Consider the following 45,432-nt stretch of genomic DNA (forward strand, 5'->3'; position numbering starts at 1 on the left):
TATGTCGGACCAGCCGAATGATTCATCGACCCGGAAGCGGTCCTGCCAGCGCTATTGTAGTCGTTTGAACATGGCGAAAGCATACCACTTGGACGCATCGTCCGGTTTCGTCGCAATAGCGATGCTGCGGTAAAGTGCGGGTTGCCAAAACTGTGAGAGGGGTTCCGTCGCATTAACGCAGGCAGGATAAGCAAAGGCGATATGCGACTTGACCTGACGAACCTTGATGGGCATCTCGCGCTCGGCATTCACCGCGTTAAGCGCGGCCAGATTGGAGCCGCTTTTGTCGATGGTCACCGTCTCGGGCAAACCGTTCTGACCGATTGCCTTTTCGAAGAAGCGCCGCGCAGCAGGCATGTCCCGCCTGGCTCTGAACAGAAAGTCAATGGTATTGCCCGCCTTATCCACCGCGCGGTAAAGATATTTCCACGAGCCCTTGACCTTGATATAGGTTTCATCAACCCGCCAGCTCTTGCCGACCGGACGCTTGTACTTGCGAAATGTCTTTTCAAACAGCGGCACCAGCTTGATGACCCAGCGATGTACCGTCGAGTGATCGACGTCAATGTCGCGCTCAGCCAGCATTTCCTCAAGGTTCCGAAGACTCAGCGAGTAGGCCACGTACCACCGCACGCACAGCAGCATCACCTCAAGGGGATAGTGCAGCCGCTTCAGAACCTTGGCGATGGCCGGAGCAAGCGTAGTTCGTGGTGTCAGTGTCTTCTTCGTCGTGCGAACAAAGCGTTTTCATCAGCCTCGAAGTTTACCTCCCCCGCGTTAATGCGACAGAGCCCTTGCATGCGTCCGTCCCGCAGCGATTTCACGCGACTTGACGTTGCGGCGCGCCGCGGATGCAATCGCGGATCACGCAAACAGGTATGTCGCCCGACGCGGCACCGGACAAATATACGCGAGACGGCTGCTCCAAGATCGGGGACTGAGTTTGACGAGCACGCCGGCGATGCGCTGAAATCGCGGTGACCTGAGCAGTTCCACGGGCTTTGTCAACTTGCCGGTAGCGAGACGAAATGGTGGCAGAGGTCATTATTGCTCAGCAAGCATTCGACGGATTCTGGGTGAGGTCGGTGAATTCGTGCCACGCAGCGAATCGGGCCGCGAGGTGTTTGCGATAGAGCGAAGCACGCAGCAGATGCCGCTTGAGCGCGAAATGCTGCCGTATCGGACCGAAACACGAGAGGAATGCCTGCGTGCGTTTGCAGTCGCGAAATCCCCGCATGCGACGCTCGCGTTCGCGGGTAGGTTGGTGGCTGTTCTCCGCTCGGTTGTTCACGCGCGCCGCGGCTTTAACGAACACGTGTTTGACGTTCGCCAATACGGGAATGTCGGCCTTTGCGGCCGGGTAGCTGCGCAACTGGTCAGTCACGATCTTGCGCGGCACAGGGCATGAGCGAAGTACGCGGTTGAAGAAACGTTTGGCTGCGGCCTTGTCACGCCGCTTCTGTAACAGGATCTCGAGTTCGGCACCATGCTCATCGACGGCCCGCCACAGCAGGTATGGCTCACCGCGCAGCGTCACGAACATCTCATCGAGATGCCAGGTGCTGCCCGGTTTGCGGCGCGCAACCTTGACGCGATGCGCGAAGCCCACGCCGAACTTGTCGCACCATCGGCGGATCGTCTCGTAGCTCACCTTCGCGCAGGCTCCGTTGGAAGCGGAAATACCAACGCACCGTGCAGCTGATGACTGCGGCGGGAAAGCGGTGACCGTGATAGAGCGAGTTCGTCTTTTTCATCGCGACATCTTACGCGACCGCCACGGTAACGTGACAACGCCAGTTGCTAGCTTCTAACGTGCCTCAGCGACAGTGCCCCGCGGGCGATCGGGCGAATCGGCGGAACGGAAGCGACTTCGATAGTCAGCCGGGTTGATTTGCAGTCGCCGCTGGAAGGTGCGGCGCAGCCCATCCGTACCATCGAATCCGCAGCGTCGGGCAACCTCGCGAAGAGGAAGATCTGTGCTCTCCAGATAGCGCCTTGCGGCGTCGATACGCGCGTTGTTCAGGAACAGTGCCGGACTAAGGCCACATTCCTTCGTGAACAGGCGGGTCATGTTGCGTGCACTCATATGAGCGCGCTCGGCGAGCGATGCAAGCGTATGCTCCACGGCAAGATTGTCGAGCATATATTGCTGGATCTCCACCATCTGGGAATCAGGCGCTGCCTGAGATTCGAGTAGCGGGCTGAACTGCGATTGACCGCCTGCTCGTCGCAGATACACGACCAGATATTTGGCGACATCCAGCGCCATTTTTCGGCCAAAATCTTCTTCGATCATCACCAGGGAAAGATCGATTCCCGCCGTCACGCCTGCCGTCGTGTAGATGCTGCCGTCTTTCACGTAGATGTGATCCGGCTCGATCCGGGCGCGCGGAAACGTGGCGGCCAACCGTGGCACATCCATCCAGTGCGTGGTCACCACGCGGTCGTTGAGCAGCCCCGCAGATCCAAGCGCAAACAGGCCATTGCAAATCGCGGACACGCGCCGGGCATGTTTATATTGTTCCTTCAGCCAGTCGCTGAGCGCCGGGTCGTCAAAGGTTTCGAAAATTCCGAGCCCCCCCGGCACCAGCACTGTATCGAAGTGCGGGCACAGGTCGAAGATCGTGCGATCCGGTACGACCGTCAGCCCGCTCGACGACTGCACACTGCCGCGCGTGGTGCCCACGGTGAGCATTTCATATTGGCACTCGCCGTGACTCAATACCTTGACTTCCGCGAACGCATCCTTGGGTCCAGCAACATCCAGCAGCTGGAAGCCCGGGAAGACAATCATGCCGATTTTGATCTGTCTCATCCCTTTCACACGCTCAGGTCGTTAAGGTCATGGAGAGTCGGGGGGCATTGTCAGAACTGGTTTGCGCCCGGGTCACGCCGAGGCGGCTTCGCGATCGTACCCCTTCAATTTATAGAGCAGCGCAGACGCCAGCCAACCGATCACGAACACAGCGACAATGCCATATCCTAGCAAGCCGAAATTGTCGTTGAGACAACCGATGACCTGCCAGAACGGCCCGGTCAGGCTCAACCGGTCACCCAGCAGTCCGAGCACCTCGATGCCGCCGATCATCAACGCAACAACCGTGGAAATCAGCGTAATAGTCAGATTGTAGTAGAGCTTGCGCAGGGGCTTGACGAAGGCCCAGCCATAGGCGCCCAGCATCAGGATGCCGTCGATCGTATCGATCGTTATCATGCCTGCTGCGAACAGGCATGGAAACACCAGGATGGTCCAGATCGAAAAGCCGGCCGAAGCCTGTGCGGCCGACGTGCCGAACAATGCCATTTCGGTGGCTGTCTCGAAGCCGAGCCCAAACAGGATACCCAGCGGCAGCATCAGCCAGCTCGAGCGGACCAGACGAAAGAGCGGCCTGAACAGACGCGCCAGCAGATTGCCTTCGAATTGCGTCAGGCGAAGGTCGCCGTCACGACGCTGACCGCGACGCATGCGTCCAAACGCGCGGAACAGGCCCAACAGCACCACGATATTCATGGCGCCGATCATGATCAGAAAAGTCGCCGATACAACGGTGCCAAGTGCCTCACCTGTCTCTTTGAACGCCTCAAAATGATGTGCCAGCCCTTTGGTCGCAAAAGCAACCGCAACCGCGCCGAATACCACGGTTAGCGAATGGCCGAACGCAAAAAAAAAGCCGACCGTCACGGGGCGTTTTCCGTCGTTCATCAGCTTACGGGTCACGTTATCGATAGCGGCGATATGGTCTGCGTCCATTGCGTGGCGCAAGCCGAAACTGTAGGCGATAAAGGCGGTGCCGATCAGCGCAGGGGAAGCTCGCAATGCGATCCACGCCCATACCCATGCAAGAACGTTGATGAGCGCAAGCGCGACATACATTGCGGCAACCTTCTGACGTGCAGGTGTGCTGATGCGCGTCGTCACGGCGTTAAGCGTTTCCATGTGTTTCTCCTAGGTTGGGACATACTCATCTTCAATGGCTGTTCGAATGCGGAGATCTGGCGGCTGTGCGCGTCGCTGTCGCCAAACGTCTGTCGAGCACGACCTGTGCGAGTTCGTCACGCGACAGGACGCCGCTTGACTCGACCACATCCAGCAGTGCTTCGAGAAAGCGCTCGTAATAGTCCCAGCGCGGTTGACCTTCGCACGGTGCGGATTCCCAGCGCGCAATTGCCGTAATCAGGCATTGGCGAAAGTCGTCCCACTCGAAGTACCCCGCTTTTGAAAGCGACAACGCGAGGCCAAACACATCCCGTTCCCAACGGTTGGAGAAAAACAGTTTGCCGTCCAGCCGTGGTGGAGAGTCGTCAGCGCCGAGCATCGACGCCGCGGCATATTCTTCGAAGCGCGTAAACATGGTTGACCTCACGCGTCAGCGGGCGGCGCGACCAACGCGACACCCATCATCGATTCAGGGGTCACGAGCGCAGCCAGTTCCTGCTCGCTCAGGTGCTCGGTGTTCGCAGGACGCTCCGGCACAACGAACCAGCGGATCTGCGCACTGCTATCCCATACCTTGACCTCGGTTTCCGTTGGTACGTCCACACCAAATTCACGTAGCACCGCTCGCGGTTCGCGCACGCCGCGTGCTCGGAACACCGGGTCCTTGTACCAGTAGGGTGGCAGGCCAAGCACGGGCCATGGATAACATGAGCACAACGTGCAGATGATCAGGTTGTGTACGCCGTCACCGTTTGCGACGGCCGCCATATGTTCACCCTCCGCACCGGCCATGCTGGCTGGCAGGTCAAGTTCGGCGATTGCTTTCGGCGTATCCTCGACGAGGCGCTGCTTGAACGCAGGGTCGATCCACGCACGGGCGACAATCTTTGCCCCGTTGAACGGACCGGCGACGGTTTCGAAATGCTCCAACACCGCATCGACGGAGTCGCTGCCGATTACACCTTTTTCGATCAGCAATGCTTCGAGCGCGCGCACTTTCGCGGCGCTCGATGCCTCGCGGTCGTCTTCATACTGGAACAGTTGAGTCATGACGATTCCTTTTTGCTTTGGCTAGGGTGGGCCTGAAGGTAGGCTTCGTAAAGGTCTGCGTAGATCGTGGTGTTCGGCTCGCTTTTGCCTTCGCCCCAAATGTCGGCAGCGTCGAATGCGACCCGGTAGACCACCATCGGCTCACCGATGCCATCGACACCGGTTGAAACAAAGTACGAGAAAGTACCGGGATAGACCTCCACGACCGTGCCGGTTTTGCAGCGCAGATAACCGGGCAAACGGGTGTGATCGACTGCCTCAGGATCGGCGACCCGCACTGTTTCTCCATTCGAGAAGCGCGCCTGGGCACGCGGTTCGTGATAGCCGGAATCGCCTTTCTCGAGGTACGCATCGATCTGCTCCTTAATCGGAGCACTGGGCTTTTCAGGTAACGGGGCCTGGGGATTCGCGCGATAAAGCGAAGTCCGTTCGGCCAGTTCATCGGCGGTGATGTACCCCTCGTCCACAAAGAACTGCGAGATGCCCATCAACCATTTCTCGTAGTAGCGGTACTTGAAGTACTCGAAGGGCTGCATGTCTTCTGCGCCCGTTCGCAAAGATGCCCATGTCCATGTGCTTTTGAACGCAGTCGGCAATTCCTTGATTGGGTATGCCGGCAACGCATCGCCGAGGTGATTGCTTTCGGCCATCATTGCCGTGTGAATGCCAAAGATGCGACGCTCCCACGGCTCCACGAAGACACGCGTTTCGACATTGACGGGCCCCAGATTCTCGACGCCGCCGAGGTAGTGCTGTAGTTTCACGGTTCACTCCAGAAAGTTAGCGATTATTTGAAGCCAGGCGCGTATGCCTTATCCCAGCTTGTGCTCACGTTTGAATGCAAGCGCGTCGCCCAGCACCTCTGACACGAACCCGAAGGCGGCACCCGTTATGAGCGCTGCGGCGGCGACGAGGGCAGGGTTGCTTAGTCCCAAGGTGGAGATGGGCTTGCCTGTGGCCACTGTCGTTCCGACCGTCGAGGCAAATCCCCATACGATGGCTGGCAGCACATCCAGCAGCTTGATCTTCGACGCCTGTACCATCGCAGCGCTGCCGAGACCGACCAGCACCGCAACCGCCAGTGCGCTACCGCTCGTTGTTGCGATGGCGAGCAGGGTGAGCGAGCTGATCACGGCACCGGCCAGATTCGAGGCCACGCTTTTGACGAAACCCGCGCGCCCCCCGCCTAACACGAAGAACGACGCCCAGGCGATGAACGTGACCCACACGGGCACAGGAAAGACGGTGGCGGTGAGCCATGTATCGGCCACTGCGAGGACACCGATGCTGACGGTGTAGGCTTCTGACTTTTTCATATTCTTACTCCTGATGTGTATAACAGCGGAAAGGAAAAATTCGGCGTCAAGCCATGCAACTGAGCAAGCCCTCGCGCACAGCGAGCATGTCCAGGTCGCGCCCGATCATCACGAACTTGCTGTCGCGCGCTTCGTCGTGTGCCCACGCTTTTCCGAAGCTCGAGTCGAGCAGCATGTGAACACTGTGGAAATGCAGGCGGCGGCGCTCTTCGTGCAGGTTCAGCACGCCCTTCATGCGCAGGAGTTGTTGCCCGTGGGTTTGCACGAGCTGATTGGCCCAGCGATTGAAGCGCGTGGCGTCCAATGGTCCGGGAACGACGAACGAACACGATGCAATGGAGTTGTCGTGCTCATGGTCATGCGCGCCCTCGTCGAGCAAATCGGGCTCGACACCGAGCAATGTATCCAGCGAGAAGTGCTTGATGCCAAATACTGCCTTGACGTCGACCGCGCCATGACGCGCGATGTCGATCGCCGCAGTGGGATTGAGTATGCGAATACATGCGATGAGGCTCGTCACCTCTTCAGCACTGACGAGATCTGTCTTGTTGATGATGATGTGATCCGCGAATACGACCTGCTCACGGGCGATCTCATCGTGGAGCTGCTCATGGAAATGATGAGCGTCCACGACAGCGACCACCGACTCGAGTTCAACGCGTTCCCGCACATCCGGGTCCGCAAGAAATGTTTGCAGCACGGGAGCGGGGTCGGCGAGCCCCGAAGTCTCAACGACCAGCCGCTCTAGAGGCTCGCCGGCGCGTGCCAGTAGTTCGGACACGCTCCTGACCAGGTCTTTGCGGACCGTGCAGCATACGCAGCCGTTATTGATCTCCACCAGCGCGTGTTCATCGGCGACAATCAGATCGCCGTCGATGCCGAGTTCGCCGAATTCATTGACGACAATGCCGACACGCGCCGGTCGCGCATGTTCGAGAAGATGATTGACCAGTGTCGTCTTGCCGGCGCCCAAAAAACCGGTGACAACTGTGGTCGGAATTCGGTTGAGTCGCATCTCCACTCTCCTCATGTTTGTCGGCAGAAATGCCAGAAGATGAGACGGGTAGAGCGACTTCCGGGCCGAGAAAACCCGCCTGTCCCGATGCCCGCTGCATTTGGCTTGATTCGCTGGGCTACGTGGCCAGATTTGTCGAAACCTGGAATACCAGACAGATAGCGCGCTGTGGCGCATTTTGATGAGCCTGAAATGTCCTCCGCTAACGGACCCTGTCTCGGTGCACGTTTCCCGGAAGTTGTGCCGGGAGTGCAACGAGATCACACTCTTGTCATGGCGACCTGACGCAGCGCCTGACCCATTGTCGGCGACCGACGTAGCAAAGTCCCGGCTGGTTTGGTACTGCTTGCCATCGCCCATTTCGGCTGCCAGCACGCTTGCGATCTTCAAGTATCTGCAGCAGCAGATCGGTGAGATCGACCGCGAACTGGCACTGCAGCTCGCGGATGACGACGCTGGGCAAAGACTGATGGGCATTCCCGGTGTCGGGCCAATGACTACGAGTGTGCTTGCCGCGGAAATCGGCGACGTCACAAAGTTCAGATGCGGTCGCGACTTCGCAGCCTCGGTTGGCCTTGTTCCCCGTCAGTACAGCACCGGCGGCAGATCCAACCTACTCGGGATCAGTCGACGTGGCCACAGTCACATCCGAAGTCTACTCGTGCAGTGCGCCCGGGCATACATGCGATTCCTGCACAGGCGAACCGGTCACCTCGCGGAGTGGGCCCGCGCGCTTGCCAGCCGGCGTCACTCGAATGTTGCGGCGTGCGCGGTGGCCAACAAGCTGGCCCGGATCGCATGGGCGATCGTCGCCCGGCACACGAGCTTTAACGCGGGACCCGCGACCTTGCCGGTCTGAACGTTTGGGACAAAATGCATCACGCACCTCTGCTTTTGCGACGACTGACACTGATGACAGGAACGGCACACCGGCCTCGGAAAACCTCGGGAAGTAATGAGGCTCTTGAAGCGGCACGACTTTACGGGGGCTGCAGGCGCGAACTTCATCATGGCGCGGGGCTCGGCCCCACAAACGACGCAGGATAGATTTGAGCAAGCCACCCTGACCTCAAACATCAGGAGTTGCAAATCTGGGGCGGACCATACATTCACTTCGTTTTACGGAAGGAGGAGCAATGTCCGGCATCAACAGTGCGACAGCTCAGTCCTCTCCGTGGCCACGTGGGCCACGATCGCGCAGGAGCGTCTGCTGTTCGTCGTCCGTCGTCCGCGGCTTGACGTCAATATTACAAAGCGTTCCAAACCGGACTGCCGTTCGTCAAAGTGAGCAGCGCCCCGGCATAGAAACGGATGGTGCTGTCGCCCGTCACTACGGAGCCGATCCGTCAAACTTGAGGCTGCAAGACATCAAGGCACGTAGTTGCCGCTCCTGATGGCCGGAAACGTGCACTGGCGCCTCATGCCTTGCGCGCTCGGAGAAATCTGAAGAACTCCACGCCTTCCAGCAGACGCCGTTTCATCATTTCCCACCTCACCAGCATTTCGCGGACGATTTCCCAGATCTTCGATGGCCGGAAATAGAAGTGCTTATAGAACTCCTCCACGCCAAGATAGATCTCCTCGCGCGACAGGTGCGGATAGCCGATAGCCGCAGCCTGGGTCCCCGCGTCATTAACCAGGGTGATGCCCTTGCTGTCATTGAGCCATCCATTCTCGACCGCTTGCTTGGGAAGGACCGTACCCGGATAGGGCGCAGCGAATGACACCTGGAGTGTGTGGGGGTTGATCTCTTTCGCATACTGGATCGTCTTCCTGATCGTTTCGTGCGTCTCGCCGGGAAGCCCAAGAATGAACGTGCCGTGGATCTTGATGCCGAGCTTGCAGAAATCGTCACTGAATCGGCGTGCCATATCGGTACTCAGGCCCTTTTTGACATTCACGAGGATCTGGTCGTCGCCGGATTCATAGCCGACGAGAAGGAGCCGCAAGCCGTTCTCTTTCATCACCTTGAGAGTCGAATAAGAAACATTCGCTTTCGCATTGCACGACCACGTAACTCCTAGCTTGCCAAGCCCGCGGGCGATCTCTTCGGCTCTCGGTCTGAGGTCGGTAAAGGTATCGTCGTCGAACATGATCTCCTTGATTTCGGGCATGTTGTCCCTGATCCATTTCAGTTCTTCGAGGACATTCTCCACCGAACGCGTGCGATAGCGATCGCCCTCCGACGGTGTGCGGCCAGAGACAAAAAGTGCAACTGGATTTGCATCCTCGCCCCGTGTAGAGCGACACATACGGATGCTTGAGGCACCCGCTGAAGTAATTCTTGCTCGTTAGATCGCGCTTATAGACGGGCGCGACGAACGGAAGCTGGTCCATGTCTTCAAGAATCGGTCGGGCGTCGTTGTGCATGATTGCGCCGTCGGGCAGACGATAGCTAAGTCCAAGAATGGACGCGAAGGCAAGCCCCTGCGCAATATCACGACATGTGAAATCGAATTCTTCACGGCACACGAAGTCGAGTGCATCGCTCGCGGTGAGTGAGCCGTGAGGATCAACGGCTACTTTTGCGCCGACCATTCCGATGAGTATCGTGGGCTTACGCCGTTTTCAAATGCTCCGCGAATTGAACGTCGCTCTGGAACGACGGAGAGCTCGTATGAATGATGAGCAGTTCGTATTGCTGCGCAATGTCAAGGGTCGTTTCCAGTGACAGGCCATCCGCAGGGAGCATCCACGAGGCGGCAATCCGCGATCAGCGCAGCGGGCTGGGCGAGCCAATCCGTGCTTGCGCGCCGACGCAACCGGCGTAGACGGCCGCGACAGGGTCGCCGACCACAGGGCGCTCGACTGGTCAAAAAGCACGGACGCGCTCAGCACTCGCCACGACATGGACGACAGATACGTTGCCGTCGCACAAATGAGCAACCCGGCGTGGAGGCCCGCCGCACTCAGTAGCCAAATTACGCAAATCACCGCATATAAGCTGGTCAATTCTCTGACCTACCTGGCAAACGTCGCGCGTGATCTCACCGGCAACTACGCGCTCGGCAAGAATATCGATGCGAGCGCGCCGGGCAACGCCGCCTTTGGTCCAATTGGCAATCGCGCCACGCCGGGAAGTGGCTTTCCGCCATTTGTCCGCCACAGCACGCCCTATCAAGGAGCGTCATCGATGCATGTACTTTCCACCCGTTAGCATGGTTTCTGCGACCATTAATAGGCACTTGCCCATGACATCAATTCGGATATTCTGCATCTGCCGTTGATGTTGATTTCTGGAAGGAGGTAGCTTTGTTCAATGCTAACGCGTTTGTAAGCACTGCACGATTACTTAAAAAGACTCTGGAATGGCCTATTCATAAGCTCATGCCGGTTGCAATCAAGGCTATGTTTCTGCCGCCTCACAACGCCTCGATCTCGAATAAGACATGGAATGACGAGTACGATTCCGGAGCTTGGGATTTTCTTTCCACTACAAAGGAAGTCGGCCGGTACAGCGTGATCGTGGGCTATTGCCTGCACTTCAGACCGGCGGCCCGCATTCTAGACGTTGGGTGCGGCACGGGCATTCTTGCACGCTGGCTTTCGGGTGCCGCAATATCCAGTTATCTCGGTATCGACCTGTCGGAAGCCGCCATCGAGAAGGCGCGCCAGTCGAACATCCAGGGAGCGGAGTTCGCTGTAGCCGATGGCACCGCGTTCAAGACTTCACAGCTGTTCGACGTCATCGTCTTTAACGAAGTACTCTATTACATCAGGACTCCGGAAGACTATCTCAGGGGATTCGCACGTTGTCTTGCGCCCGGTGGAATACTTGTCGTCAGCATGTGGCATCACGCCGATGGCATAAACACATGGAAGCGGTTGAGGGCCGGGTTTGAGCAACTTGATCGTGTCCGTATAGTGCACGTCCCGTCTGGACTGAGATGGGATGTGGCCGTGCTCAGACCGCGATGAATGTGTCAGCCGGTCCAAGCGTAAGTGCATACAGTTCGTCCAGTCAATCAAGCTATCGTGGCTACCGAACGACGTGCCGGCCTACAATGTGCAGGGGTTTTGTCGCGTTAAGGCGGGAGAGGGGCGTATTCGAGCCTGACTAATATGCTTTGGCTGGCCGATGAAGAAGACCCAAACACTGCGAGTGCTAAAGCGCCTTCACTATCCGCTCGATGTGATGTTGCTATGCGTGCGGTGGTACGTCGCCTACTCACTGAGTTTGCGAAATCCCGGAAAATGATGGCCGAGCGCGGTATTGAGGTTGATCATTCCACGGTGCATCGTTGGGGGATCAAGTTGGTGCCACTGTTCGAGAAGACGTTCCGTAAGCGCAAGCAGCCGGTAGGCAAGAGGTGGCGGATGGACGAAACGTATATCAAAGTCAAAGGCCAGTGGAAGTACCTCTCCCGGCGGTGGACAAGGCGGGCCAAACCATCGATTTCCTGTTCAGAGCCACGCGCGACAAGGTGGCAGCGCGGGGCGTCTTTGAAAAGTCGATCGCTCAGAACGGTGACCCGAGACGGTAACCATTGATAAAAGCGGCTCTAATCTGGCTGCGCTGCACGCGGTGAACGCCGAGCGAAAGACGCCCATCACGATTCGTCAAGTCAAGTACCTGAATAACGTGGTCGAGCAGGACCATTGAGCCATCAAACGCATCACCCGACCGATGCTGGGCTTGAAGTGACGACCAGCGCCGTGTATCTGAAACCATGCGGGCGCAGCTGGGTAACGCGCGTCATCAGGCGGGAGTGCTGCAGGGGCGCCTGGAAGCCGTTCAGGTCGAGAATGCCCGGCTGCAGACGGAGGTGATGACGCTGCGTGAAGCGGAAACGCGTGCGCGGGAAGACAGGCAGTCCGCTGTCCCCGCTGCAGTCCGGGAGACATCACGTTCGACCCGTTCGTCCCGGGTCGTGCCGACCGCCAGCCCAGCCAGGCGTCGCAAGAAAGCGGTATAAACGCAAAGGTACGTGCCACCAGGGAAATGGGCTGCATGGCTGATCTCTACGTGCTCACTGGATTGACGCTTCCCCAGGGCGTCGCGCATGAGTCCCTGCCCGGGACAGTGACGTGCTTCGTGTCGGATTGCTAGCCAGGCATGAGCCGCACGCAGATGATGGCCCGCGCGAAACGGCGGGGTGTGGGCCTGTCGTTCCGCGCAACCGCGCCATGTCCGCCCGGCGAAACCGGCGTGTTCGAGCTGCGCTTCAACGCTGGCGCAGGCGAATGCCTGATGCTGGCGCGGTTGCAGCGAATCGGAAAAAGGAGCGTTAAACATCGGCAAACCGGCCGGACCGACGTGTCCCGGCCCCCGCCGCGAGACTCCCGGCAGATCAGCCTGTTATGAGGCGTCGGTACCGGTTGCCGCGCAAGCTGCTGGTCTATATGCTCCCACCCTCCAACATAGACCCGGAGCGAGAAGTGAGGCGCGTGACAGTCAGGAAATCATCGGTGCATGGCCGCGGCGTCTTCGCACTACAGGCGATCCCCGCCGGGCAGCGGATCTTCGAATATCATGGTGAGGTCACTTCGTGGCGGCGGGCCTCTGCCCGGTACCGGCGCTCCGGCGTGCCCGGTCACACCTTCATCTTCGGGCTGGCTGACGGTCGCGTGATTGACGGCAGCGTCGGGGGCAACAGCGCCCGCTGGCTGAACCACTCCTGCCAGCCGAACTGCGAGGCGATCGAGGACGGGCGGGGACGGGTTTTCATCGAGACGATCAGAAACGTGAAGGCGGGCGATGAGCTCTTTATCGCCTATAGACTCACGATCGGTGAGGCGATCACGCCCGAGTTGGCCGCCGACTATGTGTGTCGGTGCGGGGCGAAGAGGTGTACCGGTTCGATGCTGGACCTGACGAGCGGATAACGGCTTGCGCCAGACGCGGGAGACCTCAGCGCTAGCCGTGTGAAATGGGGCACTCCCGGAAGCCTGGCCGTGTAGTTGTTTTGAAACTGATAGGGCCGACGTGAAGATTGTCTCGGCACTGCGGAGGAAATGTAGGGGCAATCCGGAAAGTCGCGCCCGGTTTGCCGTCCAGCGCCGGCTCCGGTAACGTATCTTTCTCAATCACACTGGGCAATGCGGTCGCAGTACCCGTTTCAAAGGAAACGAAACCATGAAGAAGCAGGAACTCGTTGATGCCGTGGCCGCCGCCACCGGAAACAGCAAGGTGGCAGTCGCAGGCGCGGTCGATGCACTCATCGGGGCGGTGACGAGCGCGGTCGCGAAAGGCGATACTGTGCAACTGGTCGGTTTCGGTACCTTTGCGACCGGAGCGCGCGCCGCACGGATGGGTCGTAACCCCGCCACCGGCGCGGAGATGCAGATTGCCGCGGCAACCACCGTGAAATTCACGGCAGGCAAGGCGTTCAAGAATGCAGTGAACGCAGCGTGAATGGTGTGGTGACGCCTTCTCTTCCGCCGGTGGCCGGAACGTGCCTCCTCGCATGAGCGCGCTCACGCTCGCACCACTGCCCAACGAAGTTCGGGTCCTGATCGATTCGGCACGTGAGCGCACGGCAGCAGCCGTGAACGCCGAGCTGACCCTGCTGGTACTGGCAGATTGAACTGCTCGAACTGGACAAGAGCGGGTTTCACGTCGCCGAATATCTGACCGTGCTGCCGTCGCGTGAGACGTTGCAGGCCAAACTTCACCAGTCAATTGAGACGGCGCGGCCGAGGCTGCAGAACAAGCCGTAGAAGTGAGAGTGGGACAGGCTGTGTTTCGGCACGGGTGGCGAAATGGGGGCGCTCGTCAACCGCTGGCGTGGTGGCTTGGCGTGCAACCCGACGAGCGGTCGCGGCTCTGGCGGTGGCCGCTACAACTTTCAGTTCGGAAACGCTCTAGTTTTTCTTCATCGGACGGCTCCCTTTGGAGATTGCAGCACGCTCCAAGCAGTGGCGTCACCGCGCACCCCGGAACGCCTTTATCGACGGGCATGTAGGCACGATCGATCAGGAATGTACCGTTTTCGGAATAAAAAGTGAAGGGTATGAAAGTTGTGGCGTTTATACCCTTCACTTCTGGACAGAGCGGCCACGTTGCAATGACGCTAACAAGTCAACGAGTCGCGAAACTGGAAAGGTGAGCATGGGGCGCCGGCGTGAGGGGAGCGGAATGACGAGCTTCAAGACAAATTGCGCACAGGTGATGGGATCGGGTAGGGTTGCGACATCCCCACGACAACGAGGATCGACGATGAACAAGCCGGAACTGGTGAATGCCGTCGCGGCGGTGACAGAGGAAAGAAAGGCCGCGACTGGCGCGATGATCGACGCAGTGATCGTTACGATCACCGACGCGGTGACAACGGGCGACACGGTCCAGCTGATCGGCTTCGGCTCATTTTCCACGGGTGCGCGCGCCGCACGTGCCGGCCGCAATCCGGCGACTGGCGCCGAGATCCAGATCCCCGCGGCGAAGACCGTCAAGTTCACGGCGGGCAAGGCGTTGAAGGATGCCGTCAACGCATCATGACGGAAGACGCGATGGTGCCCGGCAATTACGCCGGGCTGCAACGAGGAAGAGGTCAATGTCGTCGAGTCGGCGCGACGCACGGCGGCACGCAACGTCAATGCCGTGATGACCGGCGCTTACTGGGAGATCGGGCGGCGCATTGTCGCCACTGAGCAGGGCGGGCAGGCGGGCGCCGGCTACGGGCAGGCGCTGATCGCCCGACTCGCCGACGACCTGACCCGCCGCTTCGGCCGCGGGGTTCGGCAAGGCGAACCTGGCGAGCATGCGTGCGTTCTACGTCGCCGAAAGACGTCGTCGATGGCATTTCAACGTCGCCATGATTACATGGCGTTAGCGGCGCATTTTACACTGCCATGGTCCGCCTATGTGCGCCTGCTTTCCGTGAAGACGGCGGCCGCTCGCGCTTTCTATGCAACAGAGGCATTGCGCGAAGGTTGGTCGGTGCGCCAACTCGACCGCCAGATCAGTAGCCAGCTCTACGAGCGGCTGGCGCTGTCGCGCAGCAAGGCGGCCCGGCTCAGGAAAGCCGCTGATGTTGAGCCGGGCGATCTGCTCACGCCCGAGGAAGCGATTCGCGACCCTTTCGTGCTGGAGTTTCTCGACATCAAGGACGAGTACTCAGAGTCCGATCTTGAGGAAGTTCATCCAGCATCTGGCGGACTTTCTCCTGGAGCTCGGCGACGACTTCGCTTTCGTTGGCAGGCAACGCCGCCTGAGAATCGACGACACCTGGTTCAGAGTCGATCTGGTGTTCGTTCATCGACGGTTGCGATGTTTGGTCATCATCGATCTCAAGGTCGGTAGCTTCAGCTATGCGGACGCCGGGCAGATGCATCTCTATCTGAATTATGCGCGCGAGCATTGAACGAAGCCTGGGGAGAATCCACCGGTGGGCATGATCCTTTGCGCCGAGAAAGGTGCGGCCGAAGCACACTACGCGCTGGACAACCTGCCGAACAAGGTTCTCGCGGCGGAGTCCCAAACCGTGTTACGAGATGGAGCGGTGATTGAGCAGGAACTCGAGCGCACGACAGCGGAACTGGACCGCCGTACCGGCGGGTCGTAAGACCTGCTGGTCCCGAGGACCGACAGCGTTCCGGATCCATCTGGAGGGCAAAGCTATGAGTCAGTATGGCATCGCAATATGGCACGGGTGAGACGTTTCCAATCTGCCAGCGCATGCGGAAAACCGACGGAAGCTTAGTCGGAATGGCGGCGTTATTGCGCCCATCGGTTCCTGGCGAACGCTGGCACGAACGCCTCTTGTCTCTCTGACGTTAGTGATTTGGTTCCTGTCGCAGAAAAGGAGTGCTTATGCTGACGCTTTACTCCTATCCGGATCTCTTTGGCGCCGCCGATAACGATCCCTTTGGTCTGAAGGTATTTGCGTTCATGCGATTGTGCGGGCTCGCCTTTGAGCATCGTCATGACCCTGACCAGCCATCGGTGCCGGCAACAGCAGACGGTCGCGAACGCCGCATACCGACAGCGACGATCTTACTTCGGTAGAAGCGGCCCCGACATTGGGGCACTAGGGAAAGCGGTTCTAACAAAATTGGCAAGCATTGACACCAGACATCGCAGCCAGGCCGATCAGGCCTGTCGAAGGACGTTGACGACGATCAGCGCCGCCCATCCCAGCAGGGCGGCGCCTAACGGCGTGCTCAACCTGCGACCCTGAGGCAGATTCTTTTCAGCCGACATCACCGCGGCGAGCGCCAGCATCCATCCAATGCTGCCGGTGCCGACGGCAAACATCAGGCACATCAGCGTCCAGCAACATCCGACGCAAAACAGGCCATGACGTATCCCGAGCAGGAAACTGTTCCGACGAAAGTTGCCGCCGCGCCACTGCTCGCTGACAAACATCAGCGGAGACCGGCACTTGTCGAGACATCGATACTTGAGCGAACTGAATTGATACGCGCCTGCGAGCCCCAAGATTGAGGCACCGACGACCCATCCATGCCACACCAGCCACGGTGTCCGCCGCACCAGTTCGTGCAGGCCGGCATCGCTTGCGTGGGCAAACAGGCCGAAGACGCTCCACACGGACAAATAACCCAGCATCACGAACAGCAGCAGGCGCTTCCGGTCCGGGAGCGCGGCTGTCAACCGCTCGAATATCTGCAGCAACGGAAGCATTGTTGGCAACATCATCGCCACGATCATCAGTAGCCACGCAGCGGTATGCAGAACCGCTGGAATGACGGTGAGGCCTGCCGGGGCCACGCTGCACAACCCGGCCAGACCGGTTTCAGACCAGTCGACGTGATGCAGGTAGCGCGCGTACGGGCTGCTGTCCCAAACCCATAGGGTAAGCCACGCCGCGGCGATCAGCGTGACCGCCAGCGGCACGAACAGACGGGGTTGCGAAGTCGCACTCATTGCGATGCCCGGGCGGTATGTCAGCGACTGCGGTTGCGAGGTGCATCACGCCTGGAACGTGAAATACCCTTGGATGGCGTTGTGGCCGCTCAGATCGAGGTCGATGCCGAGCTTCTGATCCTGCATCCGGAACGTGCTGGCCTTTCCGACGAATGCAGGAGAGCCAGGAATCGTCGAGAAAATGCTTTCGACCAGTTTGGTCGGCTCGCCTGTAGGTCCAAGATAGGGTTCGAGTTCGGCGTAGGTGGTGTTGCCAACCTTGAGAGTGCCTTTACCCTCGCGTACATTGAAATCGATCGCGGCACGCTCGATCGCCACGATGTCGCCGAACAGTTTGGCAAAGTCGGCTAGTGGGCCGCCCCGCTCACCCCGGTAGACGCTGGCGAGCGCTTCGAATTGGGCATTGCTGGCACGTTCATCGACGAAAATGATCACCCGCCAGTTGCCTTGCAAGACGTTGCCCGGGATGAAGCAGGCAAGCGCGATCGTCAGCCCCGAAACATCCACGTCGTCCACCGCCCCCTTGTCATAGTGTTACGCGACTGTCGACCTGCACGTGCCGTTGTCGGGATCTTCGCCGATCCAGCACGGGCAAAGCACCTTGCACTCGCAGACTTCCAGTAGGCGTCCCTCCAGGCTGTAGCTCATGATGACCTCCGCTGTTGTGCATTCCCCGGACATGATCGGTACCAGACTTTAAATGTATGCACCCCGTGCCCATGTGGGGAGGCTGGGATAAAAGAAATCCCATGCCGTCGGCGCAGCGTCTCTGTGGGTTCCCGGCTCGCCGTGCTTTTACGCCCGCGTGTCGTGCTGGGTTCCCCGACCCACCACAACCAGGGCAATTCCTCCGAGGATTGCTAAGGAGGCCAACACGATTCGGATGGTCGCGCTCTCTCCGAGAAATGCGACTGCGCCGAGCGTCGCGATGACCGGCACGCTCAACTGCACCGTGGCGGCATTGCCGGCTTTCAGACCGGGCAACGCCGCGTACCAGATGGCGTAGCCAATGCCGGAGGCCACTGCGCCGGAACCCGTTGCGTACCAGAAACCGGCGCAATCGATCGAAGCGTGGGCGGACATGGCGGCGCTGAGCGCAGCGGCAAGTGGGACTGCGCGCAGGAAGTTGCCGGCCGTCACCGCGGTGGGATTTCCCGCGCCCTTGCCGCGCAACGAATAGATGCCCCAAGCGACGCCCGCGCCGAGCATAAGGACAGCGCCTCCGGGAGGTGGAGCGGAGAGACCGGGAAGCAGCAGCCCGGCAAGCCCCCCAACGCGCATGTCAATCCGATCCATTGCCGGCTTTCGAAGCGTTCGCCCTTTCGGATGCCGTAGCCAATCATGGTCGTCTGCACTGCGCCGAACAGAAGCAGGGCTCCAGTGGACGCCGGCAGGCTGAGGTATGCAAACGAGAATGCGGCAGCATAAGCGAACAGCGCCAGCGCCGACAGCCAGTTTCCGGCGCCCCCCAGCCTGCCGCCTCGGAGCCGCACTATCAGCGAGAGCGCCAGGGCGCCCGACGCGATGCGGACCGACGTAAAACTCGCTGCATCGATCCCGGCGCCCTTGAGGGCCAGCCGGCATAGCAACGAATTTGCTGCAAACGCCACCATTGCAAGCAGCGTCAGGACAGTGACACGCACGGGCGACACTAAAAATCTCTCTAAAAGCCCCTGAATCTTCCGCCAGTATCCGGCCGTTGCGCTGCCAGTGCGAGCGGTGATCGTGTTGGGGCGATCCACAGTCGACGGTCGGGGCGGCGCCTGGTTCAGGATGGTGGCACTGAATGCGAATCGACGATAGCCGTTCAGCAGATCTGCTTCTGGATTCTCGGACCGGGTTTGATGTTAGCGGATTGACGCACGTGCCCCAGCATAGGGAGGTTCGCAATTCCCTCGTGTGCGACATTGGCGGCCCGAGGCAGTCACACCGTCCATTCGGGGCATGTCAAAGAGTGCGTTGTCTATATCAGCAGTCCTCCGCACTGCACAAAGAAAGTCTCGTACGCCCGTTCGGCAGCCGTCGTGGTATCGGTCTGCTGCTGGGCGTCTGCGCCTGAGACTCCGCAGCATTGCAAAGCTGAGGCTTGCATGCGGAGCAAGTCGACGCGTCTTCAAGGCACGTTCAGGACGCACGCTTGCTGTCTGCTGTCTGCTGTCTGCTGTCTGCTGGCGTATGGCCGGTGCCGTTCATACCAGTATCGCAAAGGTTGTAGCGCGCATTACCGCGGAATGGCATCTTCCCGGCACGGCTTACGAATGGCCGCTTCTTTAATTGGGCGGCAAGGCCAATCACCGATGGTTTTGTTTTGGAAACGTCTTTTGCGCGGTTCACGCTTCTTTCCGCAGTCGGCTCGTCCATCACGGCGCGCTGCACGCATTGGCCGGACAGGAATGGAGAGCCTCGCTCTTGGGCGCGCTCGGGGCGCGGCAGTCAGTTGCGGCTGCTTCCGGACAATCGTCCACGCTTCGGACTCTTCCAGCAGATGACCTCGGCTCCTGGGGTTGAGCCACGATACGCGTTCGTCAACAGCCCAAACTACAGCCGGGCTGGGCCTGCCTCGACACAGACGATACGAATGCCCGTTCCGCTGGTGGATTCTGGCCTTTAATCTGGTCGATATTTTAGCTGTCAAACAATTGGTGTCTGGACGGGCGCGTGGGCAATCGTGGGCGATATGGCGTTCCATAGCCGCTCCTCACGAAGACCTATGCACTAACAAGGTCTTGCATACAGGTCTAGAATGAAATCAAGTACCGTCGTACATCAAAATGCTTCTCCGGAAACGGGAAGCGGTCGGCGACGCGGCTAGGAATCCCCACGCAGGAGGGTGTCCTTCACTGTAAACGTGCCGGTTCCATTTCGGTCTAATTAGTACTAACCAGGTTCTGATTGGGACGGGAGGTATTCCGATGTTGCGCATGAGCAAACTCGCCGACTACAGCACGGTGATCATGACCGCGATGGCGCGCGACCCAGACGCCGTCCATAGCGCGAGCAGCATCGCGGCGGCAACCGGCGTCGCGATGCCCACCGTGTCAAAGATGCTAAAAGTCCTGACGCGGGGCGGTGTCGTGGAGTCGCTGCGCGGCACGAACGGCGGTTACCTGCTACCGCGACCGCCCGAGCGGATCACGCTGGCGGAGGTGATCGCCGCGGTCGACGGCCCGATCGGGATCACCGAATGCAGCACGCAGCCAGGCCTGTGCATCCAGGAGGCGGTGTGCGCGGTGCGCGCCAACTGGCAGAAGGTCAATCGCGTGATCTACGAGGCGTTACAGCAGGTCACGCTAGCGGACATGGCGGGACCGACCTTGCGCGCGGTCGATATCAGCGCGATCCGCGCGCGCAGCATTCCCGGCCGCCGCACGGACGCGACGCCACTGGCGCGCAAAACGACTGACGGAGGCTGCGCATGAGCGCATCCACAACCGGTTTCGACGAACTGATCAGTCGCGAATACCAGCATGGTTTCGTGACCGACCTGGCGGCCGACGCGTTGCCGAGCGGGCTGAGTGAGGACGTGATCCGGCTTATTTCCGCGAAAAAGAACGAGCCGGCGTTCATGCTCGAATGGCGGCTCGCGGCCTATCGGCACTGGCTCACGATGACCGAGCCGCATTGGGCAACGGTCCGGCATCCGCCGATCGACTACCAGAGCATCGTCTATTATTCCGCGCCGATGGCGCAGAGGAATCGTCCGAAGAGTCTCGATGAAGTCGATCCGGAACTGCTGCGTACTTACGAAAAGCTGGGTGTGCCGCTGGAAGAACGCGAACTCCTGGCAGGCGTCGCGGTGGATGCGGTATTTGACAGCGTCTCGGTCGCCACGACGTTCGGCGAAAAGCTTGCGCAACTCGGCATCGTGTTCTGTTCGTTCTCGGATGCCGTGCAGCATCATCCCGACTTGGTGCAGAAGTATCTCGGCTCGGTGGTGCCGCATACCGACAATTTCTTCGCTGCGCTGAATTCTGCCGTGTTCAGCGACGGCTCGTTCTGCTACATCCCGCCGGGCGTGCGCTGCCCGTTGGAGCTGTCTACCTACTTCCGCATCAACGCACAGAACACCGGGCAGTTCGAGCGCACACTGATCATTGCGGACAAGGGTGCGTATGTGAGCTACCTAGAAGGCTGCACTGCACCGATGCGCGACGAAAATCAGCTGCATGCCGCTGTGGTCGAGCTGATTGCGCTGGAAGGGGCACAGATCCGCTATTCGACCGTGCAGAACTGGTATCCGGGAGACGCATCGGGCAAGGGCGGCATCTACAACTTCGTGACCAAGCGTGGCGATTGCCGCGAGGCGAATTCGAAGATTTCATGGACTCAGGTAGAAACCGGTTCGGCGATCACGTGGAAGTACCCGAGCGTGATCCTGCAGGGCGATAACTCGGTCGGTGAATTCTATTCGGTGGCGCTGACCAACCACTATCAACAGGCCGATACCGGGACGAAGATGGTTCACCTCGGTCGCAATACACGTAGCACGATTCTGTCGAAAGGCATTTCAGCGGGCCGCGGAAAGAATGCGTATCGCGGCCTTGTGAAAGTCGGCCGTGCGGCCGAAGGTGCGCGCAATTACACGCAGTGTGATTCGCTGTTGCTCGGCGACCGTTGCAGCGCGCACACGTTCCCCTATATCGAGGTCAAGAACCCGACCGCGAAGGTCGAGCACGAAGCGTCGACATCACGCATCGGCGAAGACCAGCTGTTCTATTGCCGGCAGCGCGGGCTGTCTGCGGAAGATGCGGTGTCGATGATTGTGAACGGCTTCTGCAAGGAAGTCTTCAAGGAGCTGCCGATGGAGTTCGCTGTCGAGGCGCAGAAGCTGCTCGGTGTCAGCCTGGAGGGCAGTGTGGGCTAACCGTTAGTAACTGGCCCACGGCGATTCGCGAGGGATTGGAACCATGCTTGAAATCAGCAATTTGCAAGTCGAAGTCGACGGCAAGAAAATCCTGCGCGGCATCGATCTGAGCGTGAAGACCGGTGAGGTGCACGCGATTATGGGCCCCAACGGCTCGGGCAAGAGCACGCTTGCCCACGTGCTGGCAGGGCGCGAGGACGTTGTCGTCACCGACGGCACGGTCTCGTATCTCGGTCACGATCTGCTGGCGCTCGCGCCCGAGGAACGCGCGCACGCAGGTCTGTTTCTCGCGTTCCAGTATCCCGTTGAGATACCCGGTGTGAGCAATGTTTATCTGCTGAAGGCAGCGTTGAACGCGCAGCGCCGGCATCGTGGCGAGCCGGAACTCGACGCGATGGAGTTTCTGCAACTGGTCAAGGACAAGATGACGCTGATGCAGATGGACGAGAACCTGTTGTACCGCGCAGTCAACGAAGGCTTTTCCGGCGGAGAAAAGAAGCGCAACGAGATCCTGCAGATGGCGGTGCTGGAGCCCCGGCTCGCGATTCTCGACGAAACGGATTCCGGACTCGATATCGATGCGCTGCAGATCGTTGCGCAGGGCGTCAACAGCATGCGCAGTCCAGAACGGGCGATTGTGCTGGTTACGCACTATCAACGACTGCTGGATTACGTCGTGCCGGATCGCGTGCATGTGCTGGCGAACGGCCGGATCGTAAAGTCTGGGTCGCGTGATCTCGCCCTGGAGCTGGAACGCAAGGGCTATGGATGGATCGAAGATGAGGCCGTGCAATCAGCCAGCGCACCCAGTGTAGCAAGTGCGGGGCACTCATGAAAAACGAATCTCTCGACTTCTTCCACCATGCTTTTGGACAACTCGCGAAGACGTTGCCCGGCGCTGAGTTGCGGTGGCTCCGTACCGTGCGCCGAAGCGCCTTCGAACAGTTCGACGCGCTCGGTTTTCCGACCACGCGCCACGAGGACTGGAAGTACACGAACGTGTCGCCGATTGGCAAGCGTCCCTGGCATTTCGCGCCACAACGCAACGGCTGCACCGACGATGGCGACCTGCGACGCATCGTCGACGAACTCGTGCTGGACCCTGCTGGTCATCGACTTGTATTCGTCAATGGTCGTCATGTGCCGCGTCTGTCGAACCTGAATGGCTTGCCGCAAGGCGTGTTTGTGGGCTCGATCGCGCGAGCGTTAAGAGAAATGCCGCGACGACTCGAAGCGACGATTGCCACACAAACGCATGCGGACGGTTTTGTCGCGCTAAACACGGCGTTTCTGGCAGACGGCTTTGCCGTCTTGCTACCGCCTGGCGAGGTCATCGATCAACCGTTGCACATGCTATTCCTGACTGATGAAGCCGGTCTTGCGGTGCAGCCGTTCAATGTCGTGCGTGCAGGAGCACGCTCCGGCTGCACCATCGTCGAGCACTTCGTAGGGGTGGGCGACGACGCGTATTGGACCAATGCGGTTACCCGCATCGTCGCAGACGAACAGGCGGACGTGCAGCACTACCGGTTGCAGCAGGAAGGCTCGAAGGCGTTTCATATCGCGTCGGTCGCTGCTGCGCAGCAACGCGCCAGTTCTTTTGCATCGCATGCGTTCGCCTTCGGCGGTGCGTTGTCGCGCACGGGCATCGGCACGAGCCTGAACGCCGAAAACGCGCAAGCTACGTTGAACGGGCTCTATTTCGCCGGCGGCCGGCAGCACGTCGATCACCACACGCGCATCGATCATGCAGAGCCGCATGGCACGAGTCGCGAATACTACCGCGGCGTGCTCGACGGTGCCGCGCGCGGCGTGTTCAACGGGCGCGTTATCGTGCATCGCGATGCGCAGAAAACGGACACGCATCAGGCGAATTACAACCTGCTGCTGTCGCGCGATGCGGAAATCGACACGAAGCCACAGCTCGAGATCTACGCCGACGATGTGAAATGCACACATGGCGCGACGGTTGGTCAACTGGACGAGAACCAGCTGTTCTATCTGCGTGCGCGCGGCGTCGAGGAACGCATGGCGCGGGCGCTACTGACATACGCATTTGCGCGCGACATTGTCGAACGTGTGCGCATCGAATCGCTCCGCGGTCGGCTCGAACGGCTGCTGCTCGCGCGCACCCCGGAAGGCGAACGCATCAGGGAGCTGCTATGAAGCAGATTGAACAGATGCAGGCGCCAGATCCGCGCAATGTCGAGCACTGGCGGGCCGATTTTCCGATTCTGGGCGAGCGCGTGCATGGCCGGCCATTGGTCTATCTCGACAACGGCGCGACTACGCAAAAACCGGCCTCGGTCATCTACACGGAAAACGCCTACTACCGGCATAGCAACGCCAACGTGCACCGCGGCGTGCATCTGCTGTCGCAGCGTGCGACCGATGCGTTCGAAGCAGCGCGCGCGAAGATCGCACGCTTCATCAACGCGCTGCGTCCGGACGAGATCGTGTTTGTACGTGGCACGACCGAAGCGATCAATCTCGTGGCCCAGAGCTTTGCGCGCCCGCAGCTCAAGCCTGGCGACGAAATCCTGATCAGCGCGATGGAGCACCATTCGAATATCGTGCCGTGGCAGATGGTCTGCGAGCAAACCGGGGCGGTGCTGAAAGTCGTGCCGATTGACGATACGGGCGCACTTGATGCCTGCGCGTACGAGCGCTTGTTGAACGACCGTACGCGGCTGGTCGCGATTACGCATCTGGCTAACGCGCTCGGCAGCATCAATCCGGTCGAGCTGATCGTTGCAGCGGCGCACGCGAAGGGCGTGCCGGTGCTGCTGGATGGCGCACAGGCGATCTCGCATCTGCCGGTCGACGTCCGGGCGCTCGATTGCGATTTCTACGCGTTCTCCGGGCATAAGGCTTACGGGCCGACTGGTATCGGCGTGCTGTACGCCAGGGCTGCGTTGCTTGAGGCGATGCCGCCGTGGCAGGGCGGCGGCGACATGATCCGTTCGGTGACGTTCGAGAAAACGGAATACAACGCGATTCCGTGGAAGTTCGAGGCAGGCACGCCGAACATTGCCGGCGCGATTGCGCTGGGCGCGGCGCTCGACTATGTCGACGGCATCGGCATGGAAGTCATCGCCGCGCACGAGGCCGGCCTGCTTGCTTATGCAACGGATGCATTGCGGGTGATACCGGGCCTGCGTCTTATCGGTACCGCACGCGACAAGGCGAGCATCCTGTCATTCGTGCTCGACGGCGTGCATGCGCATGATGTCGGCACGATTCTCGATAATCACGGCGTCGCCGTGCGGGCGGGCCACCACTGCGCGATGCCGGTGATGCAGCGGTTTGGCGTACCGGCGACAGTGCGCGCGTCACTCGCCCTCTACAACACGCGTGAGGACATCGATGGCCTGATCGAAGGTCTCGGCAGGGTTAGAGAGGTATTTGGCTCATGAGCGATCTGCGCGACCTGTATCAGGAAGTCATCTTCGACCACTACCGGCGGCCGCGTAACTGTCATGGGCTGGTCGACGCGAATCACAAGGCCGAGGGCTACAACCCGTTGTGCGGCGACCGGATCACGCTGTATCTGCGAATCGAGGATGGCGTCGTCAAGGACGCAAGTTTCGAAGGCGTGGGCTGTGCGATTGCGACAGCGTCCGCGTCGCTAATGACCGAGGCGCTGAAAGGCAAAACGGAAGAGGAGGCCGAAGCGCTGTTCGGACGTTTTCACGACATGGTGACAACATCCGCTGCAGGGCAGGCGGCAGCCGCGTCGGCAATGGGCAAACTGACGGTGCTGTCCGGCGTGCGCGAATTTCCCGCGCGCGTGAAGTGTGCGACGCTTGCATGGCATACGCTGCATGCCGCGCTGCACGACGAGGACCGCCCCGTTTCGACAGAGTGAGGCAGACGATGAGTACATTCGACTGGCTGAAGCGCGCCGAGGCCGCACGGCCTGACAGTGGCGCAACAACAGAACGTCTTGAAGAACGCGTGATGGACGCGCTGCGCACCGTGTTTGACCCGGAGATTCCGGTCAACATCTATGACCTCGGGCTTGTCTATGGTCTTGACGTGGACGAAGCCGAAGGCCGCGTCGAAATCCGCATGACGTTGACCGCACCTGGCTGTCCGGTCGCGCAGACCTTTCCGGCGACGGTTGAGGATGCGGTGTTTTCCGTGGACGGTGTGAACGACGTGCACGTCGAGCTGGTGTGGGATCCGCCGTGGTCAAGAGAGCGAATGTCGGACGCGGCACGCCTGCAATTGGGGATGCTTTGAGATGTCTGACTGGGTCGATGTCGCCGCGGTTGAAGATTTCCCGGTCGGCGGTGTTCGCAGCGTCGAGGTCAATGACGCACAGGTCGCCGTATTCAATATCGATGGTACCTGCTATGCAATCGAGGATATCTGCCCGCACGACGGCGGCATCCTGACAGGCGGTGTGGTGGAAGGCGACGTGGTTATCTGTCCGCGCCACGGTGCGCGGTTTTGCATCAGGACGGGGAAGGTGTTAGCGCCGCCGGCTTATGAGGATGTGGTGGTGTTTCCGGTGCGGATCGAGGCGGGCGTCGTCCAGGTGCGGGACGGGCGGTGGGATTGAAATGAGGTCAAGAGGAAGGGCTTGTCGTCTTGCTGGTCGAATTTCCAGACCGTGACGAGGGATTTCTTTGCTCGTATACGGAAAAGCTGATGTGAGCGTTAACAGCGCCGACCTCGCGGCGCACCCCTCACGGGGCGGCTGTTGCGGAAGGTCAAACGGTTCGAGCGCTGTAACTTGTCCTTTTTTGTGTGGTTCACCTGCTTGAAATTGGATGACTGCGTGCGCCGGCAAACTTGAGAGAGTATGATGTAGCACAGATGTGACACAGGAGAGGTCTCTATGTCTACCACCACGCTCCGCCTTCCGCCGGAACTCCGCGATCGGATCTGGAGACTTGCTGAAGAATCGGGAACTACAGCCCACAGCTTCATGCTGGAGGCGATTGCCGAGAGGGTCGCCAGCGAAGAACTGCGTCGCGAATTCCTGACTGAAGGTAACGAGCGCCTCGCAAACATGCTGGAGAATGGCCTCGGGATTGAGTGGGCCGACATGCGCGACTATCTGGGCCAGCGGGCCGAAGGGCGAGATCCGGGAGCACCGAAGGTCAAGCGATGGCGCGAATAGTTCTGGCGCCTGAAGTACGCGATGATTTTGACCGGATCTTTGACTTCCTGATTGAACATAACCCGGCGAGCGCCGCAAAACACATTGACGATATCGTTCGCGCGTTAGACATCCTTCAGACGAGTCCTCAAATTGGACGGCCTGTTAGTGGTCCCGGCGCAATGCGCGAGCTGGTCATTTCCAATGGAGCGCATGGCTATCTCGCGCTATATCGTTTTGTGGCTGAGCTGGACGTTGTGCTGGTGGCCGCCATTCGCAGTCAGAGGGAGTTGCGGTATCGGCGTCGCGGCATTTGACCGACCGTTAGATGTGGCTATCTGTGTGGGGTAGCAACCGCTTCGCTCTGTTTGACATAATCAAATGATCAAGTTTAGTTCGCAATCCTATGCGTATCAAGACGAATGGGTTATCAAGTTGTGCAGCAAGCTGCTGCACAACTTCTGGATTCGACCGCGCCTCCGAGTTGCGCGGTGACAATCTGCGCATGGCGGGGAAGGCTGATGGACAACGCAGCCCGTATCAGCTGCCTGTTGATGATGTTGCGGTCGATCTTCCAGTACAGCGCGATTAGTTTGTGAGTATCGCCACTGCCGGTTAGATACCATGGCCGTGCACAATGGGGCGGTCAAAGGTGGCAAATCGTGAAGGCTTCTCACGGGCCTGGTGCCGTGCAGAGGCTGTCAATGAGTCTCATCGTCGTCGCTCTCCAGCCAAGTCGGAATATCATGCTTGCCGTTGAGCACGCGCCAAACTTCCACATGAGCCTCGCGCTCAATATAGAAGATCAGGTGCGGATAGCGATCAAGCGGCCACGACCGCAGGCTTGGGATATCAAGCTCGTACGCGTAACGGGGAGACCCGATGTTCGGGCGCTTCGAGAGGCGCTCGTATGCCTGCTCGATCTCCGTGATGAATCCGAGCGCGGCCTGCTCCGACCCTTCGTCTACGAGGTAGTGCGTCACCTCGTCCTCTACGTCCTGCCTGGCCAGCCTTGTCGGTATGACGGGCTTAGCCGTCATTTGCGAGAAGTACGCACGCGAGCGCGCAGCGATTCGAAGTAGTCGGCGTCAACAGGGGCGGCGAGGCCGGACGTCGCGCCCTGCAAGATTATTGCGCGTAGACGCTTGCGATCCTGATCTTTTCTGATCAGTTCGCGGACGTACTCGCTACTCGTGCCGTAGCCGCCCTCGCCAACCTGTTCGTCGACGTAGTCCTTCAGCGAATCCGGTAGGGAAATGTTCATGGTGGTCATGAAACCACTCTAGCACGCTTTGGCAAATTTTGCCAAAACGGTGCGGCGCTATGAGGCGGCCGGCGTGTCGGGACTGCTACGCTAGCTTTCCGGCGCATAGACTATGTATGGTGGGTCGGCGTCAGGTGAACAAAGAGCCGGATATGCCGCCGTGCGTGCGGCGTTCGAGCGCACGCACGGCACTTCATGACCTCTTTATTTGACATGAAATGAACAACAGTTATAAGCGGTAGGGAGGGCGTTTCCTAGCGTTGGCCAGCAGGGCACCCTGAGGGCTCGCACCCACGTTCCGGAAACTGGGTCCGGGTATCGGGCGCGGTTCCCGATACCTAGCGATTGAGAAAGTGTCTGGCATTTCGGCTAGCGCAACGTGGCGGCACTTTTCAAGCTCGACGGGAGGGGCAGCATCTGACGGTCGTCGCATGCTGCCGATCATAATGTTTCCAGGTTCCTGGTCCGTCGTCTTCAAATCAAGGCGGTGGTTCGCGTTGAGCATCGAACCGGGACAATTCGAGACACAGAACGAGGTCTGATATGCAATTGCTGACGGTAACAGTCGTCAAACCCGGAGCGACAAAGTTCATCCTAGGGCAAACTCGCTTCATCTAGTCCGTCGAGGATCTTCACGAGGCGATGGTCAGTAACGTCCCGGTATCAAGTTTGGTTTGGCCTTTTGCGAGGCATCAGGCAGGCGCCTCATGCGCCGGTCCGGCACCGATTCCAACCTGATCGGGCTGGCGTGCGAGAACGCCATGACCATCGCTGCCGGCCACAACTCCGCGATTTTTCCGGGCGAAGGTTTTCCCCGGTCAATGTTCTCAACGCCATCAAGGATGGTGCCGGAGGTGCGCGCTACGGCGCATAGATCCTGATTGCGAAAGCGCATCAGGGGCGCGGTATCCTGGGAGGGGTGGAGGGTCCCGCCGGTTGGCGTGAAAAATGAGGAAAACGTTCAACGGCGCAAAGATTTGTTGCGCGCCCTCGGTTACAAGGCTTACCGGGGCTGTATCCGCTCTACACGCATAAACGCCTTTTTGCATTCAGGTCACTTCTGATCGCCGCCGGAACGTCCGGCGCCGAGTGCTTCGAGCAATGGCCGCAGGGTATCCAGTTCTGCTCCGAAGCCGCTCCAGTCTCCTGCCTTCAGTCGCTCGATGGCGCGGTCGTAATGGGCTAGCGCCTCGCGTGCGCGCGCGTTCGCTGTGCCCCCCGCTGGCGATGCCGTTTGCGAGGTCTTTTTGAAAAGCGCCGCCAGAGCTTCACCCAGGCTGTCCTCCATCACCACACGGTCACCGTAGGCGGCGATCACCCGCTTCAATTCCGGTAACTGCCCGGACGCCGCGCGCAAATAGAGTGGAGAAACGTAGAGGATCGAGTTCTCGATTGGCACGACCACAAGATGACCGCGAATCACGCGTGAGCCCATCTGGTTCCACAGCGAGATCTGCTGCGAGATCTCGGTGTTTTGCTGAATACGCGCTTCGATCTGAAACGGCCCATAGACCAGCTTGTCCTTGGGGAATGTATAGACGATGAGTCTGCCATATCCGGACGGATCGCAGCGCGCCGCCAGCCATGCAACCATGTTCTCCCGCTGGCTCGGCACCATCGGCAGCATGAGGATGAACTCGGCGCGTGCGTCGCCGGGGAGTCGCATGATCGTGTAGTACGGCGGCATGGTGCTGGCGGCGCTTCCGCCATCCATTCCGACCAGCTCCCGGGGAAACTGCCACAGATCCTCGCGATTGTAGAAGACCTCCGGCGCATCCATATGATAAGCGCGGTAGACCTGTGCCTGGATCAGGAACAGGTCTTCGGGGTAGCGGATATGCTGCCGAAGCTCCAGTGGCATCGCGTCCAAGGGCTTGAACAAGCCGGGGAAGATGCGCTCGTACGTGCGCAGGAGCGGATCGGCGGGGTCGCTGACGTAGAAATCGACCGTGCCGTTGTACGCGTCGACCACGACCTTGACCGCGTTGCGGACGTAATTGGCGCCGTCGCCGAAACCTGGCCGGGAGTAAGGAAACCACTGGCTGACGGTGTAGGTGTCCTGTATCCAGAAGAGGCGCCCATTGCCTGCGACAACATAGGGGTCGTGATCAAGACTCAGGAACGGCGCGATCGTACGCACGCGGTCCTGAATGTTGCGGTGAAGCAGGATCCGGCTCTGGTCTGTGATATAGCCGCTCAACAGGATGTTGGGGTCGTCGAGCTGCCAGGCGAAGAGAGTACGGCGCGCCACGCTGCCGATGGTGACGCCGTCGCGCCCGTTATACGTGGTGTAGGCATTGTCAGCCCCTTTTGGATAGTCGAATTCAGCCACATTGCCCGTCACGATGACGTAATCCTGCCGGCCTTCACTGAAATAGAGACGTGGTTCGCGAAGGGCTGGGCCGCCTTGGGATGCGGGCGGAATATCCCGCAGATAAAAGGAGGGCAAGCCCTCGGTGGATTTCTCGGTGACCGGAGACATCACGACGCCGATGCCGTGAGTGAAGATAAGATGCTGGTTCACCCAGGTTTGGGCGTTCGGCGGAAGCATCGCCGGTTCCAGTTCACGCGCCGACAGCATCACCTGCCTGTAACCGGTGTCAAGCTGGTAGCGGTCGATGTCCACCGAGAGAAATTTGTAGTAAGTCCTGATCTCCTGCAATTGTGCGTAGGTGTCCATCAGCGGCTGCACATCCCATAGCCGGATGTTGTCGATGGTCGCGCGATTGGTCTGCAGCGAGTCGAGAGTCAGTTCCTGCCCGGCCTCGAACGGTTGGACCGCAATCTGCGCGAGGCCGTAAGCCTGTCGCGTTAGCGCGATATTGTGCTCGATATAGGGAGTTTCCAGCCGCAGCTCGCTCGGTTTGACATAGAAGCGCTGAAACAGCGCCGGATAGATCACGGCGGACGCAAACGAACTGCCGAACACGAGCAGCACAACAATGGCCGGCAGCCGGTAGCTCCGCCAGCGCGTGTTGATCCAAAGGGCGACGGATGAGGTCGCGGCAAGGCCGACAAGCATCCATAGGACCGGCAACTCGACATGGACATCGGTATAACTGGCGCCGGCTACGACACCGTTGTCGCCATAGAGCAGGAGAAAGCGGCCGAGCCACCATGACCAGGCCTTCACCGCAAAGAACAAGCCGAGCAGTGCCGAACCATGAGTGATGGCGGCGGGCGAGAGCGTCCGTGGTGGCCGCTCCAGTGCGACGTCGCCGCGCAATCCGTAGACAGCACCTGCTGCGATCGCGCTGCCGAAGGTTAGACGCAGCAGCCAGTTCTTGAGCGCAACGTACGCGGGGAGCGAGAAGAGATAAAAGCTGATGTCCCGCTCAAAAATCGGATCGCGCTCGCCAACTGGCACCTGGTAAATAAAGCGAAGCGCGATGTCCCAACACGAGATTTCGCTGGCGGCGATAACCAGTCCAAATACGACCGCGACGCAGGCAATACTGGAGCGCCAGGGAATACGCGGCGCGATCAGTTCGACCACATCGCCAGTGAGTTCCATCGCACCGGACGGGCCGACTGCTTCCGCTCGCGAGTTATCGAGGCCCCTCGCGTAACGATGCGCCAAAATCCCAGACAGCCATACGGCGAATGCCGAGACCGCGAACACGGCGGCAAAAATCAGCGCTCTCGCGGAAAGAATGGTCCAGAAAACGCCAACATAGCCGATTGAAGAGAACCACAGCCAGTCGACCAGGAAGCCGGTGATGCGTCCGACGACAATCAGGCCGGCGATGAGGGCCATCGTCGTGATTGCATACCGTCTCAGTCGCCCGCCGGACTTCACTCCTGACCGCATGGTCTCCTCCTGCGTAGGGCGTCGCCTATGCCTGCTGCGATCGAATCAATCGCGCACGGCCGATCTGCCGGGCGCGCGCCTGAATGGCGTGTCAACGCAGCCCGGAAAATCCGCGCATAGCCATCCATAACCGGCGCAACGCAAGCTCGAGTGAAGCGGGTTCAGACCGGTTAAATGATTGTAGTTCGGCATGCCTATTGACACCGGCACGGCGCGCAAAACGGCGCCTTCGTCCCCCGGCGGGAGGCAAGGACGCCGCATGTCACGTCACAGCCGCAGACAGATAATGCCATTTTGGTATAAAGTAGATGCCAAATGGCAGAAGGATGCAATCATGAATCTTACCGGAAGGGTGTCAGCCGACTCACTGCTCGGCGGTCGCACTGTGTTCCCACGCGCGCCCCGGTCGGGTCTTGAGTGGGTGGACGTGGTCCGCCATGGGATTTCGTCCCGGGCGCTCGACGCGATGCTCAGATCGATCGGATTATCGCAAGCGGAATTGGCGCAGGCACTCGATATCCCCGAGCGGACTCTGGCGCGTCGCAAGCGCGAAGGTGTCTTGAGTCGTGAAGAGTCAGCAAAGCTGCTGCGGCTTGCGCGCGTGGTCGCGCGCGCCGCCGAGGTTTTCGAGGCCCTTGACCCGGCACTCGCCTGGCTTAAGACTCCGATCGCTGCGCTGGAGGGCGCGACGCCCCTCAGCCTCGTGGATACTGACATCGGCGCCGATAGTGTGATGGACACGCTCGGGCGCATCGAGCATGGCGTCTTTGCGTGATTCTCACCGTGTGGCGGGTGGTCACCCAGCGGTATGCGGATACCGCTTTCTCGGGAGAGGGCGCACGACTCTACGGTGGCAGGTGGAATCCCAAAGGCGTCGCGATGGTGTACACGGCGCAAACGCAATCGCTGGCGCTTCTGGAGATGCTGGTCCAGGATTCGCCGTTGCGTGCGCATTATGTGATGATTCCAGCCAGATTCCCGGAAACTATCGTGGAACGGATCGATTCAGCCAGTTTGCCTGTCGACTGGCGGGACATCTCCGCGCGCGCTGAACTGCAGCAGGTCGGGACGACGTGGTCGCAGACGCGCGCTAGTGCCGTGCTGGCTGTTCCCAGTGCAGTCGTTCCTGCTGAAACCAATTATCTGCTCAACCCCGATCACACGGATTTTGTCCATGTTGAAATCGGAGCCCGTGAGGAGTGGCTGACTGATCCGCGGTTACTGCGGCGTGCCGCGGCGCCGCTGTAGCAAGCGGCGCGCAAGCCGATAGGCGTGGCCGGGTATCAGTTGCCTCGACAGGTGCCAGCATCACTGGAAATACAAAGCTGCCGTAGATCGATCCGGTCGAAGCAGTGCTTCGGCGAGGTGCGCGACGAGGTTTTGTCGCAATAAAGAGGTGAGGTCAAGCAGAGGCGATATCTTGAGTACTACTTATGCCGCCAACGCGTAGAACTGCTGCGCTGCAGACCGCGCGGTGCGGTGGCGACACGTCATCTGCCCTTTTTTAATCATGTGCATGACTTGGATGCCACCCAGTAAGATGCGAGCGCAACGAAAACTCTTGAACCCCAGCATGGCACGAATACGGCGCTTGATAGCCCGATGATCCTGCTCGACGACGTTGTTCAGATACTTGGCCTGACGAATCTTGATTGACGTATCGCGGTCGGCGTTGATCGCATGCAGCCCTGCGAGATTGGCGCCGCTCTTGTCGATCGTCACCGTCTCCGGAACACCGTTTTGATCGATGGCCTTCTGGAAGTAACGCTGGGCGGCCACCTTTTCCCGCTTGGCTCGCAACAGAAAGTCAACCGTATCGCCCGCTTTATCAACGGCCCGGTACAAGTACTTCCATTCACTGTTGACCTTGACGTAGGTTTCGTCCATTCGCCAGCTTCTACCGACTGTGCGTTTGTGTCGCCGAAACGTTTTTTCCAGCGTCGGCAGAAGTTTGATGGCCCAGCGATGCACGGTCGAATGATCGACCGAAACGCCCCGCTCGGCCATCATCTCTTCCAGATGACGCAGGCTCAGCGGATAGGCCACGTACCAGCGCACACAAGTCAATATCACATCCAGCGGATAGTGCAGCCGTTTGAGCACCTTGTTCATACCCGCATTCAAGCTCGTCATCGTAGATCAAGTCTTTTTCGTTTGCCCGGCGCCACGATAGCAGATCGTCTTAATGCGACAGAGCCGGCGAGCGCGTCAAGACTGACCGGCGCGACGCGATCAAGCTGGTGCGCTCTCTGCGCGCGGGTGATCTGTCTGCCGTGCACGTACCGACCGTGGAGGACGAAGCGTTTCGCGACCTTGCCCGTGCCTGGTCATCAGCGAGAGAAGACCTCAAGCAGGCGCGATGCCGGCTGAAACCGTTCCTGCTCCAGCATAGTGTGAATTACATTCGGCGTGCTGACTGGGGCCGAGCCACCGACGTTGATTAAGCATATTCTCGTTCGACAGCGGATGGCAACAACTGGCATTTAACGAACACCGCCGCACGATCGAGGATCGCCTGGCGCAATGCGAACGGCTGGAGACTGCGCTGCGTGAAGCGGTTGGAGACTGGCGCTTCTATCCTGCGGTGCTGGCACTGCAGGCGATGCGGGGCATCGACTTCACGTCGGCTGTGGGCCTAGTGTCTGAACTGGGCGATCTGTCGCGCTTCGAGCACCCGCGTCAGCTGATGGCATAGAAACAACGCCCGACAACCACCTCATCACGAACGATCGCGCGGCATCGCCTGCAACGTATCGACGATTTCGCGCATCAGCGCTTTTCTGTCATCCGAAGCGCGCTGCACCATGCCGACCGTGCGCAGCGTCGGCGGGCTCGAAATCGGGATCACGCGAAGCAGCGGGTCGTTCAGCCAGTTGCCGCGTATCAGCAGCGGCAGCACCGCGACGCCGACTTTCTCGCGCACCAGCGCGACAATCGTCTCGATCGAATTCAGTTCGAGATACTCGTTGACCATCAAGCTCGCTTTCTCCAGCGCCTGCTCGACCACCTGCCCCGTGCGCACGCGCCGGTCGAAGCGCAAAAAACCGTGCCCACGCAAGATGCGCTGCGGGTCGTTATCGGCGATGTCGCGGCTCACCACCAGCACCATCGGTTCGGTGTAGAGCGTGGTCCATTTGAGCGTGTCGGGCAGCGTCTCGTCCGCGCGCGCGACCACGGCCGCGACGTCCACATCGCCCGTTTCGACCATGCCCGCCAGTTCGTCCGAGCGCGCCGACAGCAGCCGCACGTCGAGCCGCGGGTGCGTCGCCTTCAGCCGCGCGACGGCGAGCGACAGCGCGCCGATCACCGACACCAACGCGCCGATCGTGACGGGCCCTTCCATCGCGTCAGTGGGCTTCGCTTCGAGCTCGGCGAGCAGGTCGAGAATCTGCTCGACCTTCGGCCAGATTGTCAGCCCGTGCTGGGTCAGCGTGATCTGCCGCCCGCGACGGTCGAACAGCTGACGGCCCAGCGCTTCCTCGAGCCCGCGCATCTGCAGGCTGACGGCCGCCTGCGTCAGCGCGACCTTGTCGGCGGCCGCCGAGAACGAGCCGGTGCGGGCAACTGCCCTGAAAGACTTCAGCATGCGCAGCGTCGGCATTCGTTCCATCCATGAGAAAAACTTAAGCATCGAAAAGAAACTTTAATATTTTATTGTACGTTCGCAGCCAGATAATCGTTTTCATACCGATCTGGAAGGATGAGCCACGCAATGCGGAGTAAACAGGCATGACCGCAGCAGAACGCCGGCCGGTTCTCGATGTACAAGGCTTCTCGCTGAAGTTTTCGAATGTGCCCGCCGTGCCGAACGTCGTCGACGGCGTGTCTTTTCTCGTCCACGCGGGCGAGACGCTGTGCGTGGTCGGCGAGTCCGGCTGCGGCAAGAGCGTGACGTCGCTCGCGCTGATGGGGCTGCTCCCCAGCCCGCCCGCGCGGCGCGTCGCGGGCACGGCGCATTTCGAGGGCGTGGATCTGTTCGGGCTGTCCGAGCGCGAACTCGCCGACATTCGCGGCAACCGCATGTCGATGATCTTTCAGGAGCCCATGACCTCGCTGAATCCCGCCTACACGGTCGGCGAGCAGCTCGGCGAGAGCATCCGGCGGCATCGCGGCGTCGGTCGCGCAGCGGCGCGCGAAGAGGCGCTCAAGATGCTGCGGCTGGTTCATATTCCCGCGCCCGAAACGCGGCTCGATGCGTTCGCGCATCAGCTGTCGGGCGGCATGCGCCAGCGCGTGATGATTGCGATGGCGCTCGCGAACGGCCCGCGCCTGTTGATCGCCGACGAACCCACTACCGCGCTCGACGTGACCATTCAGGCGCAGGTTCTGGCGCTCGTGCGCAATCTGCAGAAAGAGACGGGCACGGCGATGCTGCTGATTACGCACGATCTCGGCGTGGTCGCCGAAGTGGCGGATCACGTGGCGGTGATGTATGCGGGCAAGATCGTCGAGTACGGCACGGTGTCCGATCTCTTCGACGATCCGCAGCATCCGTACACAATCGGGCTGATGGGCGCGATTCCGTCCGTCGGCAAGCGCGAGGGGTCGCTCGCGACGATACGCGGCTCCGTGCCGACGCCCGAGCAGATGCCGCGCGGCTGCCGCTTCGCGCCGCGCTGTCCGTTTGCCGAACAGCGTTGCATCGACGCCGCGCCGCCCGAGCGAACGCTCGAAGGCGAGCATCGCGTCGCCTGCTGGCTCGCGCCTGTCGAGCAGCTCGTGAAGCCCGCGCAGCAAAAGGAGCTGACATGAGGCCCGCGAACGCGTCACACATCGCGACGCCCATCATCGAAGCCAGCGCGCTCACCAAACGCTTCGGCGGCGAGCGGCAGATGTTCACGCGCACGCCCACGGTTCATGCCGTCAACGAAGTCTCGTTCGCCGTGCAGACGGGCGAGACGTTCGCGATCGTCGGCGAATCGGGCTGCGGCAAGTCGACGCTCGGGCGCATGCTGCTGCGTTTGATCGACGCGACGCAAGGGCGCGTGCTGTATCAGGGCGAGGACATCACGCATTGGGAGGGCGCGAAGCTGCGCCGCTTGCGCCGCGACATGCAGATCATCTTTCAGGACCCGTTCGCGTCGCTGAATCCGGGCATGACGGTCGGGCAGATCATCGGCGAGCCAGTTGCGTTTCACGGTCTCGCGAGCAGCGGCAGCGAGCGCCGCGAACGCGTCGCGCAACTGCTGACCAAAGTCGGCCTTCAGCCGGCGTATGCGCAGCGCTATCCGCATGAATTCTCCGGCGGCCAGCGGCAGCGCATCGGCATCGCGCGGGCGCTGGCGGGCGAGCCGAAACTGATCGTCGGCGACGAGCCCGTGTCGGCGCTCGATGTCTCCGTGCAGGCGCAGGTGATCAACCTGCTCGAATCGCTGAAGGCCGAACTCGGCCTCACGCTGATCATGGTCGCGCACGATCTCGCCGTGATCCGTCACATGAGCGACCGCGTCGCGGTGATGTATCTGGGTGAAATCGTCGAACTGGCGCAGGTCGACGAACTGTTCGACGCGCCGCTGCATCCGTACACGCAGGCGCTGCTGCGCGCGATTCCCGCCAGCAGTCCGCACGAGCGCCGCACGAAGCCCGCGCTGCAAGGCGATCTGCCCAGCCCGACGGCGCCGCCGCCCGGCTGCCGCTTTCATACGCGTTGCCAGCACGCGAAGCCGCGCTGCGCGCAGGCGCGCCCGCTGTCCGAAACGCTGCCGGGCGGACGGCAGGTCTCGTGTCATTTCTGGCGCGATGTGCAGAACGCGGGCGGCGGCATGCCGCTCGTCGCGAGCGTCAGCACGAAGCTCAACGAGCGCCTTGCGATTTATCGCGAGAAGCAGAATCAGACGCAGACCACACTGAGCGCCGAAGCGAACCGGTAACGATCACCCATGGCAACCCGAACCGCAACAAGGACACGACGCATGCGAAGAATGTTGATTGCCGTTGCGCTCGCATTGAGCGCTTCCGCCGCGATGGCGCAGACCACCATCCGCATCGGCCTGCAGGACGATATCGGCTCGCTCGACCCGGCGCGCAGCGTGCAGTTTGTCGACCGGATCGTGTTCGCGTCGCTGTGCAATTCGCTCGTCGATGTCGCGCCCGATCTGAAAATCGTGCCGATGCTCGCCACGTCGTGGACCACGGGCGACGACGGCAAATCGCTGACGTTCAAGCTGCGCCAAGGCGTCAAGTTCCAGGACGACGAGCCGTTCAACGCCGCCGCCGTGAAGGCGAACCTCGACCGCTACCGCACGCTGCCGACCAGCAACCGCAAGAGCGAATTGTCGTCGGTCGATCATGTGGATGTGATCGACGACAGCACCGTGAAAATCGTGCTGAAGCAGCCGGACGCCGCGCTGCTCGCCACGCTGTCGGACCGCGCGGGCATGATGCTCGCGCCGAAAACGCTTAGCGACGCGGCAGGCGTCGCGTCGCATCCCGTGTGCTCGGGGCCGTACAAGTTCGTGCAGCGCGTGCAGAACGATCGCGTGGTGCTCGAGAAGTTCGCCGGTTACTGGGACGCGGACAAGTATCCCGTCCAGCGCGTGGTGTTCCAGCCGATTCCCGACAGCACCGTGCGTCTCGCGAATCTGCGCTCGGGCTCGCTGGATATGCTGGAGCGTCTCGCGCCGTCCGACGTCGCCGCCGTCAAGAGCGATGCGAACCTGCAGTTCAAGCCGGTGACGGGTCTCGGCTTCTACTACGTGACGTTCAACATCAACAACGGCCCGCGCGGCAACGGTCCGCTGAAGGACAAGCGCGTGCGGCAGGCGTTCGAGCTGTCGATCGACCGCGATGCGATCGACCAGGTGATCGGTGCGGGCATCTTCACGCCCGCGAACCAGGGCATTCCGAAATCGAGCCCGTACTACAACGCGTGGCTGCCGACCCCGAAGCGCGACGTCGCGAAGGCGAAGGCGCTGCTGAAGGCGGCGGGCCAGGAGCATCCGACCATTGAATTCGCGTATCCGAACAACACGGTCGCGAGCCAGATCACGCAGATGCTGCAGGCCATGCTCAGCGAAACGGGCATCACGCTAAAGCTGCGTCCGAGCGACTACGCGACGGAACTGAACGCAGGCCACACCGGCGACTTCGAAGCGATGTACACGGGCTGGTCGGGGCGCCTCGATCCCGACGGCAACCTGCATCAGTTCAACACCTGCGCGGGCAACCTGAACTACGCGCACTACTGCAACCAGCAGGTCGATTCGCTGCTCGATTCGGCGCGCACCAAGCAGACCCAGGCCGAGCGCAAGTCCGACTACGACGCCGCGGGTAAGATCCTCGCCGACGACGATCCCATCGTCTACATCTACGCGCAGCCCTGGCCGTTCGTGCTGTCGAAGAAAGTGCAGGGCTTCACGCCTTACGCCGACGGTCTGGTGCGCCTGCGCGGCGTGTCGATCAAGGGCTGATCGTCATGCTGCCGATCATCGCGAATCGCCTGCTCGTTGCCGTGCCGACGCTGATCCTGGTGTCGATGCTGATTTTCGGCTTGCAGAAGCTGCTGCCGGGTGACCCGGTCCGCGCGATGGCGGGCGAGGATCAGGCCCCGCAGCTGATCGCGACGCTGCGGGTCAAGTATCACCTCGATCAGTCCGTGCCGACGCAGTACGCGCTATGGATGCGCGATGTCGCGCACGGCGATCTCGGTTCGTCTTTGCGCACTGACGTGCCCGTGCGCGCGTTGATCGCGCAAAAGCTGCCCGTCACGATCCAGCTCGCGGTGATGGCGATGATTCTCGCCATTGGCATCGGTATTCCGGCGGGCGTGATTTCGGCGGCGAGCAGGGGCGGGCCGCTCGACTACGCGGCAAACATCTTCGCGCTGTCGGGCATGTCGATACCGAATTTCTGGCTCGGCATCATGCTGATATTTATCGTGTCGGTGCGCTGGCATCTTTTGCCGTCGTCGGGTTATGTGTCACCGGGCGAAGATTTCTGGCTCAGCATCAAGGCGATGCTGATGCCCGCGTTCGTGCTGGGCGCCGCGCTCGGCGCGCAACTGATGCGCCATACGCGCAGCGCAATGCTCGGCGTCTTGCGCACCGACTACATCCGCACGGCGCGCGCGAAAGGGTTGCTGCGCGGCGCCGTGGTCGTCAAGCACGCGTTCCGCAATGCGCTGATTCCCATCGTCACCGTGCTCGCGCTGCTGTTCGGCGAACTGCTCGCGGGCGCCGTGCTGACGGAGCAGGTGTTCACGATTCCCGGCTTCGGCAAGCTCGTCGTCGATGCGGTGTTCAATCGCGATTACCCCGTCGTGCAAGGCGTCGTGCTCGTCACGGCGGTCGCGTTCATCGTCGTGAACCTGTGCGCGGATGTGCTCTATATCCTGCTCAATCCCCGACTGAGGCGCAGTTGATGGCTACTTCAATCGATCCCCGATCCGCGTCGGCGGCCGCCGCGTTGCCGCGTCGCAAACGCCGGGGGCTCACGCGCTTCATGCGCAATCGCGCGGCCGTGTTCGGTGCGTTTCTGGTGGCGCTCATCGTGATCATGGCGTTGTTCGCGCCGTGGCTCACACACTACGACCCCGTGCAGGCGAGCTTCATGACCGTGCGCCAGGCGCCGTCGGAGGCGCACTGGTTCGGCACCGACGAACTCGGCCGCGACGTGCTGAGCCGCCTGCTGTATGGCGCGCGTGCGTCGTTGCTGGCGGGCGTCGTGTCGGTCGGCATTGCCGTCGTGCTCGGCGTGCCGCTGGGATTGATCGCCGGTTACTTCGGCAGGTTCGTCGACGGCGTGATCTCACGCATCGCCGATGCGCTGCTGTCGATCCCGTTCCTGATTCTCGCGATCGCGTTGAGCGCGTTTCTCGGCCCGAGCCTGACGAACGCGATGGCCGCGATCGGCATTTCGGCGATGCCGCGCTTCATTCGCCTCACGCGCGGCCAGGCCATCAGCGTGAAGGCCGAAGAATATGTGGAAGGCGCGCGCGCGATCGGCCTCGATCACGCGCGGATCATGCTGCGCTACATTCTGCCGAACGTGCTGCCGCCCATCATCGTGCAGGCGAGCCTGACGGTGGCGAGCGCGATCATCGCCGAAGCGAGTCTGTCGTTTCTCGGGCTCGGACAATTGCCTCCCGCGCCGTCGTGGGGCTCGATGCTTAACACGGCAAAAGACTTCGTGAGCCAGGCGCCGTGGATGTCGATCTTTCCCGGCATCGCGATCTTCCTGGCCGTGCTCGGCTTCAATCTGCTCGGCGACGGCCTGCGCGACGCGCTCGATCCGCGCGAATCGTGATGCTTTTCGTGCGCTACGGCTTTCGATGGCGCGCGGTCGAGCCAGCAAAACCACCAGAGTGACAACATGACAAGCTTCGACTGGCAGAACCCTTATCCGACGCTGCGCATGCCCGTGTTCGCGCGCAACATCGTGTCGACGTCGCAGCCTCTCGCCGCGCAGGCCGGGTTGCGCATGCTGTGGAAAGGCGGCAATGCCGTCGATGCGGCCATCGCGGCAGCGGCGGCGATCACCGTCGTCGAGCCGGTGTCGAATGGACTCGGCAGCGACGCGTTCGCGCTCGTGTGGGACGGCAGCAAGCTGCACGGGTTGAACGCGTCGGGCGTCGCGCCCGCTGCGTGGAACGTCGATTATTTCAGGCGCAAATACGGCGAAAACAACGGCGTCGCCGTGCAGCCCGTGCGGGGCTGGGACACGGTGACGGTGCCGGGCGCGATCGCGGGCTGGGAAGTGCTGCATCGGAAGTTTGGCTCGCTGCCGTTCGCCGATCTGATGGAGCCCGCCATCGAGATCGCCGAGCGCGGCCATGCCGTGGCAAACGTCGTCGCGCGCAAGTGGGCGGACGCCGTGCCCGAACTGAAGAACCAGCCGGGCTACGCCGATACGTTCATGCCGCGGGGCCGCGCGCCCGAAGTCAGCGAACTGGTGAAGATGCCGGGCCACGCTAAGACCTTGCGCATGCTGGCCGAACGCGGTCCGCGCGCCTTCTACGAAGGCGAAATTGCCGAACGCATCGCGGCGTTTTCCCGCGATTGCGGCGCGGCAATGACGCTCGACGATCTGCGCAACTACCAGCCCGATTGGGTCGAGCCGATCGGCAAGAACTATCGCGGCTACACGGTGCACGAGATTCCGCCGAACGGGCAGGGCATCGCCGCGCTGATCGCGCTCGGCATTCTCGAACAGTTCGACGTGGCCGCGCTGAAGCTCGACGGCATCGAATCGCAGCATCTGCAGATCGAAGCGATGAAGCTCGCGTTCGCGGATTTGTACCGCTACGTCGCCGATCCGCGCTCGATGGAAGTGACTCCTGCGCAAATGCTCGACGATGCCTATCTGAAATCGCGTGCGAAGCTGATCGATCCGAAGCGTGCCACGCACTTCGGCTTCGGCATGCCGAAGGCGGGCGGTACGATTTACCTGTCGGCGGCCGACGAGCGCGGCATGATGGTCAGCTTCATCCAGTCGAACTATATGGGCTTCGGCTCGGGCTGCGTCGTGCCTGAGATGGGCATTTCGATGCAAAACCGTGGCTGCGGTTTCTCGATGGACCCGAAGTCGCCGAATGTGGTCGAGGGCGGCAAGCGGCCGTTCCACACGATCATCCCGGCGTTCCTCACGCAGCAGGTCGACGGCAAGCAGGAAGCGGTCATGAGCTTCGGCGTTATGGGCGGCGACATGCAGCCGCAAGGGCACCTGCAAACCGTGGTGCGCATGCTCGATTACGGCCAGCAGCCGCAGGCGGCATGCGATGCGCCGCGCTGGAAGGTCAACCGCGATTTCTCCATAGATATCGAATCGACGCTCGATCCGCAGACCTCACGCGCGCTCGAAGGCCTGGGCCACACGATCAAGTCGATCGATGATCCGTATATGGATTTCGGTTCGGGCCAGTTCATCTGGAAGCTCGATCGCAACGAGCCTGAGCGCGGCTATGTCGCTGCAAGCGACAGCCGTCGCGATGGGCTGGCCGCAGGGTTCTGAGCGTCGCATCGGCGACCGGCACCTCGGCGCTCGCGTCGCGCGCCGACCGTCCCTGCGGCAACGCGCGAAAGCGTCAGCGGACGCCTTCGCCACCTTCATTCGCGAATATTGCCTCGTTGTTCTTGCGTTCGACGCGCCGCGCCGCCTTTTCGACCGCAAGTCAGTACTCGCGCATTGCGCCGATCCGCTCCTGGTCCGCGTGCACGGAAGCCATCGCGTTCCGCACGCGCGCCTTCAGGACGGTGGGCTGCGCGTATTTCAGCACGCTGTCGGCGAGCCCGAGCAGCAGCGCCTAGTCATAACGGGCCGCCTCGCCTGCGGCGCCATTCGCCAGCAGCAGGATAGGCACGCCTTCGATTCGCGGCTCCTTTCTCAGGGCCGCGTACAGTTGCGGTCCCGTCGTGTCGGGCAGCGTCGCGCTGACGAGGATCACCATCGGCAGACTGTGCAGCGCACATTCGCACGTGTCCGGAGATACCCATCCGGGTCAATCCGACGCGATAAACGTATCGGCTTGCCGTCTGGTGGAACCGCGTGCCCTTGATCCGCGCCAATTTTCAGAGCTAAACGCCGTCTCCAGCACGAAGACGATCACCAGTTAGTGAATGTCATGCATATACGCGATGCCAACTTCCAGCGCGAGCTCAGCGAGCCTTTTGTCCAAGCTCCAGATCGATGCGCCGGGAGTCATCAAAGTTGACGCGAGCAGCGTAAGATCGCTGCTGCCACAGCCTCGACCGTAAAACTGCCTTGCCTCGATGAACTCCATCACCTCGGTCCATGTCGCGTGCCTCGCATGTTGCAACAGCCCGATATCGTGGAGGGTCCGGGCGCGGGGTGCAGGCGGAGTACCACAGGCGAGTTCGACAAGGACGACTGGATGCGTAAGCGCCTGGTCGCTCGTTATCAACTGAACAAGTCTCGTGTTGGCGCGACGGAAATGATCAACCCATACGGATGTGTCAATGAGGACGCTCATTGGACCGCGGGCTCGGATCGGCGACGTGGGACGTCAGGCATACCGGGAGCGGCGCCACCCAGGGCTGCCAGACGCTTACCCGCCTGAACGCGAACAAACGTCTGCATTGCTACCCGGAACAGGTCTGCCTTATCCATGTCAGGGTCGGCAAGTTCGAGAGCTCGCTCGTATAGGTTGTCGTCGATCGTAACAGTGGTGCGCATCCTCGCCTCCAATTTGATGCCGTTCCGCATCAATTATAGCATCAACGGGCCCTCTATGTTTTTGCTCGCCGCATCAATAAATTGACATAATCAGAACCGCGGCGCGTCACGCGTTCGCTGACGCTGCAGTACGACCGGGTAATTTACCTGCTCGATGACACGGAGGCGAACCGCCGGCTGGTCGGACGCTACATTGATGTGTACGAGTATCCCGACGGGCGCATCGAGATCCGCGCGGATGGCATCGCCCTTCCCTGCAGCCCATACGACCGGCTCTCCGAGATTGATCAGGGTGCGGTGGTCGACCACAAGCGGCTGGGGCACGTGCTGCAGGTCGCGCAACTGGTTCAGGCCGACCGTGACAACCGCCGTGCATCGGGTTCGCCGTCACGAACCAACCAGGGGCAGACGCCGAAACCGAAGGAACGCCGGATCGGCACCAAGAAGCAGCGCGAAATCACGGTCGATGATCTGAACACCGCGATTGGCAGAGCGACGGTCAGTCTCCAGGACTCTGTCATCAAAACCTCGTCAAGGAGATAGCAAAGGCACAAACCACGACACTTCTACTTTGCTGCCACTACGACACTTCAGAATGGCCTCGACAAGTGTCGAACGTGCGGGTTAAATGGGACTAGCGCCAACCTTCGAGGTGGCTGACAGCTTCCTTCTCTTCAGCGTAGCCGAGTTGAAACGCGGTATTGACCCACTGCTGGAACAGGTCCCATGCACCGCACAGCTCCCAGAAGAACGAGCGCAGCTGCCACTGGAGGGCGTTCACGTCGGGCTCACCGTCGCGGCGCGCCAAAATCTCCGTGATCCTTGCGAGCGCCCCTTCGGCGCCGCTGATCGAGACGCGGTAACCGTCCGACCCTGCTTGCAATTACCCACTTCGATTCAGGGCGAGTTCATAACCGAGTTGAATATCGGTGAGGCGCCGCATGCCACGCCACACGACGGTATTACCTGGTGGCGCATCACTGGCTCGGCCCAGATAGCCTCCAAGCCGGGCGACCTTGATAAGGTTTCGCAGGAGCGGTGGTGCCTGCGCGGTAAGCGGCAAGTCAGGGACTATGCACTCGAGCAATTCTATTTCCGTTGAGGTGAAGG

The 45,432-nt window shown here is 60.7% G+C and carries 44 protein-coding genes and 13 pseudogenes; 33 read left to right on the top strand and 24 right to left on the bottom strand.

The window, feature by feature from the left end:
- Positions 1-207: 207 nt before the first annotated feature.
- The 9 genes and pseudogenes from F759_RS38985 to F759_RS0130290 all read right to left on the bottom strand — a co-directional run.
- Positions 208-687 (bottom strand): annotated as a pseudogene (locus F759_RS38985) (IS6 family transposase); the annotation flags it as partial.
- Between the two features lie 364 nt (positions 688-1,051).
- Positions 1,052-1,754 (bottom strand): annotated as a pseudogene (locus tag F759_RS38990) (IS6 family transposase).
- A 53-nt stretch (positions 1,755-1,807) separates the two neighbouring features.
- Entirely contained in the window at positions 1,808-2,815 is a 1,008-nt protein-coding gene (locus F759_RS0130260; RefSeq protein ID WP_051377510.1) for a GlxA family transcriptional regulator, read from the bottom strand.
- A 72-nt stretch (positions 2,816-2,887) separates the two neighbouring features.
- Positions 2,888-3,937, bottom strand: a complete 1,050-nt coding sequence (locus F759_RS0130265; RefSeq protein ID WP_036025615.1) for a HoxN/HupN/NixA family nickel/cobalt transporter — start codon at positions 3,935-3,937, stop codon at positions 2,888-2,890.
- A gap of 31 nt (positions 3,938-3,968) precedes the next feature.
- Positions 3,969-4,352, bottom strand: a complete 384-nt coding sequence (locus F759_RS0130270; protein WP_027803149.1) for a nitrile hydratase accessory protein — start codon at positions 4,350-4,352, stop codon at positions 3,969-3,971.
- An 8-nt stretch (positions 4,353-4,360) separates the two neighbouring features.
- Entirely contained in the window at positions 4,361-4,987 is a 627-nt protein-coding gene (gene nthA, locus F759_RS0130275) for a nitrile hydratase subunit alpha (RefSeq protein ID WP_027803150.1), read from the bottom strand.
- Positions 4,984-5,751: a nitrile hydratase subunit beta gene (gene nthB, locus F759_RS0130280; RefSeq protein ID WP_027803151.1), complete on the bottom strand. Its 768-nt coding sequence runs from the start codon at positions 5,749-5,751 to the stop codon at positions 4,984-4,986. The genes nthA and nthB overlap by 4 nt, the downstream gene beginning before the upstream one ends.
- Before the next feature lie 48 nt (positions 5,752-5,799).
- The gene (locus F759_RS0130285) at positions 5,800-6,303 is read right to left on the bottom strand and encodes a DUF1097 domain-containing protein (RefSeq protein WP_027803152.1); all 504 of its coding nucleotides are present in this window, start codon (positions 6,301-6,303) and stop codon (positions 5,800-5,802) included.
- Between the two features lie 46 nt (positions 6,304-6,349).
- A complete protein-coding gene (locus F759_RS0130290) occupies positions 6,350-7,495 on the bottom strand; it encodes a CobW family GTP-binding protein (RefSeq protein ID WP_407668560.1) in 1,146 nt (381 codons plus the stop codon).
- Between the two features lie 202 nt (positions 7,496-7,697).
- Here F759_RS0130290 and F759_RS38995 point away from each other — a divergent pair.
- A pseudogene (locus F759_RS38995) lies at positions 7,698-8,177 on the top strand (IS110 family RNA-guided transposase); the annotation flags it as partial.
- A gap of 559 nt (positions 8,178-8,736) precedes the next feature.
- Here F759_RS38995 and hpnJ read toward each other — a convergent pair.
- A pseudogene (hpnJ, locus tag F759_RS39000) lies at positions 8,737-10,056 on the bottom strand (hopanoid biosynthesis associated radical SAM protein HpnJ); the annotation flags it as partial.
- A gap of 110 nt (positions 10,057-10,166) precedes the next feature.
- Here hpnJ and F759_RS0130310 point away from each other — a divergent pair.
- From F759_RS0130310 to F759_RS42495, 11 genes and pseudogenes are all read left to right on the top strand, one after another.
- Positions 10,167-10,475: a hypothetical protein gene (locus F759_RS0130310; RefSeq protein ID WP_027803155.1), complete on the top strand. Its 309-nt coding sequence runs from the start codon at positions 10,167-10,169 to the stop codon at positions 10,473-10,475.
- 95 nt (positions 10,476-10,570) lie between these two features.
- Positions 10,571-11,236 carry a class I SAM-dependent methyltransferase gene (locus F759_RS0130315; RefSeq protein ID WP_027803156.1) on the top strand — a complete coding sequence of 222 codons (666 nt, stop codon included), beginning with the start codon at positions 10,571-10,573 and terminating at the stop codon, positions 11,234-11,236.
- 160 nt (positions 11,237-11,396) lie between these two features.
- Positions 11,397-11,918 (top strand): annotated as a pseudogene (locus tag F759_RS41485) (IS6 family transposase); the annotation flags it as partial.
- Between the two features lie 456 nt (positions 11,919-12,374).
- Positions 12,375-12,623: a hypothetical protein gene (locus tag F759_RS41490; RefSeq protein WP_244438951.1), complete on the top strand. Its 249-nt coding sequence runs from the start codon at positions 12,375-12,377 to the stop codon at positions 12,621-12,623.
- A gap of 74 nt (positions 12,624-12,697) precedes the next feature.
- Positions 12,698-13,144: an SET domain-containing protein gene (locus tag F759_RS0130325; RefSeq protein WP_027803158.1), complete on the top strand. Its 447-nt coding sequence runs from the start codon at positions 12,698-12,700 to the stop codon at positions 13,142-13,144.
- A gap of 190 nt (positions 13,145-13,334) precedes the next feature.
- Positions 13,335-13,673 (top strand): HU family DNA-binding protein, encoded by a 339-nt coding sequence (locus F759_RS0130330; protein ID WP_274533500.1) that lies wholly within the window; start codon positions 13,335-13,337, stop codon positions 13,671-13,673.
- A gap of 52 nt (positions 13,674-13,725) precedes the next feature.
- Positions 13,726-13,845, top strand: a complete 120-nt coding sequence (locus F759_RS44925) for a DUF1016 domain-containing protein (protein ID WP_161633341.1) — start codon at positions 13,726-13,728, stop codon at positions 13,843-13,845.
- Positions 13,838-13,978 (top strand): annotated as a pseudogene (locus F759_RS44465) (PDDEXK nuclease domain-containing protein); the annotation flags it as partial. The gene F759_RS44925 and the pseudogene F759_RS44465, both read left to right, overlap by 8 nt.
- A 499-nt stretch (positions 13,979-14,477) precedes the next feature.
- Positions 14,478-14,756: an HU family DNA-binding protein gene (locus tag F759_RS0130340; protein ID WP_027803160.1), complete on the top strand. Its 279-nt coding sequence runs from the start codon at positions 14,478-14,480 to the stop codon at positions 14,754-14,756.
- A 24-nt stretch (positions 14,757-14,780) separates the two neighbouring features.
- Positions 14,781-15,822, top strand: a pseudogene (locus F759_RS45260) (PDDEXK nuclease domain-containing protein).
- Between the two features lie 248 nt (positions 15,823-16,070).
- A pseudogene (locus F759_RS42495) lies at positions 16,071-16,208 on the top strand (glutathione S-transferase family protein); the annotation flags it as partial.
- 141 nt (positions 16,209-16,349) lie between these two features.
- On the opposite strand, the gene F759_RS0130360 reads toward F759_RS42495, so the two are convergent.
- From F759_RS0130360 to F759_RS42500, 4 genes and pseudogenes are all read right to left on the bottom strand, one after another.
- Entirely contained in the window at positions 16,350-17,144 is a 795-nt protein-coding gene (locus tag F759_RS0130360; RefSeq protein WP_027803163.1) for a DUF2182 domain-containing protein, read from the bottom strand.
- Positions 17,145-17,189: 45 nt separating this feature from the next.
- Positions 17,190-17,792: pseudogene (locus F759_RS39010) on the bottom strand (DUF1326 domain-containing protein).
- Between the two features lie 147 nt (positions 17,793-17,939).
- A pseudogene (locus F759_RS39015) lies at positions 17,940-18,757 on the bottom strand (EamA family transporter).
- Positions 18,758-19,268: 511 nt separating this feature from the next.
- Positions 19,269-19,505 carry a hypothetical protein gene (locus F759_RS42500; protein ID WP_152530740.1) on the bottom strand — a complete coding sequence of 79 codons (237 nt, stop codon included), beginning with the start codon at positions 19,503-19,505 and terminating at the stop codon, positions 19,269-19,271.
- 551 nt (positions 19,506-20,056) lie between these two features.
- Here F759_RS42500 and F759_RS0130380 point away from each other — a divergent pair.
- The 10 genes from F759_RS0130380 (at position 20,057) to F759_RS0130425 (ending at position 27,435) form a co-directional block, all read left to right on the top strand.
- Positions 20,057-20,563 carry an SUF system Fe-S cluster assembly regulator gene (locus tag F759_RS0130380; protein WP_027803164.1) on the top strand — a complete coding sequence of 169 codons (507 nt, stop codon included), beginning with the start codon at positions 20,057-20,059 and terminating at the stop codon, positions 20,561-20,563.
- Positions 20,560-22,008 carry a Fe-S cluster assembly protein SufB gene (gene sufB / locus F759_RS0130385; RefSeq protein ID WP_027803165.1) on the top strand — a complete coding sequence of 483 codons (1,449 nt, stop codon included), beginning with the start codon at positions 20,560-20,562 and terminating at the stop codon, positions 22,006-22,008. Before F759_RS0130380 ends, sufB begins: the two co-directional genes overlap by 4 nt.
- Before the next feature lie 43 nt (positions 22,009-22,051).
- A complete protein-coding gene (gene sufC / locus F759_RS0130390; protein ID WP_027803166.1) occupies positions 22,052-22,843 on the top strand; it encodes a Fe-S cluster assembly ATPase SufC in 792 nt (263 codons plus the stop codon).
- Positions 22,840-24,174 (top strand): Fe-S cluster assembly protein SufD, encoded by a 1,335-nt coding sequence (gene sufD / locus F759_RS0130395; RefSeq protein ID WP_027803167.1) that lies wholly within the window; start codon positions 22,840-22,842, stop codon positions 24,172-24,174. Before sufC ends, sufD begins: the two co-directional genes overlap by 4 nt.
- On the top strand, positions 24,171-25,424 hold the full coding sequence (locus F759_RS0130400) for a cysteine desulfurase (RefSeq protein WP_027803168.1): 1,254 nt from the start codon (positions 24,171-24,173) through the stop codon (positions 25,422-25,424). Before sufD ends, F759_RS0130400 begins: the two co-directional genes overlap by 4 nt.
- Positions 25,421-25,876, top strand: coding sequence for a Fe-S cluster assembly sulfur transfer protein SufU (gene sufU / locus F759_RS0130405; RefSeq protein WP_027803169.1), 456 nt, complete (start codon positions 25,421-25,423; stop codon positions 25,874-25,876). Before F759_RS0130400 ends, sufU begins: the two co-directional genes overlap by 4 nt.
- Before the next feature lie 8 nt (positions 25,877-25,884).
- A complete protein-coding gene (locus tag F759_RS0130410; RefSeq protein WP_027803170.1) occupies positions 25,885-26,253 on the top strand; it encodes an SUF system Fe-S cluster assembly protein in 369 nt (122 codons plus the stop codon).
- Between the two features lies 1 nt (position 26,254).
- Positions 26,255-26,575 (top strand): Rieske (2Fe-2S) protein, encoded by a 321-nt coding sequence (locus F759_RS0130415; protein WP_027803171.1) that lies wholly within the window; start codon positions 26,255-26,257, stop codon positions 26,573-26,575.
- Positions 26,576-26,854: 279 nt separating this feature from the next.
- On the top strand, positions 26,855-27,139 hold the full coding sequence (locus F759_RS0130420; RefSeq protein ID WP_027803172.1) for a CopG family ribbon-helix-helix protein: 285 nt from the start codon (positions 26,855-26,857) through the stop codon (positions 27,137-27,139).
- Positions 27,127-27,435, top strand: coding sequence for a type II toxin-antitoxin system RelE/ParE family toxin (locus F759_RS0130425; RefSeq protein WP_027803173.1), 309 nt, complete (start codon positions 27,127-27,129; stop codon positions 27,433-27,435). The genes F759_RS0130420 and F759_RS0130425 overlap by 13 nt, the downstream gene beginning before the upstream one ends.
- Before the next feature lie 384 nt (positions 27,436-27,819).
- On the opposite strand, the gene F759_RS0130430 is transcribed toward F759_RS0130425, so the two are convergent.
- Together F759_RS0130430 and F759_RS0130435 are read right to left on the bottom strand one after the other, a co-directional pair.
- Positions 27,820-28,158: a type II toxin-antitoxin system RelE/ParE family toxin gene (locus F759_RS0130430; RefSeq protein WP_027803174.1), complete on the bottom strand. Its 339-nt coding sequence runs from the start codon at positions 28,156-28,158 to the stop codon at positions 27,820-27,822.
- On the bottom strand, positions 28,155-28,391 hold the full coding sequence (locus F759_RS0130435) for a type II toxin-antitoxin system ParD family antitoxin (RefSeq protein WP_027803175.1): 237 nt from the start codon (positions 28,389-28,391) through the stop codon (positions 28,155-28,157). Before F759_RS0130435 ends, F759_RS0130430 begins: the two co-directional genes overlap by 4 nt.
- 534 nt (positions 28,392-28,925) lie before the next feature.
- Between F759_RS0130435 and F759_RS41500 the strand changes: the two are divergent.
- Positions 28,926-29,386 (top strand): annotated as a pseudogene (locus F759_RS41500) (adenosine-specific kinase); the annotation flags it as partial.
- A 50-nt stretch (positions 29,387-29,436) separates the two neighbouring features.
- Here F759_RS41500 and F759_RS0130445 read toward each other — a convergent pair.
- Positions 29,437-32,193: a UPF0182 family membrane protein gene (locus F759_RS0130445; RefSeq protein ID WP_027803177.1), complete on the bottom strand. Its 2,757-nt coding sequence runs from the start codon at positions 32,191-32,193 to the stop codon at positions 29,437-29,439.
- A 334-nt stretch (positions 32,194-32,527) separates the two neighbouring features.
- Between F759_RS0130445 and parS the strand changes: the two genes are divergently transcribed.
- Both parS and F759_RS0130455 read left to right on the top strand, forming a co-directional pair.
- Positions 32,528-32,968, top strand: coding sequence for a type II RES/Xre toxin-antitoxin system antitoxin (parS, locus tag F759_RS0130450; RefSeq protein WP_027803178.1), 441 nt, complete (start codon positions 32,528-32,530; stop codon positions 32,966-32,968).
- The gene (locus F759_RS0130455; RefSeq protein ID WP_244438953.1) at positions 32,965-33,441 is read left to right on the top strand and encodes an RES family NAD+ phosphorylase; all 477 of its coding nucleotides are present in this window, start codon (positions 32,965-32,967) and stop codon (positions 33,439-33,441) included. The genes parS and F759_RS0130455 overlap by 4 nt, the downstream gene beginning before the upstream one ends.
- A 183-nt stretch (positions 33,442-33,624) precedes the next feature.
- On the opposite strand, the gene F759_RS0130460 is transcribed toward F759_RS0130455, so the two are convergent.
- Positions 33,625-34,326: an IS6 family transposase gene (locus F759_RS0130460; RefSeq protein ID WP_027803180.1), complete on the bottom strand. Its 702-nt coding sequence runs from the start codon at positions 34,324-34,326 to the stop codon at positions 33,625-33,627.
- A gap of 59 nt (positions 34,327-34,385) precedes the next feature.
- On the opposite strand from F759_RS0130460, the pseudogene F759_RS39020 reads away from it, so the two are divergent.
- Positions 34,386-34,885, top strand: a pseudogene (locus F759_RS39020) (IS110 family transposase); the annotation flags it as partial.
- Between the two features lie 27 nt (positions 34,886-34,912).
- Here F759_RS39020 and F759_RS0130470 read toward each other — a convergent pair.
- Positions 34,913-35,794, bottom strand: coding sequence for a LysR substrate-binding domain-containing protein (locus F759_RS0130470; RefSeq protein WP_027803181.1), 882 nt, complete (start codon positions 35,792-35,794; stop codon positions 34,913-34,915).
- Positions 35,795-35,922: 128 nt separating this feature from the next.
- Here F759_RS0130470 and F759_RS0130475 point away from each other — a divergent pair, with 128 nt between their 5' ends.
- The 6 genes from F759_RS0130475 (at position 35,923) to F759_RS0130500 (ending at position 43,140) form a co-directional block, all read left to right on the top strand.
- A complete protein-coding gene (locus F759_RS0130475; RefSeq protein WP_027803182.1) occupies positions 35,923-36,945 on the top strand; it encodes an ABC transporter ATP-binding protein in 1,023 nt (340 codons plus the stop codon).
- Positions 36,942-38,063: an ABC transporter ATP-binding protein gene (locus F759_RS0130480; protein ID WP_036025623.1), complete on the top strand. Its 1,122-nt coding sequence runs from the start codon at positions 36,942-36,944 to the stop codon at positions 38,061-38,063. The genes F759_RS0130475 and F759_RS0130480 overlap by 4 nt, the downstream gene beginning before the upstream one ends.
- Positions 38,064-38,105: 42 nt before the next feature.
- Complete coding sequence (locus tag F759_RS0130485; protein WP_027803184.1) at positions 38,106-39,602, top strand: ABC transporter substrate-binding protein; 1,497 nt, start codon at positions 38,106-38,108, stop codon at positions 39,600-39,602.
- A 5-nt stretch (positions 39,603-39,607) separates the two neighbouring features.
- Positions 39,608-40,552, top strand: a complete 945-nt coding sequence (locus F759_RS0130490; RefSeq protein ID WP_027803185.1) for an ABC transporter permease — start codon at positions 39,608-39,610, stop codon at positions 40,550-40,552.
- Entirely contained in the window at positions 40,552-41,436 is an 885-nt protein-coding gene (locus tag F759_RS0130495; RefSeq protein ID WP_027803186.1) for an ABC transporter permease, read from the top strand. Before F759_RS0130490 ends, F759_RS0130495 begins: the two co-directional genes overlap by 1 nt.
- 66 nt (positions 41,437-41,502) lie before the next feature.
- A complete protein-coding gene (locus tag F759_RS0130500) occupies positions 41,503-43,140 on the top strand; it encodes a gamma-glutamyltransferase family protein (RefSeq protein WP_027803187.1) in 1,638 nt (545 codons plus the stop codon).
- Positions 43,141-43,432: 292 nt separating this feature from the next.
- Here the strand turns inward: F759_RS0130500 and F759_RS44480 are convergent, their stop codons facing one another.
- From F759_RS44480 to F759_RS44485, 3 genes are all read right to left on the bottom strand, one after another.
- A complete protein-coding gene (locus F759_RS44480; RefSeq protein WP_244438954.1) occupies positions 43,433-43,576 on the bottom strand; it encodes a hypothetical protein in 144 nt (47 codons plus the stop codon).
- Between the two features lie 162 nt (positions 43,577-43,738).
- Positions 43,739-44,119, bottom strand: a complete 381-nt coding sequence (locus tag F759_RS0130515) for a type II toxin-antitoxin system VapC family toxin (protein ID WP_027803189.1) — start codon at positions 44,117-44,119, stop codon at positions 43,739-43,741.
- Complete coding sequence (locus tag F759_RS44485) at positions 44,116-44,322, bottom strand: DUF2191 domain-containing protein (protein ID WP_027803190.1); 207 nt, start codon at positions 44,320-44,322, stop codon at positions 44,116-44,118. Before F759_RS44485 ends, F759_RS0130515 begins: the two co-directional genes overlap by 4 nt.
- Before the next feature lie 198 nt (positions 44,323-44,520).
- On the opposite strand from F759_RS44485, the gene F759_RS0130525 reads away from it, so the two are divergent.
- Positions 44,521-44,865, top strand: a complete 345-nt coding sequence (locus tag F759_RS0130525) for a hypothetical protein (RefSeq protein WP_027803191.1) — start codon at positions 44,521-44,523, stop codon at positions 44,863-44,865.
- 91 nt (positions 44,866-44,956) lie between these two features.
- Here the strand turns inward: F759_RS0130525 and F759_RS0130530 are convergent, their stop codons facing one another.
- Both F759_RS0130530 and F759_RS43750 read right to left on the bottom strand, forming a co-directional pair.
- On the bottom strand, positions 44,957-45,205 hold the full coding sequence (locus F759_RS0130530; protein WP_027803192.1) for a hypothetical protein: 249 nt from the start codon (positions 45,203-45,205) through the stop codon (positions 44,957-44,959).
- A pseudogene (locus F759_RS43750) lies at positions 45,206-45,432 on the bottom strand (IS4 family transposase); the annotation flags it as partial.

Source organism: Paraburkholderia dilworthii, assembly GCF_000472525.1.
GTDB classification, from domain to species: Bacteria; Pseudomonadota; Gammaproteobacteria; order Burkholderiales; family Burkholderiaceae; genus Paraburkholderia; species Paraburkholderia dilworthii.

Bases quoted from the DNA above. Each gene is read 5' to 3' on its own strand.
- F759_RS0130260 (WP_051377510.1), bottom strand. From the start codon at position 2,815: ATGAGACAGATCAAAATCGGCATGATTGTCTTCCCGGGCTTCCAGCTG.
- F759_RS0130265 (WP_036025615.1), bottom strand. From the start codon at position 3,937: ATGGAAACGCTTAACGCCGTGACGACGCGCATCAGCACACCTGCACGT.
- F759_RS0130270 (WP_027803149.1), bottom strand. From the start codon at position 4,352: ATGTTTACGCGCTTCGAAGAATATGCCGCGGCGTCGATGCTCGGCGCT.
- nthA (WP_027803150.1), bottom strand. From the start codon at position 4,987: ATGACTCAACTGTTCCAGTATGAAGACGACCGCGAGGCATCGAGCGCC.
- F759_RS0130285 (WP_027803152.1), bottom strand. From the start codon at position 6,303: ATGAAAAAGTCAGAAGCCTACACCGTCAGCATCGGTGTCCTCGCAGTG.
- F759_RS0130290 (WP_407668560.1), bottom strand. From the start codon at position 7,495: ATGCGCCACAGCGCGCTATCTGTCTGGTATTCCAGGTTTCGACAAATC.
- F759_RS0130310 (WP_027803155.1), top strand. From the start codon at position 10,167: ATGGACGACAGATACGTTGCCGTCGCACAAATGAGCAACCCGGCGTGG.
- F759_RS41490 (WP_244438951.1), top strand. From the start codon at position 12,375: ATGAGCCGCACGCAGATGATGGCCCGCGCGAAACGGCGGGGTGTGGGC.
- F759_RS44925 (WP_161633341.1), top strand. From the start codon at position 13,726: ATGAGCGCGCTCACGCTCGCACCACTGCCCAACGAAGTTCGGGTCCTG.
- F759_RS0130340 (WP_027803160.1), top strand. From the start codon at position 14,478: ATGAACAAGCCGGAACTGGTGAATGCCGTCGCGGCGGTGACAGAGGAA.
- F759_RS0130360 (WP_027803163.1), bottom strand. From the start codon at position 17,144: ATGAGTGCGACTTCGCAACCCCGTCTGTTCGTGCCGCTGGCGGTCACG.
- F759_RS42500 (WP_152530740.1), bottom strand. From the start codon at position 19,505: ATGGACGAGCCGACTGCGGAAAGAAGCGTGAACCGCGCAAAAGACGTT.
- F759_RS0130380 (WP_027803164.1), top strand. From the start codon at position 20,057: ATGTTGCGCATGAGCAAACTCGCCGACTACAGCACGGTGATCATGACC.
- sufB (WP_027803165.1), top strand. From the start codon at position 20,560: ATGAGCGCATCCACAACCGGTTTCGACGAACTGATCAGTCGCGAATAC.
- sufC (WP_027803166.1), top strand. From the start codon at position 22,052: ATGCTTGAAATCAGCAATTTGCAAGTCGAAGTCGACGGCAAGAAAATC.
- sufD (WP_027803167.1), top strand. From the start codon at position 22,840: ATGAAAAACGAATCTCTCGACTTCTTCCACCATGCTTTTGGACAACTC.
- F759_RS0130400 (WP_027803168.1), top strand. From the start codon at position 24,171: ATGAAGCAGATTGAACAGATGCAGGCGCCAGATCCGCGCAATGTCGAG.
- sufU (WP_027803169.1), top strand. From the start codon at position 25,421: ATGAGCGATCTGCGCGACCTGTATCAGGAAGTCATCTTCGACCACTAC.
- F759_RS0130410 (WP_027803170.1), top strand. From the start codon at position 25,885: ATGAGTACATTCGACTGGCTGAAGCGCGCCGAGGCCGCACGGCCTGAC.
- F759_RS0130415 (WP_027803171.1), top strand. From the start codon at position 26,255: ATGTCTGACTGGGTCGATGTCGCCGCGGTTGAAGATTTCCCGGTCGGC.
- F759_RS0130420 (WP_027803172.1), top strand. From the start codon at position 26,855: ATGTCTACCACCACGCTCCGCCTTCCGCCGGAACTCCGCGATCGGATC.
- F759_RS0130425 (WP_027803173.1), top strand. From the start codon at position 27,127: ATGGCGCGAATAGTTCTGGCGCCTGAAGTACGCGATGATTTTGACCGG.
- F759_RS0130430 (WP_027803174.1), bottom strand. From the start codon at position 28,158: ATGACGGCTAAGCCCGTCATACCGACAAGGCTGGCCAGGCAGGACGTA.
- F759_RS0130435 (WP_027803175.1), bottom strand. From the start codon at position 28,391: ATGACCACCATGAACATTTCCCTACCGGATTCGCTGAAGGACTACGTC.
- F759_RS0130445 (WP_027803177.1), bottom strand. From the start codon at position 32,193: ATGCGGTCAGGAGTGAAGTCCGGCGGGCGACTGAGACGGTATGCAATC.
- parS (WP_027803178.1), top strand. From the start codon at position 32,528: ATGAATCTTACCGGAAGGGTGTCAGCCGACTCACTGCTCGGCGGTCGC.
- F759_RS0130460 (WP_027803180.1), bottom strand. From the start codon at position 34,326: ATGACGAGCTTGAATGCGGGTATGAACAAGGTGCTCAAACGGCTGCAC.
- F759_RS0130470 (WP_027803181.1), bottom strand. From the start codon at position 35,794: ATGCCGACGCTGCGCATGCTGAAGTCTTTCAGGGCAGTTGCCCGCACC.
- F759_RS0130475 (WP_027803182.1), top strand. From the start codon at position 35,923: ATGACCGCAGCAGAACGCCGGCCGGTTCTCGATGTACAAGGCTTCTCG.
- F759_RS0130480 (WP_036025623.1), top strand. From the start codon at position 36,942: ATGAGGCCCGCGAACGCGTCACACATCGCGACGCCCATCATCGAAGCC.
- F759_RS0130485 (WP_027803184.1), top strand. From the start codon at position 38,106: ATGCGAAGAATGTTGATTGCCGTTGCGCTCGCATTGAGCGCTTCCGCC.
- F759_RS0130490 (WP_027803185.1), top strand. From the start codon at position 39,608: ATGCTGCCGATCATCGCGAATCGCCTGCTCGTTGCCGTGCCGACGCTG.
- F759_RS0130495 (WP_027803186.1), top strand. From the start codon at position 40,552: ATGGCTACTTCAATCGATCCCCGATCCGCGTCGGCGGCCGCCGCGTTG.
- F759_RS0130500 (WP_027803187.1), top strand. From the start codon at position 41,503: ATGACAAGCTTCGACTGGCAGAACCCTTATCCGACGCTGCGCATGCCC.
- F759_RS44480 (WP_244438954.1), bottom strand. From the start codon at position 43,576: ATGGTGATCCTCGTCAGCGCGACGCTGCCCGACACGACGGGACCGCAA.
- F759_RS0130515 (WP_027803189.1), bottom strand. From the start codon at position 44,119: ATGAGCGTCCTCATTGACACATCCGTATGGGTTGATCATTTCCGTCGC.
- F759_RS44485 (WP_027803190.1), bottom strand. From the start codon at position 44,322: ATGCGCACCACTGTTACGATCGACGACAACCTATACGAGCGAGCTCTC.